Source organism: Bacillus sp. RC51, assembly GCF_044908115.1.
In the GTDB taxonomy this organism is placed as follows: Bacteria; Bacillota; Bacilli; order Bacillales; family Bacillaceae_G; genus Bacillus_A; species Bacillus_A mycoides.
The window spans coordinates 1-57,671 of sequence record NZ_JBIYCW010000004.1; the positions used below are offsets into that span (position 1 = coordinate 1).

Consider the following 57,671-nt stretch of genomic DNA (forward strand, 5'->3'; position numbering starts at 1 on the left):
AGAAACGAAAGCAGAAGAAATAGTAAAGCCTAAAGAAGAAGCGAAAGTAACAGAGAGAGTAAAAGTTAAGGAAGAAACGAAAGCAGAAGAAATAGTAAAGCCTAAAGAAGAAGCGAAAGTAACAGAGAGAGTAAAAGTTAAGGAAGAAACGAAAGCAGAAGAAATAGCAAAGCCTAAAGAAGAAGCGAAAGTAACAGAGAGAGTAAAAGTTAAGGAAGAAACGAAAGCAGAAGAAATAGCAAAGACCAAGGAAGAAGCAAAAGTAAACGAAATAGAAAAAGTAAAAGAAGAAGCGAAAGCGCAAGAAATAGCAAAGGCTAAGGAAGAAGCGAAAGCGCAAGAAATAGCAAAGGCTAAGGAAGAAGAAAAAGCGCAAGAAATAGCAAAGGCTAAGGAAGAAGAAAAAGCACAAGAAATAGCAAAGGCTAAGGAAGAAGAAAAAGCACAAGAAATAGCAAAGGCTAAGGAAGAAGAAAAAGCACAAGAAATAGCAAAGGCTAAGGAAGAAGAAAAAGCACGAGAAATAGAAAAAGCAAAAGAAGAAGAAAAAGCAAAAGCAAAAGCGCAGGAAATAGCAAAGGCTAAGGAAGAAGCGAAAGCACGAGAAATAGAAAAAGCAAAAGAAGAAGCAAAAGCAAAAGCGCAGGAAATAGCAAAGGCTAAGGAAGAAGCGAAAGCACGAGAAATAGAAAAAGCGAAAGAAGAAGCGAAAGCAAAAGAAGCAACAAAGACACAAGAAGTATCTAAAAATAACACACAGTCTGCTAAACGTGAATTAACGGTAGTAGCGACAGCATATACTGCTGATCCAAGTGAAAATGGTACATATGGTGGACGCGTTTTAACTGCGATGGGTCATGATTTAACGGCAAATCCTAATATGAGAATTATCGCAGTAGATCCGAAGGTAATCCCATTAGGATCTAAAGTATGGGTAGAAGGTTATGGAGAAGCTATTGCTGGTGATACTGGTAGTGCTATTAAAGGAAATCGTATTGATGTTTTAATGGGTTCAAAAAGTAAAGCTATGAACTGGGGAAGGCAAACTGTTAAAGTAAAAGTTTTATAATAATGGTTATCCAAATAGAAGTCAGTTCTCTTTATTGAGACTGGCTTTTATTTTTAACGAATATGAAAAATGAAGATATACCTACTGATGAAGATAGTTACTGGGAAGCTTTTGACTTATTCGGTTCGGAATATATATGTAGATTGTTAGGAGCGCCTTTATATGGTGATGTTCCAGAAGATTTAGGATGTCCAACTTGTTCGAAAGAGATGAAATATGTTGCTACAATTACACAAGATCTTGAAGAACGGGAACTTATTTCAGTAGTTGATTTCCAGTTTGGGGAAATGAATATATATTATTATGTATGTAAAGATTGTTCCGTTATGAAAACTGAAATTCAAGGAACATAAAAGAATAAGACTGACATAAAAAGTCAGTCTTATTTTTGATGTGTCACATCATTAAGAATCGCATGAAAGATGTCTTTTTGTATGAAATCATCTGTAAAAATAGTTTCTTTATCAACTTCAATTGTATCGTGAGGGTTATACCATTTACTTAATAAATCTTCACCAAACTCATGTCGTTTTTCTCTTGTATTATGTCGTCTAATGGTTTCCTCTAGTGATAAATCGAAGTAATATGTATGTGCGTCGTCAAAATAATGTATTAATTCTTTTAACATATCTCCATATCTACCGCTGTTTAGAATACCTTCTAAAATAACAAATTCACATTTTCCTTTTCCGTACTTCGTAATTTCAAATAGTAAATCATGAGATAAGTTACCCATTGTATCGTGAACTTTTAGCATATCTCTGCGCACAACGTCTTGTGAGACTAGAAGTGTTCCTTGCCCGAAATGCTCTTGCAGTTCTTTTGCGATAGTTGTCTTGCCGCTTGCGGAGTTTCCTCGAAGAATAATTAATGTTGATTTCAAAGTATCATCTCCAAATTGTTTTAGTTTTTTAGGTCCTGTTACAAAAGAACTTCATTATGGGAAACATTCTTTTAGTTAGTTAAATAATAGTTTATGATACTCAGTATAGGTTGAACAGGATAATTTCTTATTGTGGGATTATGCAAGTAAAGCTGTTTGACAAATTTACTATCCGCATATAGAAAAGTTATTATAAGAGTAACTAATAAGGAGGTGACCTATGTTATTCCAAAAGGGACAATTATTAGTTAGATACGTAATAAAAAACGATGCATCTATCATTTCAAAATGGCTAACAAACCCAGAAGTCCTACAGTATTACGAAGGACGAGATAATCCGCAATCTGTAGAAAAGGTGCTTGCCCATTTTATACATAATCCAAACAGTAATGAAAAAAGATGCTTAGTAGAATTTGATGAAATGCCAATCGGTTACATTCAAATGTATCCAGTTGATTCTGAATGGAAAGCGTTATATGGATATGAAGAATCACAAAATGTATGGGGCATGGACCAATTCATCGGTGAACCGATTTTTTGGGGAAAAGGAATTGGAACAAAACTTGTTCAAGCAGCAATTACATACATAATGGAGAACTTAGGAGCAGAAGCGATAGCGATGGATCCTAAAGTAAATAATGAACGTGCGATAAGCTGTTATGAAAAATGCGGGTTTAAAAAGGTGAAAGTACTAGAGAAACATGAACTGCATGAAGGGAAATTAGAAGATTGTTGGATGGTAGAATATAAACAATTATAATAAATATGCAGGGGCTTATAAAAATAAAGGGTAATTAACTGTTACGATTTATTTAATCAATTATAACTAAAGTTAATTAAATATAGCAGTAAGCCCTGCTAGTCAAGTGATTGGCTAGTAGTGAGGGTTAACTGCGGGCAATCCCTAAAGCTGATTGAACTACAACGTGGCTAGAAATGGTGAGCGTGAATGTTGCGAAAGCAGAAAAATCAATCAGATCGTGCAAGGTTAAATCCTAAACACTAGAACAATGGGTCTTCCGCATCGAATCATCTAAGTTAAAATTGATAAGATGAACGTTCAACGACTATCTCGTATAACTGACGAGAGTACATCACAAGCCTATGGTGATGGAAAAATCCTCTATCTCTAAAGAGATAAACATATAGTCTGCGCTCATGTGAAAACATGAGAAGTTCATAAGAGAACTGGCTAAGGACTTGCGCCCTTAGTTGAACGAGATAAATTTAATTAAATCTATCAAATCTCGTTGAATATACCGAACGTATGTGCTAAGGTAAATCCAATGAGGTGAGAATAATAATGAAATTTTTACGAGTTAGTCAAGTATCGGAATTAACAGGTTTGCATCCTAGTAGTCTTAGGAGAATGCACAAAAGCGGTGAATTAGTACCTGAAAAGGTGACTGCTGGTGGAACACGCTACTATTCAGAAGAACAAATCTTTCATTATCTAAAAGGGGAGCGCCCAAATAATCGCACAGTAATTGGCTATTGTAGAGTCAGTTCTTCGAGTCAAAAAAACGACCTAGAAAGACAAGTCGATAGAATGAAGCAATTATCTTATCGCGCGAGGTTATCAATTTGAAATTATCGAAGATATTGGTTCTGGAATCAACTATAAGAAAAAGGCTTTAACAAGTTAATTGAACGCATTGAGAACAATGAGGTTGAAAAAATTGTTGTCATGCACAAAGATAGACTTGTGCGGTTCGGTTATGAGTTGGTTGAAAAGATCTGTCAACTACATGGAACAGCGATTGAAGTAATTGACAATACTGCTAAAACAGAAGAACAGGAGGTCGTAGAAGACCTTGTTCAAATCATTACAGTATTTAGTTGTAAACTTCAAGGCAAGCGCTCTAAAAAGACCAAACAGATAATCAAGGAGTTGACTTCTGATGATATTGGCGAAGAAAGTCAGACTGATTCCAACGCCTGAACAAGAAAAAGTGCTTAGAAACCATGCTGGTGCTGCAAGATTCGCTTATAACTATTGTAAAAGAATGAGTGATAGATACTATAAGCTATTTGGAAAATCTGTTTCACAGTTAGCTTTACAGAAACGATTTACAAAGATCAAGCAGCGAAAGAGATATAAGTGGTTAAAAGATATCAATGCACAAGTTCCCAAACAGGCTTCAAAAGATTTTGACAAGGCGAGGAAACATTCGTTCGAAAAGTACAAAAATGGTTATCACACTTCTTATAAATCCAAAAAAGATTTAATCCAAGGATTTTATGCCAATTATGAAAGACTGATTATAGGAAAGAAAGTAGTTGATATTCAGTCCATTGGAGAAGTGAAAACAAGCCAGCAACTACCAAGAAACAAAAAACCATCAAATCCAAGAGTTACCTTTGATGGTCGTCACTGGTGGATTAGTGTAGGGTTCGGAGAATCCTTTGAAGCACAAGAATTAACCGATGAGTCGATTGGTGTGGATGTTGGTTTAAAAGAGTTGTTTGTAGCTTCTAATGGTACGAAAGAACGAAATATAAACAAAGATGCCAAGGTTAAAAAACTTTTGAAAAGGAAAAAGTCAGCGCAAAGAGATATGTCTAGGAGATTTACAAAAGGTGTGAAAATTCAATCCGCGGGATATGAAAAAGCAAAAACTGAACACCTGCGGTTGTCTAGGGAAATTAAGAATATCCGAAATAACCATATCCATCAAGCGACAGCTAAATTGGTGAAAACCAAACCAATGAGGATTGTTGTGGAAGACTTACCTATCTCAAACCTGTTAAAAAACAAAAAACTATCGAAAGCATTTTCATTTCAAAAATTAAATTTCTTCTTTCAATGTTTATCATACAAGTGCGATAAGTATGGCATTGAGTATGTAAAAGCTGATAAATGGTTCGCCTCAAGTAAGATTTGCTCATGTTGTGGCGTTAAATACGACCATTCAGTTCAACCAGAAGGACAGTGGAGTTTAAAAATACGTGAGTGGTGTTGTGTTGGGTGCAATAGCCATCACGAAAGGGATTTAAATGCTTCGATAAATTTATCAAGATGGGTAAAATAAATGCTTGATAATAGGAGGTAACGATACTGCCTCGTGTGGAGTGTTATACCCCTCGTCCCTTCGGGGTTGCGAGAACACGATGAAGCACTAACTTGTGTAAATTTGATTGAATTGTATAGATTTAGTTAAGTTTATCGTATCGGAGCTGTGTGAAATGAAAAAAGCATTAATAGTTATTGATGTGCAAGCGGGTATGTATACAGCAGGAATCCCAGTACATAATGGGGAAAAATTTTTAGAAACGTTGCAAGAGCTCATTGGGGAATGTCGTTCAAATGGTATTCCGGTTATTTATGTACAACATAACGGACCAAAAGATCATCCGTTAGAAAAAGGTACAGATGGCTGGAAAGTGCATGCGGCGATTGCTCCGCGAGAAGGGGAGCTTGTCGTTGAAAAGACGACTCCAGACTCATTCCATAAGACAAACTTAAACGAAGTGTTACGAGGAAAAGGGATTGAGCATGTTATTATTTCAGGAATGCAAACAGAGTACTGTGTTGATACGACAACGCGAAGAGCGTTTAGTGAAGGGTATAAAGTAACATTAGTAAGTGATGCACATAGTACATTTGACACAGATGTATTACGCGCTGAAGATATTGTAAAACATCATAATGTTGTATTTGGATCATTTGCAGATGTTATTACGTTAAAAGATTTAAAAGTAAAAGCGTAATTACAGAAGTTGCTGTCTCTTAATGGGGCAGCTTTTTTATTTGAAGATAGGCTATCAAACGTTGGCGATAAATCGATATTTCTTATCGAATCGTTGATATAATTTCATTCACCGTATTGATAGTACAAAAAACAAAAAGGAGCGCCACATCGTCAAAAATTCGACTGATGAGACAGCTACTTTTTTGCACCAGTAATTATGGCTTTATTTCTTCTTATCTTTATCCAACACATTCTGTTCTTCAGCAAACTCCGTGCCATATGCAAACCGGCGATTAATTCGAATGTTATCATTGCTGTGCCTTGTGTGGGAATTAGAAAAGCGATGGACGATTACTTCTGATAATGTAAAGACGATGGCAGAAAGGATACTGCCCCATGCAATTTGCATGTAGTTGTCTAATAAAATATTACCGAAAATCCAAACACTTAAATACGTAAGTAAGAAATCCGTCATAATGGCAGCGGAATTGCCAATTCGATTTAAAATAATTTTATCAACAAACATATAAGAAACGATTGTGACGAAGAGACTAAAAGAAATGATTTGGACGAGCGTTGCTGGGAAAAATAGAGCTAGTCCGATACTAAAAGCGATGATGCATGATATAAATTTGATAAGTATTACAGTAATATCACTCAATATTTACACCTCCCATTTATACATAGTTTTACAATAAATTCAGGAGTTCATACATTGGAACGGTTTAATTTATATAAAACTTTATCATGCTGGAATTTTATCTAAATATTAAAAAAACAATTAAAAAATGTTATAGTGAAATGAGAGCGTATGACATTTTTAGGTAAGGGGGAATCCGGGATGTGGATAACTTCAGAAGTAGAAATTCCAGATGAGTTAATCGATCACCTTGAACAAGGTAAGTTAGTATTATTCGTTGGAGCAGGAGTTTCTATGAAGGGAAAATCAAACTTACCGAATTTCGATGATTTAGTTGATGAAATTTCGAAAGCTTTATATGTCGAAAGGCGTGAGATGACAGAACCCCACGATTATTATCTCGGTAAAATTGCGAAAACGAAAGATGTGCATCAAGTTGCAAGAGACCTCGTTAATATAGAAAAATCAAAACCAAATCCATTACACTATGCGATTCCAAGGCTGTTTCCGTTAGATACGGATGTTCGAATTGTAACGACAAACTTTGATCAACATTTTACGTCTGTAATTACAGAAATGAATAGAGAGCTGAATATTTATTATGCACCTGCTTTACCGACAGGGAGAGCGTTTAAAGGGTTGGCTTACATACATGGGAATGTAGAACAAGAGAAAGAAGCTTTAATTTTAACGGATGGTGATTTTGGAAGGGCTTACTTAACAGAAGGATGGGCGAGACGATTTTTAGTTGATTTATTCTCAAATTACACTGTTTTATTCGTTGGGTATAGTCATAATGATCCTGTAATGAAATATTTAGCAACAGGCTTACCACCGAGTACAAGGCGTTATGCTTTCGTCGCACAAGGTGATAATACATATCATTGGGAGCATTTAGGGATAAGACCGATTGTGTATCCGAATAAAGCAAATAATCATCAGGCGCTTGTGAAAGCGGTGAAGCGGTGGGCGGAATTAATGGGGGATAATTATATTACGAAAAGAATGCGTATTCGTGATATTGTAACGGTTCCTCCATCAGTAGAGCAGGAGCAATTATCCTATATAAAACAGTCAATAAAAAAAATTGAAACCGTTCGGTACTTCGTTGAATTTGCTCGTGATTATGAATGGGTGGAATGGCTTGAAGCAGAAGGGAAACTAAGAAATTTATTTCTGCTTACAGCAAATTATGATGAAGTAGATGAATTGCTTGCGGAATGGTTGGTGGAGCAATTTCTATTTAGTCATCAAAAAGAACTATTTCAATTGATTTTTAAAAATCATTCTAAAATATCCCCGTTATGGTGGCGAACAATTTGTACTTACTTAAACGAAACGAAAGAAACGATGGACCCTTTGTTGTTTGCAAGATGGACATTGCTTTTATTAGAAACAGCAGAGAAAGATAGTAGCTCTATTGAAATGATCACATATTTATTGCAAAAATGTTCTTTCCCTGAGCATAAAGAAATTGGCTTGTTGCTATTAACGTTTATTTTAGATGGAAAACTAAAATTGAAGCGTGTAAGAAGATGGGGAAATGATACGCAAGAGTCGATTGAACTCGAGGAGTCGAGTCGTATACCGATGCCTATTTTTTCTCATGTGGAGCGAATTTGGAAAGAGAAAATGAGGCCACATATCGCTTATTACGCAAATCCGATTATGGTTACGGGGTTAGAAAAGATACAACTATTGTCATTAAGACAAAATGCACTGAAAAGAAGAGATAGAGAAATTTCAGAGCAGGAGTTACAGCAAAATGATTTTACATTTTTAATTCAAATTGTAAAAGAGTGTCTTACATATTTATGTGAAAGCAATGAGAAAAAAGCAAATCATTATATTACAGAAATGATAGAAACTGATAGTGTACTTCAAAAGCGAATTGCAATTGAAGCAATGATTAATAATGTATTCGTTACAGCGGATGACAAACTGAAGTGGTTGTTACATGTAGATGTTCTGTTAGATTTCACATGTAAACATGAAGTGTTTCAACTTTTAAAGAATTATTACGCAGATGCTTTAGAGGAAACGAAAGAAGAAGTAATTCAACATGTATTAGAGTATCTTGCAGAAGAGAGGGCGTTTGATGCTTGTCTTGTATTAGACTTACTATTCACGTGTGATTCGAATAGTAAGTGTACGGCGGAAGGATACGAGCTAATGAAACAGAAACACCCCCATTTTTCTTCAGATCTATACAGTGTTCCAAAGAAAGAGGCAAATGAACAACGTATTACATGCAATGTAACAGCTGATGGATTACTGCAGCTGAAAGACGATGAAATAATGGAGCAAGTTCGGCAATTTTCAAGAGACGGTGTTTTTGAACAACGCCATTTTTTAGAGATGTTATCAAAAGCGTGTAAATTGAATGTAGAGTGGAGTATTTCGTTTGCTTATCAACTAGTAGGCGTGCACGAAATTAGTAATGAAGTATGGTTTGTATGTATTAGAGAGTGGCGAAATAACCGGAATTTGGCGAATGAACAAATTCAAAAAATCATTCCGTTATTGCAGAAATTTATTAGAAATACTGCTTTTCATTGGTTAATTAGTAGTTTTCTATATGAAATTAGTAATCGATTAGAAGAGTTAGATGAAAATAGTATAAGGATTGTAAAACGCTTTGCTTTTTCTGTACTTCCACAAGTTATGAGAGGGGAATCGGATTTTAAGATTGGAAAACAAGAGTTTTACAATGAATCTATTCAGCATCCTGTTGGGAAGATGACTGCTGTATTACTAAAACTGCTAGCATATGATCATTTATACGATCGCAACGTGTATGAATATTTATTTTTATTTGAGGAGCAGGTAAGGGTTACTTCGGAAAGAACGAACTTCATGTTTGTGCGTTTAACAGCAGATATTACGTTTTTATACCATATTGAGAAGCAATGGTGTCGGAAAAATGTACTACCTTACTTAGATTTAAAGAAAGAAAGTGAGCTTACGAAATATGCGTGGGCAGGATTATGTTATACGCAAATTAATGTACCTTTGTTTACAGAAATAAGGCGATATATTAAGTATGCGGTAGAACATTTAGATGCACTACATCCATATACGAGAGAAGCATTTTTAAAATGGCTTAGCTTTGTATTTATTAAATGCGTATTATATTGGGAGCAAAAAACAGATTGGTTATATCCACTTTTGATGCAAGAAAACGAAGAGAATAAAATTAAATTTATTCAGTATTTATGCTACTACGTAAAAACGTTAAGTGGTAAGGAACAACAAAAATTTTGGACAGCGTGGCTTAGTGTGTTTTTAAGAGAACGTCCGAAAATGGGCGTAATAACAACGAGAGAATATATGATGCTTTTACGTATTGTTTTATGCATGGATGAGGTTTTAGAAAAAGGATTAAATATTATTTCTAGTAAAGTTCAAGGTGTGGAAGGACAATCTAATCAAGAAGAAATGAAACAGTTGTTTATAGAGATACTTGAAAAGAAAGAGCGTATGAAAGCGTATAAAGAATTGTATGCAAATGTGTTTTTCACTTTACTTCAGACGTGTCAAGAAGCTGATTTACTTGAAAGTGAGATCATACAAATAAAAGAACTATTAACCAGGTATGAAGTAGAAAGACATGTATTAAATTTAATAGAAAATGAAATAATTCGCATCGGAATCGTAACGGAGAATTTACAAGAGGAATCATAGGGCAGAAGTGGAATTTTAAAAAAATATATAAAAAGCTATTGACAGTGTTTTGAAAAGCGTTCTATAATACGAATCATACTTATTCAATTTCAAAAACATTTGAATAAACAAAGTGCAATGAAGAGATCACAGTAGTGGTTAGTCTTACTGTAACAGAGAGCTGGTGGTTGGTGTGAACCAGTACAGGGATAATCATGAATTACAGTCTTGGAGCATCTTTTTCGTAGTAAAGATAGTATTGTCTTTATGAAGGGAAAGCGGTCAAATGATCGTTAACAGTGAAGAGAGGTAGACGGAAAGTTAGTCTACAACTAGGGTGGTACCGCGATAAATATCGTCCCTACTGATTTATTCAGTAGGGACTTTTTGTATTTTAGTGGTCCGACTTGAAAATAAAATAGTCATGCATTGAAAGGAAAAGCAGTAGTTGTTGTTTCCCTGTAACAGAGAGCTGGTGGTTGGTGTGAACCAGTACAAAAACAAGAGCGAATTACATTCCTGGAGCATCTTTTTCGTAGTAAAGATAGTTATTGTCTTTATGAAGGGAAAGACGGTCAGATGATCGTTAACAATGAAGAGAGGTAGACGAAATAAGTCTACAACTAGGGTGGTACCGCGATAAATATCGTCCCTACTGATTGAATCAGTAGGGCTTTTTTGTACAAAAAAGTGGCTTATTAACTAGTAGTTAGTGTCTTTATGGTAATTATTAGTTTAAAATAAGAAGAGGTATCGATTCCACTTTAAATTTGTATAATTAACCAGTTCAGAAAATAGAGAATTTTTTATTCTCTTACTATACTTTTAAAACATTAGAGGAGGATTTCCAAATGGCAAATCACGAATTAGATCAATTACGTAAACAGGTAGATGAAATTAACTTACAACTATTACACCTATTAAACAAACGCGGTGAAATCGTTCAAAAAATTGGAGAGCAAAAACAAGTACAAGGTACGAAACGCTTTGATCCAGTACGTGAGCGTGAAGTGCTTGATATGCTTGCAGAGCATAACGAAGGACCATTCGAAACGTCAACGATTCAACATATTTTCAAAACGATTTTCAAAGCTAGCTTAGAATTGCAAGAAGATGATAACCGTAAAGCATTACTAGTTTCACGTAAAAAGAAAAAAGAAAATACAATTGTTAATGTTAAAGGTGAATTGATTGGAAACGGAACACAAACGTTCATCATGGGACCTTGTGCGGTAGAAAGTTTAGAGCAAGTTCGCCAAGTAGGGCAAGCTATGAAAGACCAAGGACTTAAATTAATGCGCGGCGGTGCCTTCAAACCGAGAACATCTCCATACGATTTCCAAGGTTTAGGAGTAGAAGGTTTACAAATTTTACGACAAGTAGCAGATGAGTTCGACTTAGCGATTATTAGTGAAATTTTAAATCCGAATGACGTAGAAATGGCGCTAGAATACGTTGATGTAATTCAAGTTGGAGCACGTAACATGCAAAACTTCGATTTACTACGAGCTGTAGGTAAAGTTAACAAGCCAGTATTACTAAAACGTGGGTTAGCAGCAACAATTGATGAGTTCATTAATGCAGCGGAATACATTATTGCACAAGGTAATGACCAAATTATTCTTTGTGAGCGCGGTATTCGCACATACGAGAGAGCGACACGTAACACATTAGATATTTCAGCAGTACCGATTTTAAAGAAAGAAACACATTTACCAGTTATCGTTGACGTAACACATTCAACAGGACGTAGAGATTTATTATTACCAACAGCGAAAGCGGCACTTGCAATTGGAGCAGATGCAGTAATGGCGGAAGTACATCCAGACCCAGCAGTTGCGTTATCAGATTCTGCGCAACAAATGGATATTCCAGAATTCCATAGATTCATGGATGAGTTAAAAGGTTTCAAAAATAAATTATCTTAATTCCATATCATAAATGCGCTGAAGAGGAAACAGTAGTGCTTATCTCACTGTTAAAGAGAGCTGATGGCCGGTGTGAATCAGTACAAAGGTAAGCATGAATTACAGCCTTGGAGCATCTTTCCCGCCAACTTTTGGAGAGAAAGACGGTCAAACGATCGTTAAAGAAGAAGAGAGGTAGACGAAAGAAGTCTACAACTAGGGTGGTACCGCGATAAACATCGTCCCTACTGAGCGCTCAGTAGGGACTTTTTTGTACAAAAAAATAGTAAAGGGGCAAGAGAAATGAGATATATTACAGCTGGAGAATCACATGGGCCGCAGTTAACAGTTATTTTAGAAGGTGTACCAGCAGGTTTAACATTAACAGCGGAACATATTAATAAAGAATTATTAAGAAGACAAAAAGGGCATGGGCGCGGAAGACGCATGCAAATTGAAACAGATACAGTTGAAATTGCAAGTGGTGTACGTCACGGAATGACACTTGGTTCACCAATTACGTTAATCGTAAAAAATGATGATTTCAAACATTGGACGAAAGTAATGGGTGCTGAACCAATTTCGGAGCAAGAAAGTAAAGAAATGAAACGTACTATAACGAAACCACGTCCAGGACATGCGGATTTAAACGGAGCAATTAAATACGGCCATCGTGATATAAGAAACGTATTAGAGCGCTCTTCTGCAAGAGAAACGACAGTTCGTGTTGCTGCTGGTGCAGTTGCGAAACAAATTTTGAAAGAATTAGGCGTAGAAATTGCAGGGCATGTTCTTGAAATTGGTGGGGTACAAGCGAAGCGTATTTCAAACTTACCAATTGAAGAAATTCAAACGATAACTGAAAATTCACCAGTTCGATGTTTAGATAAAGAAGTAGAACAAGAGATGATGAATGCGATTGATGATGCGAAAAGTAGCGGAGATTCTATAGGCGGTATTGTCGAAGTCATTGCAGAAGGAATGCCAATTGGAGTTGGTAGCTACGTTCATTACGACCGCAAATTAGATGCAAAACTTGCCGGTGCTATTATGAGCGTGAATGCGTTTAAAGGTGCTGAGATCGGAATTGGTTTTGAAGCGGCAAGACAGCCGGGAAGTAAAGTGCACGATGAAATTTTATGGGATGAAGAAAAAGGATACACGAGAAATACGAATAATGCCGGCGGTTTAGAAGGCGGTATGACAACAGGTATGCCAATTGTCGTAAGAGGCGTAATGAAGCCAATTCCTACATTATATAAACCGTTAGCAAGCGTAGATATTGATACGAAAGAAGCGTTCCAAGCGAGTATTGAGAGATCTGATAGCTGTGCAGTACCAGCAGCAGGTGTTGTAGCTGAAGCTGTCGTTGCATGGGAACTTGCCGGTGCACTAGTCGAGCAATTCGGAAAAGATCGCATGGAATTACTAAAACAAAATATTTCGCAACATAACAAATACGCAAAAGAATTTTAATGAAAAGGTGGATTTAACATGCGAGTAAAAGATCAACTATCATCATTACAACCGTATAAACCAGGTAAATCACCAGAGCAAATGAAAGAAGTATACGGGAATCATTCATTTGTTAAGTTAGCATCAAATGAAAATCCATTTGGCTGTTCACCTCGTGTTTTAGGAGAATTACAAAAATCGTGGCAGGAACATGCTTTATATCCTGACGGAGGTGCTGAAGTACTCCGTCAAACAATTGCAGAGAAATTACAAGTGCAAATGGAACAAGTGCTTTGTGGTAGTGGACTTGATGAAGTCATTCAGATTATAAGTCGTGCAGTGCTCTGTAAAGGAGATAATATCGTAACTGCCGGCGCGACATTCCCTCAGTACCGTCATCATGCAATTATTGAAGGCTGTGAAGTGAAAGAAATTGCTTTAAAGAACGGTGTATATGATCTAGATGAAATTTCTTCAGCAGTTGATGAACATACAAAAATCGTATGGATTTGTAATCCGAACAACCCGACAGGCACATATGTGAATGAGCGAAAATTGACTCAATTCATTGAAAGCATTAGTGAAAATACGTTAATTGTCATTGATGAAGCGTACTATGAATACGTAACAGCAAAAGATTTCCCTGAGACATTGCCGCTTCTAGAAAAACATAACAACATTCTTGTACTTAGAACGTTTTCTAAAGCGTACGGATTAGCTTCTTTCCGCGTTGGTTATGCGATTGGACAGGAAGAGTTAATCGAGAAATTAAATGTCGTACGTTTGCCATTTAACGTATCTTCATTAGCGCAAAAAGCAGCGACGATTGCTTTTAACGATGAAGCGTTTATTGAAGAAATAGTTCGTGTTAATACAGAAGGATTACAACAATACGAGAGTTTTTGTACGGAAAATGAAATTCCATTTTATCCTTCGCAAACGAACTTTATCTTCTTGCCGGTAGATGATGCTGGGGAAATTTATGAAGCTTGTGCGCATGCAGGGTTTATTATTCGTCCGTTCCCAAATGGTGTCCGTATTACAATCGGAACTAGGGAACAAAATGAAGGAGTGATTTCAGTGTTAAAACAACACTTTGAAAATAAAAAAGGTAAGTCTCGAGATGAGGCAAATGTGTAAAAAGGTAGTATTAATCGGTACTGGATTAATAGGAGGCTCACTTGCATTAGCGATTAAAAAAGAGCACGATGTAACGATTATCGGTTATGACATATTTAAAGAGCAAGTAGAGCGCGCAAAAGAATTACATGTAGTTGATGAAGTAGCAGTAGATTTGCAGCGTGCATGTGAGGAGGCAAATTTAATTGTATTTGCCTCTCCAGTTGAAGAAACGAAAAAGTTGTTACACAAACTTGCATCATTTCATTTACGAGAAGATGTTATAGTGACCGATGTTGGTAGTACAAAAGGAACGATTATGAACGAAGCGGAAGCTTTATTTTCAAAGGAAGTTTCTTTTATTGGTGGACATCCAATGGCAGGTTCTCATAAAACTGGAGTTGAAAGTGCAAAAGCACACCTTTTTGAAAACGCATTTTACATTTTAACGCCAATGAATCACGTACAGGCGGATCAAGTAGACGAGCTAAAAGAATGGTTAAAAGGAACAGGCTCTCATTTTCTTGTATTAAATACAAAAGAACATGATTATATAACAGGAATAGTTAGTCATTTTCCGCACCTAATTGCAGCAGGATTAGTAAAACAAGTTGAGAAACATGCTGGTGATAATCCGCTTATTCATCAACTAGCGGCAGGCGGATTTAAAGATATAACACGTATTGCATCAAGTAGTCCGAAAATGTGGAGTGATATCGTAAAGCAAAATCGCGGGCATTTATTGGAACTATTAGAAGAATGGATTTCAGAAATGGAAGAGCTATATAAGACGGTTTCTAAAGGAGATGCAGGAGAAATACAAAGTTATTTTGCAGATGCGAAAGAATATCGTGACTCTTTACCAATTCGAAAAAGAGGGGCGATTCCTGCCTATCACGACTTATACGTCGACGTTTTAGATAAAGTAGGGGCATTAGCCCATATCACAAGCATTCTAGCAGAAGAAGAAATTAGTATTACGAACTTGCAAATATTAGAAGCGCGAGAAGGATTGCTCGGAGTTTTACGAATTAGTTTCCAAAGAGAAGAGGATCGAACGCAGGCAAAAATTGCGCTCGGAAAAGAAGAATACCAAACGTATGAAACAATTTAATGAGGAGGGTGACAACGTGAAAGAAAAAAGAGTACAAACTGTAAATAACGGATTGAATGGCACAATTACAATCCCTGGAGATAAATCAATTTCCCATCGCGCTGTCATGTTTGGCGCAATCGCGGAAGGTAAAACAACAATTAAAGGATTTCTTCCTGGTGCGGATTGTTTAAGTACTATTTCTTGTTTTAAAGAAATGGGAGTAGAGATTACACAAAATAGAGACGAAGTTACGGTAATTGGAACAGGATTAGAAGGTTTACAAGAGCCAAAAGCTGTATTAGATGTTGGTAATTCTGGTACAACGATTCGATTAATGTCAGGAATACTTGCAAACACACCATTCTTTTCTTGCGTGCAAGGTGATGCTTCAATTGCGAAGAGACCGATGCAACGTGTAACAAATCCACTAAAGCAAATGGGTGCAAAAATTGATGGCCGAAAAGAAGGAACGTTTACGCCGCTCACAATACGAGGCGGGAATTTAAAGGCGATTGAATATACTTCACCGGTAGCAAGTGCGCAAGTGAAATCAGCTATTTTACTTGCAGGCCTTCGCGCAGAAGGTGTAACAACTGTTACAGAACCTCATATTTCCCGCGATCATACAGAAAGAATGCTTGAGGCGTTTGGCGTTACAGTAACTCGCGTGGGGAAAACAGTGAAACTAGCAGGAGGACAGAAGTTAACCGCAACAGATGTTCAAGTGCCAGGTGATGTATCATCAGCGGCATTTTTCTTAGTAGCAGGTGCAATTATTCCAAATAGTAAACTACTATTACAAAATGTGGGAATGAATCCGACTCGTACAGGTATTATTGATGTTCTTGAGAAAATGGGCGCTACGTTTACTGTAGAGCAGATTAACGAAGGAGCATCAGAACCTGCTGCAAATATTACAATTGAAACATCGCCGCTGAAAGGAATCGAAATCGGTGGAAATATCATTCCACGACTGATTGATGAAATCCCAATTATCGCTTTAGCGGCAACACAAGCAGATGGAATTACAGTCATTAAAGATGCACACGAGCTAAAAGTGAAAGAAACGAATCGTATCGATACAGTCGTTGCTGAACTAACGAAACTAGGAGCTCGTATTGAAGCGACCGACGACGGAATGATTATTTACGGTAAATGTAAGCTAAAAGGAAATACAGTACATAGTCACGGTGATCACCGCATTGGAATGATGCTTGCGATTGCCGGCTGTATAGCTGAAGGAGAAACAACGATTGAAGATGCAGAAGCAGTAGGTGTATCGTATCCTACATTTTTTGAAGAACTGCAAATGTTAGCTAAATAAAGTGATGAGAAGCAGATATGCAATGTATCTGCTTTTTTATGTTGGCTTTTTTCGTAAATAATGTTGCTTTATTGCGTAAGAATTTTATCCTTATTGATTTTATGAGATTTTTACGCATAATTGTAACTAAGGGAGAGGATTCCAAGTTGAGTAAACAGAATATCAGCACAACAGTTTCAGGGGATTTAATTGTTACCCATCTAATTGGCAAGATTAATACAGCTGATGTTTATGAATGGTTTAATGGCTTCGAGCAGGTTTGTCAGCAATTCATTTCCGAGGGGCGGAAATACAAATTGTTGGTGGATAGAAAGGGATACACGCCAGATCATTTTTCTGTTCAAAAAGCATGGAAAGATAAGTTCTTCAATGAAACCATTTTGAATCACAGTAAGGCAATTGCGTTTCTCCTTGAAGAAGGGGAGATAATGAATTATTTACAACAATCCAATACGAAAGAATCCGTAAAATTTTTCGACGATTATGAACAAGCATTAATTTGGTTGAATGAATATCCAATATAAAACCTTTATTGAACCAGTTTCTCACAATCAACTGGTTTTTTTTATGCCCGTAATGTTGCCGTTGTCATAAGTTTCATCACTTTCAATGGTACCTCCTAGCTTCGCAAACCCAAGAGAACGCAAGGTGTTTAATATTCTTATGCCGCCAATAGAAAGCAGTTGAAAAGAGCTTTTATGTTAGATTGTTTCTAAATCGAAACCTTTTGTTGAAACATCCTCGTAATTTCACTTACCGAACTATAATAGTTTGAATTATGATATAATTCAAACGAGGAATGGAGGAGAAATATATGAACGTTATACAATTAAAAGAAGATAAGTTTAGAGAAGCATTACGTTTATCAGAATATGCTTTTCAATATAAAGCAAATGAAGAATGGATAGAGCAGAAAATTGCAAGAATGAAGGAAAGCCATCAAATATACGGTATTATGGAAGGAGAAGAGTTAGCTGCAAAGTTGCACTTAATTCCTTTTCATATTTACATAGGAAAAGAAAAGTTTAAAATGGGCGGCGTTGCGGGGGTAGCGACGTATCCGGAATATAGAAGAAGTGGATATGTAAAAGAGTTACTTCAGCATTCACTGCAAACTATGAAAAGAGATGGATATAGTGTATCGATGTTACATCCATTTGCCGTTTCATTTTATCGTAAATACGGCTGGGAACTTTGTGCGAATCGAATCGTATGTCAGATGACAAAGAGCGATTTAATAATTAAAAAACAAGTGAATGGTACAGTGAAACGTTTTAGTAAAGATAATCATCCAGAAGAAGTAGAGAATCTATATGAAACATTTGCAGAACGATTTTCTGGTATGTTAGTTCGTGGACGTAAATGGTGGCTACAAGCGGTGTATCATGATTTAACATTGGCAGTTTACTATGATGAAAATAAAACGGCGGCTGGTTACATTTTATACAAAATAGAGAATTCTAAGATGACAGTAAAAGAATTTGTCCCATTACATAATGAAGCGAGAAATGGCCTTTGGAATTTCATTTGCCAACATGATTCTATGATTAAAGATCTAGAAATGATACTAAGTGAGACAGAACCACTTCTTTACACATTACAAGAACCACGAGTAAAAGCAGAAGTAACTCCATATTTCATGGGAAGAATTGTAGATGTAGAACAGTTTTTCAAACAATATGAATGGAACTGGAACAACGAAGAGCAAGAAGTAATTTTACATATTACAGATTCATTTGCTCCGTGGAATAACGTAACGGTTCAACTTAAAAATAATGAAATAACAATCGTTAAAGAAGAAACAGCAAAAGAAAATGGAATTCAAATCGATATTAATGCGTTATCTACTATTATGTTTGGTTACAAGCGACCGCTAGAATTAAATGAAATAGACTTAATAAGCGGTAGCGAAGAGGAGATACGTGCATTTGAGAATGTAGTGCCGGTGCGTAAGCCGTTTATTTATGATTTCTTTTAATTTTGTAAAGCTTTGTGCGGCATACTAATGTTTAAATAGCAATGTACTATAACTAAACATAATTAGTTATAGTACATTGCTGCTTTTAACGAAGCATTATGAATGTTAACCACTTGACTTTTAATCCATGTAATTTATAATTAAAAACGGAATGAATTTTCATTCCTGAAAATTGAGGTGAGAAAAATGGCTAAAAATAAGCAAGAGGATATTTTTGATGCTGCTATAAAACTTTTCGCAGAGCGTGGTTACGATGGTACGACAATTCCGATGATCGCTGAAAAAGCAAATGTCGGCGCTGGTACTATTTATCGCTATTTTGAAAATAAAGAGGCACTCGTTAACTCATTATTTTCAAAAAGCATGCTACAGCTATCTGAAACAATAAAGACTGATTTTCCTGTTGAAGCAAATATTCGAGAACAGTTTAGTCATACGTATAACCGTTTATTTGAATTTGCGAGAAACAATGTGGATGCTTTTCTTTTTACAAATTCTCACTGTGATAGTTATTTTCTTGATGAACAGAGTAAGAAAATATTTGACGATTTTATAGGCTTCTTTATGAATATTATTGAAGATGGAATCGAAAAAGGTTTTCTTCGTCCATTGCCTATAATTGCTTTAATTATTATTGTATATCAACCGCTTGAAAAATTAATAAAAGTAATGGCGACAGGGCAATTAGAATACTCAAAAGAATTAGTAAAAGAATTGGAAGAGAGCTCTTGGAATGCTATTAGAATCATTTGATTCTATAGCTTTATAAGGACAGGAATGAACATTCATTCCTAAATAAATATAAAAAACGATTACAGGAGTTGGTATAACTGCACAATTCAAGGAATGAATATTCATTCCGTGGGTAGTGATTTGATAGAATTGAAAAATAATTTAATAGGATAATAGGAATGAACGTTCATTCCGAAATGATATTTTCAAAAACAGGGAATGAATATTCATTCTCTATGCACCATGAAACTCTAATAACAGGAGATGATTCAAATGAGCAAGCTAAAAAGTTGGAGAAGTTTATCTTTTCTATTATGGATAATTATTACTATTGCAATGATCGTAACGATGCCTAATATGGATCAGTTAGTGAAGGAAAAAGGGCAAATCACGATTCCTAATACAGAACAAAGCAGTATTGCTGACAAGATGATAAAGGAGATGGATAAAGAAGGGGCTGAAAAGTATGAAATTATAGCTGTCTTTAATAGTGGAAGTAAGAAGGCTTTAACAAATGAGCAAAAAGAGGAAATAACGAAAACGATCAACGCCCTGCAAAATGAAAAAGAGCAATTAGGAATTAAGGAAGTCGTTTCACATTTAGATAATAAAGAACTGGAGAAACAATTAGTTTCTAAAGATAATACGACTATTTTAACGCAAATATCGGTAGATAAAAAACATGGTAAAATATCAAAAATTGCAAATAATCTTCATAAAAAAGTACAAACGAAAGGAGTTACAACGTACTTAACAGGAAGTGATTTAATAGCGGGTGATTTTCTTACATCCTCTCAAGAGGGCGTGAAAAAGACAGAAGTTATTTCGATCATTTTCATTCTTGTAGTATTAATCATTGTATTCCGTTCACCAGTTGTTCCGATTATTTCTCTTCTTACAGTTGGTGTTTCGTATTTAATTTCAATGGGGATTATTGCCCATCTTGTAGATCAATTTAATTTTCCGTTTTCAAACTTTACGCAAGTGTTTGTAGTAGTCGTCCTGTTTGGAGTGGGAACAGACTATAACATTTTATTATATACAAGATTTAAAGAAGAATTAAGTAAACAAGAAAATGCATTTTTGGCTACGAAAGAAACGTTTAAATCGGCAGGTAAAACCGTTTTATATAGCGGGATAGCAGTACTAATTGGCTTTGCATCTCTTGCTTTAGCGAGTTTTAAATTATATCAATCTACTTCAGCAGTAGCAATTGGTGTTGCAGTATTACTACTCGTATTAACTACTTTAAATCCATTTTTCATGGTGCTATTAGGAAAAGGAATGTTTTATCCAGTTAAAACATTTAAAGGACATGAGGATAGTCGCTTATGGGGATTCTTTGCGAAAAATTCAGTAGCAAGACCATTTATCGCTTTAATTATCGTATTCGTGATATCGATTCCGTTCGTATTAAAATATTCTAACACGCTTAATTACAATGATTTATTTGAAGTGGATAATAAATATGAATCAAAAATGGGGATTAACGTAATAGAAGAGCATTTTCCGCCTGGTTTTTCTTCACCAAGTACGTTAGTTATTCAATCGGATAAAAAGTTAGATGAGGCGACTTCTTTACAAACTTTAGATGAACTTACTGATAAAATCTCGAAAGTTAAAGGAGTCTCAGAAGTATATTCACCGACGCGTCCAACTGGAGATAAGATTAAAGAATTATATATAAATAAACAAGCCGGAGAATTGAATACAGGCTTAGGAGATGCAAATGGTGGCATAAAAGAAATTAATGAAGGATTAACTGATGCGAAAGATAAAATGGGTAGTAATGACTCAAATAGTCTTGCAAATGTTCAAAAGTTAATTGATGGAACAAATGAAGCGAAAAATGGCGTATCAGCATTAGGGACAGCTTTAAATCAATTATCGAATGGAATAAACAATGGAGCACAAGGAGCGAAACAAATAGAGGATGGGCTAGCATCATTAAACGGAAATATCAATGCCCTGTCAAATGCAACTTCACAGCTTCAGGCTGGTTATGAACAGTTAGAAAAAGGTTTAAGTTCTTACGATCAATATTTCGGAAGCATTTCTCAAGCAATTGATGGTGCGAAAAAAGGATATGAACAAATTGAAGTGTTAATGACTAATTTCATTCAAACGAAACCAGAATTAGCAAATGACCCGAACATACAGCAAACATTAGGAATTGCTAAAGAAGCTCAAAAACAATTAACTGGACTTTCAAAAGAATTAAATCAATTGGCGGTGCAGCATAAAGCAGCGATGAATTCATTTAAAGAAGCGAATCAATCGTTACTGAAAGTAGATAACGGTTTAAAAGAAATGAACAATGGAGTTACCAAGTTACAAAAAGGGGCTGCTGAGCTGAACAAAGGATTGAGCGAAGGGGCTACAGGTTCAAAACAAATTGCGAACAAATCGGCTGACTTACAATCTGGATTAACGAAAATAAACGATGGGCAAGGGCAACTTTTAACAGGGCTTAAAGATTTGCAAGAAAAGATGGGGCAATTACAATCAGGCTTATCTAAAAGTACAGAAGGGCTTGGAAAGGTAAGTAACGGCCTAGGGGATGCTCAGAAATATTTAGGCGAGCTTAATGAATCAAAAAACTCTGAGAAATTTTATATTCCAAAAGAAGTTTTAGCGGGAGAAGATTTCCAAAAAGCATTGAATACGTACATGTCACATGATAGAAAAATTGCTAAAATGACAATTATTTTAGACGTAAACCCGTATTCAAAAGAAGCGATGCCTATCATTCAAGAAATTAATAAAACGATAGATGGTACGTTAAAGGGAACAGAACTAAATGATGCGAAAAAAGCCATTGGCGGGACAACAGCTAGAAACGTTGATTTAAAAGAAGTAACCGGGCAAGATTTCTTACGTACTGCTACGATTATGTTATTAGGGATTTCGCTTGTATTAATCGTGATTACACGCTCATTCTTAAATTCAATCTTTATTATTGGATCATTAATATTAGCTTACTTTGCTTCACTTGGTATAAGTGAACAAATTAGTTCACACTTATTAAACGTAGAGTCATTAAGCTGGAATGTTCCATTCTTTAGCTTTATAATGATTGTCGCTCTAGGTGTGGATTATAGCATTTTCGTAATGATGCGATACAACGAGCTAGAAGGGGATTCAGTAACGAAAATTGTAAATGCATCTCGTCACATAGGGGGAGTCGTATTATCAGCGGCACTTATTTTAGGCGGAACATTTGCTGCATTAATCCCTTCAGGAGTATTGACGCTAATACAAGTGGCATTAGTTGTTGGCATTGCCCTTATACTATTAGCTTTAATTGTAATGCCGATATTGTTACCAGCTTTAATAGGATTGGCGAGTAAATTGAAGAGTTATAAAGAGAAAATAATAAATACGAAATAAGAAAAACCTGTAGGGAATGTTTTCTCTACAGGTTTTTTGTATATAAAATATGAAATGAAAAAATGATCTAATGTATTACAGAATGAGAAGCGAATGGGGATATTAGAAAGAGGTCGATGATATACAAAAAATAACTAGGGGAATGGATAAAAACTATTCGATTTCATTGTAGAAAGCTAATCAACCGTTGCTATTCATCCAGCTTCTACTATATAATAGCTATAGTCTACAATAATTGAGTCGTAATATGCGATTTTTTAAGACAATCGGTGAGAAAACGCTGAAATAAGCGGTATTAGTAGGAGGACACAAATGATTACAGTAAGTAACGTTAGTTTGCGTTTCGCAGATCGCAAATTATTTGAAGATGTTAACATAAAATTCACGCCAGGTAATTGCTATGGTTTAATTGGAGCAAACGGTGCTGGTAAATCAACATTTCTAAAGATTTTATCTGGAGAAATTGACCAATCAACAGGTGACATACATATTACGCCAGGTGAGCGTCTAGCAGTATTAAAACAGAATCACTTCGAATATGAAGAGTTCCCTGCACTAGAAACAGTAATGATGGGTCACACACGTCTTTATAAAGTAATGCAAGAGAAAAATGCAATTTACATGAAAGAAGACTTTAGTGATGAAGATGGCATGCGTGCTGCAGAACTTGAAGGTGAGTTCGCTGAGCTAAACGGTTGGGAAGCTGAGTCAGAAGCTGCAATCCTTCTAAAAGGATTAGGTATCGGCGAAGATATTCATGATAAAAAGATGTCTGAATTAACAGGGGCAGAGAAAGTAAAAGTATTACTTGCTCAAGCTTTATTCGGTCAACCTGACATTCTATTACTAGATGAGCCTACCAACCATTTGGACTTAAAAGCGATTCAATGGTTAGAAAACTTCTTAATGAACTTTGATAATACAGTTATCGTTGTATCCCATGACCGTCACTTCTTAAATAAAGTATGTACGCACATGGCTGATCTTGATTTCGGTAAAATTCAATTATACGTTGGTAACTATGACTTCTGGTATGAGTCAAGCCAATTAGCATTAAAACTAACGCAAGATTCTAACAAGAAAAAAGAAGAGAAAGTAAAAGAGTTACAAAACTTTATTGCGCGCTTTAGCTCAAACGCATCTAAAGCGAAGCAAGCAACTTCTCGTAAAAAATTATTAGATAAAATTACATTAGATGATATTAGACCGTCATCACGTCGTTATCCGTTCGTTGGTTTCACACCAGAGCGTGAAGTAGGAAATGACTTATTAACGGTTGAAGGTATTTCTAAAACAATCGACGGAGAAAAAGTATTAGATAATGTGAACTTCACTTTAAATAAAGGTGATAAAGTTGCATTTATCGGCCGTAACGATATTGCAATGACAACATTATTTAAAATTCTTATGGGTGAAATGGAGCCAGATAGCGGTTCATTCAAATGGGGTGTAACAACATCTCAAGCTCATTTCCCAAGAGATAACTCTGAGTACTTCGAGAACAGTGATTACACTTTAATTGATTGGTTACGTCAGTTCTCTCCACAAGATGAATCAGAAAGTTTCTTACGTGGTTTCTTAGGCCGTATGCTATTCTCTGGTGAAGAAGTAAAGAAAAACGTTTCTGTTTTATCTGGAGGAGAAAAAGTTCGTTGTATGTTATCTAAAATGATGTTAAGCGGTGCAAACGTATTAACATTAGATGATCCAACGAACCATTTAGACCTTGAGTCTATTACAGCATTAAACAACGGTTTAATCACATTTAAAGGAACATTACTATTCACTTCTCATGACCATCAGTTCGTACAAACAATTGCAAACCGTATTATCGAAGTAACGCCAAACGGTGTAGTTGATAAGGTAGCGACGTATGATGAGTTCTTAGAAAATGAAGAACTTCAAAAACAAGTTGATGCAATGTACAAAGGTCAATAATGAATGATTAAAACCCCCGCTCTCTTTTATGAGAGCGGGGGTTTTTTAAGTAAACAAATATTCGTTTTAATATAAAGTGGGGGAAGGATTAAAATGAATAATTATTCAAAAATAACATTAGCGAAGGTAAGAAATTTTTGAAGCGTGGATAAACCCTGAAATGATCAAGAAATGGTTTTTTACATTGGAAGGGACGGATAAAGTAACGGGAAATACTCCTGAAGTAGGAGGGAGTTGGGAAATTATTGATCATCGTGGCGGAAAAGATTATCGAGCAATTGGGGAATATATCGAAATGAATCGTCCTAAAAAAAATTAGTATTTACATTAAAAACGCCGCAGTTTAGTGAATTATTAGATAAAAACACAGTTGAAATAAAAGAGAAACAACAAGGATTTAAAATGATATTTTCACAAAATATAATCGTTGCTCATGAAGAAGATTGGACAAAATATGATGTTGAAAAAGCTTTAAAGGGGTGTCATGATGACTCTGAACATGGTTGGAATGTAATGTTCATGGGACTTAAAGAGTTGTTTAAAAGAAGAGGGAATAGCTACAAAGGATGATAAACGGTAGTCGAAAAAGTGTAGTTTGAGCAAATTGCCCAAACTACACTTTTTATTTTATGAAATTGGGTAGTTTACATGAATGTACCAAAATTGGAGATAGATTAGTTTGCAAATGAGGAAATAAAGGATTATAGTTTGTGGAGTCATAATTAGTGGATGAGCCCCTGGGAGAAAACAGGAAATGTGACAAATGTATTTTGTAAAATAGAAACCAAAGTCAAAATGTTTAAAAAGAAATAGTTGAATAAATAAAAGCTACAAATTATAATTACTAATATTCTTCATATAGTTAAATAAATAAAATCTATTTGAAGAAGAAAAATTAAATAGAGAGACAGACTTATATAAAATAAGCCTTGGATGATCAAAAGAGGTGGAGAGATGCAACAATTTTTATTAAAGAGTAAACGAGTATTAAGTAATCATTTTGGATTTTTCGTATTTGCCGTTATTTTACTTTGGTTAAAAACATATGCAGCATATGTGACAGAATTTAATTTAGGGATATCGAACACAATCCAAAAGTTCTTACTGTTTTTCAACCCGTTAAGCTCAGCAGTTCTATTTTTAGGGCTCGCACTATTCGCGAAAGGGAAACGAGCTTACATTTGGTTAATTATTATTAATTTGCTAATGTCTATACTTTTATATGCCAACGTAGTATATTATCGCTTTTTCAGCGACTTTATTACGTTCCCGACATTAACACAAACGAATAACTTTGGAGATTTAGGTGGTAGTATTTTTGCATTGCTACACTTATATGACCCACTATATTTCTTAGATACAATCATTTTAATTGTTTTAGTCGCAACGAAATTTGTAAATCCTAAACCAATCCGTGTTGCGAAGCATAAATTATCGCTAGTATTTGTAGCAGGTATTTTATTCTTTAGCGTTAACTTAGGTCTGGCAGAATCTGACCGTCCTGAATTGTTAACAAGAACATTTGACCGCAATTATATCGTGAAATATTTAGGGGCGTACAACTTTACGATTTATGATGGTATTCAAAGTGCGAAAGCATCAACAGAACGAGCATTAGCGGATGGAGATAATATGACAGAAGTTAGAAACTATCTTACATCAACTTATGCAAGTCCAAATCCTGAGTATTTCGGTAAAGGAAAAGGAATGAACGTAATTTATATTCATTTAGAGTCATTCCAAAACTTTTTACTAAACTACAAGCTAAATGGTCAAGAGGTTACACCATTCTTAAACTCATTTACAAAAGATGCGAATACGTTATACTTTGATAACTTCTTCCATCAAACAGGACAAGGTAAAACATCTGATGCGGAGTTCATGTTAGAGAACTCAATGTTTGGATTACCGCAAGGATCTGTTTTTACAAATAAAGCTAATAACACGTATCAATCAGCACCAGCTATTTTAGGTCAACAAGGATACACATCAGCAGTGTTCCACGGTAACTACAAAACGTTCTGGAACCGTGATGAAATTTATAAATCGTTTGGTTTTAATAAATTCTTTGATGCGTCATACTATGATATGAACGAAAAAGATGTAGTAAACTATGGGTTAAAAGATAAACCGTTCTTTAATGAATCAATTCCATTATTACAAACGTTAAAACAACCGTTCTATTCAAAATTTATTACGTTATCGAACCATTTCCCTTATCCAATTGATAAAGCGGAAGCGACAATTGAACCAGCGAAAACAGGTGATTCATCTGTAGATACGTATTTCCAAACAGCACGTTATTTAGATGAATCTGTAAAAGGCTTCATGGATTACTTGAAACAATCTGGTTTATACGATAACTCAATTATCGTTATGTACGGTGACCATTACGGTATTTCAGATAATCATGGCGCAGCAATGTCTCAAATAATGGGTAAAGAAATGAACTCATTTGAAAATGCTCAATTACAACGTGTACCATTAATCATTCGCGTACCAGGAATGAAAGGCGGCATACAACATCAATATGGCGGAGAAATTGACGTTCTTCCAACTTTATTACACTTACTAGGTACAGATACAAAGAATTATGTCCAATTCGGATCAGATTTATTATCGCCAGATCATAAACAAGTCGTTCCTTTCCGTAACGGTAACTATGTAAGTCCAACAGTGACTGCACTGAACGGCAAATACTATGATACAGCGACTGGAAATCCAGTAGAATTTACAGACGAAATAAAACAAAATGAACAAATGGTTCAAAAATCACTAAAATACTCTGACCAAGTTGTTAACGGCGACTTATTACGATTCTACACACCAGAAGGCTTCACTCCAGTAGAGCGTTCTAAGTACAACTATAACCATCGTGATAAAAATAAAACGAAGGTGAAGACGACTGAAGACGGGGAAACAAAATAAATAATAAAAAATCCTACTCGTATAGAAAACGAGTAGGATTTTTTGTTTTAAGATTTACTTTCGGATTTTTGGAGTGCTACTTTTTTAGGCATGAAACATGCGATAATCAAAGCTACAAAAGATAAGACTAACATAAATACGTAGGCATCACTTGAGCTGAAGATAGAAGATAATTTCTTTACTTGCATAACTGAAATGTTTCCATTTTCACTAGATAACTGCGAAGCATGTGAAGTTGATTGAATTGTGTATACCGTGATAATAACTGCTGTTCCAATAGCACCTGCTAATTGACGTACGGTATTATTCACTGCAGAACTATGTGAACCCAGTTCTCTTGGTAAAGCGTTTAAACCTGCTGTATTTAAAGGCATCGAAATGAAACTTAGTCCAATGCGTAGAATAATGGTACGAACCATTAAATACATATAAGTGGTGGATTCGGTCAAATCAATTACACCCCACATAGATATAATGATACATATTAAACCTGTAATAAAGAGTGGTTTCGCCCCATATTTATCAAACATTTTACCTGTGATAGGTGATAAGAAGGCATTAATCACAGCTCCAGGTAATAGAAGTAAACCTGATTCAAAAGCAGTAAAACCTCGTCCATTTTGCAAGTAAATCGGTAAAAGAATTAAATCAGCATACATAATCATCGTAATGAGTACGTTAATGACTGATGTAAGAGTGAAAATTTTATATTTAAATACGGATAAATTTAATAGTGGATCGCTAGACTTTATTTGACGTAAACAGAATAGGGTTGTAACAATTATTCCGATGATAATTGTAGTAATAACAACTGGATGATCCCATCCTTTACTTCCTGCACTACTAAATCCAAATATAATACAACCAAAGCCAATCGTTGATAAAATGACACTTACGATATCTAATTTTGCTTTTGTTGTCTCAGCAACATTCATTAAATATTTTAGCGCGAGAATAATAACGATTAATACAAATGGAGCTAATCCAATAAATAACCATCTCCATGATACATATTCAATAATAAAGCCAGATAATGTTGGAGCGATGGCTGGCGCGAAAATTATGGCGAAACCGATGGTTCCCATAATACTTCCACGCTTTTCACTAGGGTATAAATATAAAATAACTGTCATCATTAGTGGCATAATAATTCCTGCCCCAACTGCTTGAATCATTCTTCCTGTTAACAAAATGCCAAAATTCATGGCGCATGCGCAGAGAACAGTCCCAATAAACAAAGAGAGCATCGAGCTAATAAATAGCTGCCTTGTTGTAAATCGCTTCATTAAAAATGCCGTAATTGGCACGAGAACACCATTTATGAGCATAAAGCCTGTTGATAGCCATTGAACTGTAGCGGCCGTAACATCAAATACTTCCATTAAATTACTCATCGCTACATTTAATAGCGTCTGATTTAATGTTGATAAAAAACAACCGGAAATGAGCACAATTAATATAATTTTTTTATTTCTTTCTGATATTTCCTTTTGCATTGGTAAACTCCTTCATTGTTGTCTTGATTTATCGACATTGTGTCGATAAAATTAATGGTAACAAAATAAATTTTCTTTGACCATGAACAGTTTTGTTGAAAATGTTCACTACTCGACATAGAAGGTATGCACTGTCGAGTAAGTAAAGAGAAAATCTATAAAGGAGTTTCAAAATGTCTACACCTAAAAAAGAAGATCCTCGTACAGTTCGTTCAAGAGAAATGTTTCAAAATGCTGTTTTTTCTCTCCTATGTGAGAATCCGAGTATTTCAAATTTAACGGTTCAGAAAGTCGCAACAAAAGCAGGATTAAACCGAACAACCTTTTACTTACATTATCAAGATATTCAAGATTTACTAGACCAAATCACGAATGAAATTTCAAATGAACTTTCAAATAAAATAGCTGATTTAATACATGCAAAAGATTTATCAGAAAAACAAAAGCTAACACAATTATTTGATTATTTATATATCCATCGAAATTATTTATTTATATTATTTAAAATGAATCAATTTGAGGAGCAACTATTTTTATTTTTAAAAGAGTTAATAGAAACGAGAAGAGAGAATACGAAAAAGGATCTGCCTGATGATTATGTTGCGGTGGATATTAAAACAGCTTCATTGGTAGGTATTATCATGTGGTGGATAAGGAATGGACTTCACTTTAGTTCAGATTATATTGCAAATCAAATTTATTTTATGTATAAAGGATAATAAATGCAAACAATTTATCCGTATTAAAAAAAGATTAAAATAACCTAGTATAATTTAAAGTATGGGGATTAATAAAAATTTATAAAACAAAAGATCCAGAGATAGAAGGGGGATATGCATGAATTTTAAAAATGAAAAAATATCATTACATTTAGAGGTTGTAAATTACCAATATAAAGATGCAAAAGACGAGTGTGATAGAAATTGGTTAAGAGTAAAAGCGAAACTATCAGAAGAAAATAAAGTTTTTGAAACGGTGGATCCTTTTTTACAAACTTTCGACTTACAGTACATGATAAAATGGTTTGAATCTTTACCAAACCCTACATATAACGAACTAGATTTCATAGAACCAAATTTAGCGTTTGAATTTATGGGAGAAAAAGAAGAGGAGTTTCACCTTGTTATTCGCTTATCGCTGGAACTTAAACCCGAATGGTGTAAGGAAGAGGAGTACGAATTTTCTATCAGTATAACTCAAGAGGATAGAGAGAATATGATTCGTTCTATTGAAGAGCAACAAAGGAAATTCCCAAAACGATAAAAAAAGACTTGATAACCTACAAGAGGGAATCAAGTCTTTTTATTACATACGATTATCATGCCAGAAGTTTAATGGGAAGTGTTCGTTCTCATTATAGGCTTCTAATTCATATCCTCTTTCTTTCAGCCCTTTAATAATTCCAGGTACTGCTTTAACTGATTGTGGATGAATATCGTGCATTAGAATAACTTCTGTTGGGTTTGTAGCACCATGTAGAACGTTTTCTACGATTTTAGCAGATGCAGCGTCTACTGGCATTTTGTTGTATTTCCAGTCTAATGAATCAATTGTCCAGTCCCAAACTTTTAAACCATTTTCTACAACTTTGTTGCGAAGGGCTTCATTTAATCCTGGCATTGAGCCGTAAGCTGGACGAGTTAATACTGGTGATTTTCCTAGAACGCCAGCGATTAAGCCTTGGTCTTCTTTCATTTCATCAACGTAATGACCTTCTGTGTAAAGCTTCTTGTAGTTATGAGTCATACTGTGCATCCCAACGTAGTGGCCTTCAGTATTTTCACGTTTTACAAGATCAGGGAAAGCTTTCACGTTTGAACCAATTAGGAAAAATGTTGCTTTTGCATTTTCACTTTTTAACATATCTAAAAGCTCAGCTGTGTATTTTCCAGGACCATCGTCAAATGTTAAGTAAGCGACTTTTCTAACTTGCCCGTTATAGTGCTTTGGAGCTTCTTTCGGAGCAAGGGATGTTTGAATTTCACTTACAAGTTGAACAGATTTCGCTTCATCCTCTGTACTTGCTAGAGCGATATGTGTTGATCCGTAAGCAGCTTCGTATGTAAATAATACCCCAGCGCAAATCAACAGAGCCCTTTTCACTAAAGTTGTCATCCGAATTCCATTGTGCATAATTTTCCTACTCTCTATAAAAGTTCTACTCTACTATATTAGCAATTTTAGAGGGGGAAATGCAAAAAAACTTTTTTACAAGCGCAAAAAAGTTTGTTAAAAAGTATGTAAGATTTCACTGTTTTGCAGGTTTGAAAAAATGAAACAAGAATTAAATGAATGGAACTGCATGTAAAATGGTTCATTCACGTTTTTTGTTTTAGAAAGGGAGGATAAGTATGAAAAAATTAGCTTGTTTACATGCTCATCATTCAAATATTGAATACATTGACCGAGTGTTGCAATCTTTTGGAATCGAAATACTCCATTTTGTAGATCCCATCTTATCACGCATATTAAAAAAAGATTGCGATTTTGAAAAAGAACAAGCACGGAGTAATTTAAAAGATATTATAAAGTATATAGCCAAAAGTGATGTAGATACACTTTTATTAACTTGTACAGATTATATTACGCTATTAGATGAGAATTTCAAAATAGACATACCTATATTGAAAATTGATGAGCCATTTTTTGAAATGATTTGTCATGTTGAAGAGCCACAAACAATACTTTTTACAAATAACCGTACTGTTTCAGGAACGATGGAACGTTTAAGACTATACGCTCAGCAGAATAATAAATCCATACAAGTAAAAGTAGAAGTGATAGAAGGGATATTTGAGTTAATTATGCAAGGGCGTAAAGAAGAGCATGATGCTAAATTAGAAAAGTATTTATATGAAATTATGAAAGATAGAAATGAAATGTTTTTAGTTGCACAATTATCGATGGTAGATGCTGCTACAAGGGTAGAAAATACAATAGGAAGGAACATAATAAATCCGTTGCATGCGCTAGTGGAATATTGTATACAAAGTGTCAATGAACAACCGTGTGAAAAATAAAGAAGAGGATGTTTTTTGTTTTAAAGAACATCAATAAAAATTTCACATACCGTACTTAAAAAATAAATATAGGAAAACCAAAAAATAATGTAGAATATATCGTACATACATATATGAAGTCAACATAAAACATAAAAGAGGTGGGCATATGTTACTTGAAGAAGTAATGCAGCAACTAGAAGAATATGGAACAGAACAAAACCGTAAAATCTTTAAAAATCATGGGGCAAAAGAGCCGTTATTTGGAGTTAGTTTTGCAAATTTAAAATTGTTGAAAAAGAAGATAAAAAAGGATCATGATTTAGCAATCTCATTATGGGAAACGAAAAATATGGATGCAATGACTTTAGCAACGATGATTTTAGATCCGAAGAAACTAACGTCAGAACAACTAAATAGATGGGTTCAGGATGTTGATTATTATTGTTTAATGGACGTTCTGATGACAGCTATATGTACGTCGCCAATCGTGATAGAAAGAATGGAAGAATGGACGAAGTCTGATGACGAATGGATTGGAAGAGCTGGTTGGTCATTATTAGCGAATATCGCAATAAAAAATAAAACGTTAGACGATGACTTTTTCTTACCGTATTTAGAAGAGATTAAAGTTCATATACATAATGAAAAAAATCGTAAAAGAGAAGCGATGAATAGAGCTTTAATTGCAGTAGGGGTTCGAAATGAAAGTTTGGAACAACAAGCAATTAAAATCTCACGTGAAATTGGAAAAGTAGAAGTTGATCACGGTGAAACGTCATGCAAAACACCAAATGCAGAATCCTATATTAAAAAGACACGAGAAAGAGCTGAAAAGAAGAAAGTAAAATAAGAAGGGATAAGATTATGAAACCAATTGAAGCGGCACAAAGTATTATTACATCACAATTTTCGAATTGTGATGTTGCTTTACTAGGGGGAAGTGTTGCTAGAGGAGAGGCTACGAAAACATCTGACCTTGATATTGTAATATTTGACCAAAGTTTGTCATCTTGTTATAGAGAATCTTTCTATAGTAATGGTTGGCCTGTTGAAGTATTCGTACATAATTTTGAAACGTATAAAACCTTTTTCAAAAGTGATTGTGAGCGCGGACGACCTTCATTACCTCAATTAGTTTCAGAAGGTATTGTGTTAAAAGGAGAAGATGAAATTGTAAAAATACTCAAAAGAGAAGCGAATGATTTATTAAATAAAGGACCAGAAAAATGGACAGAAGAAACGATGAAGCAGAAACGCTATTTTATTACGGATACTTTGGATGACTTCATTGGTGCAACAAAGAGAGAAGAAGAATTGTTCATCGCAAATTTATTAGCTGATTTAGTACATGAATATGTTTTAAGGGTAAATGGTCAATGGCTTGGAAATTCAAAATGGTTTATTAGAGTATTAAAAAGATATGACGAACAATATGCAGACCAATTTGTAGCAGTTTTTGATCATTTTTATAAAACAGGAGATAAAAATGAATTAATTAGTTTTATAGAAAATACGTTAGAGCAGTATGGAGGAAGAGTTTTTGAAGGGTTTTCTATCGGGAAATGAAAAGGGGATATCAAAATGAATGTACCATTCGTTCAATTAAGAGAATTGACACAAGACGATGTAGAAGATCGATATCAATGGTCATTAGATACAGAAGTAACAAAACATTTAGTTGTACCAGATCAATATCCACCGTTCACTCGTGGCGATACGAGAAGGTGGATTGAAACATGCATAAGTCGAGCGAATGGTTATGAACAACGAGCTATCGCTACAAAGGAAGGTATACACATTGGATGGGTAGACCTAAAAAACTTTGATAATACAAATAAAAATGCTGAACTAGGGATTGCAATTGGAAATAAAGAATATTGGGGTAAAGGATATGGAATAGCAGCCCTATACAGTATGTTACAAATCGGTTTTTCTGAATTCAAATTAGAAAAAATTTGGCTACGAGTAGACGAAGATAATTTACAAGCTAGAAAGAGTTATGAAAAAGTAGGATTTGTTTGTGAAGGAATAATGAGAAATGATCGGTTACGTAAAGGGAAGTTCATTCATCGTTATCGCTATAGTATGTTAAGAGAAGAATACCAATCTTTAAATAGTAGCTTATAAAAATATTATGTTAACTTAAAGGGGCAGGATAAATATGATTCGATTACTTACGAAAGAAGATGCGGAAAAATATTGGGACTTACGTTTACAAGCTTTACAAGTAAATCCAGAGGCATTTGTAACAACTTATGAAGAGGCGATTCGCCAGGAAAATCCTATTAAGAGAGTGGAAAGTAATTTAACAGCTACTACTAGTTGTACATTGGGTGCATTTAATGAAGAAAATCATTTAGTTGGAGTTGTCACTTTACTAACAGAAGAGAGAGAGGCGTATAAACATAAAGGTCATATCGTTGCGATGTATGTAGATGCACAAAACAGGCGGAACGGATTGGCACGTGAGTTAATAACAAATGCCATTCAAAGAGCGCGAGATATAAAACTAGAGCAATTGAACTTAGGTGTTGTATCCACAAACGAACCAGCAAAAAAATTATACGGATCAATGGGCTTTAAAACTTATGGAATTGAAAAGAGAGCTTTAAAAATGAATGGTGTGTATAGTGATGATGAAAATATGGTGTTGTTTCTTTAAAGAATACATATATAATAAGAATTGCGAATTTTAATTATATTCATTTTGTTGTATCGTATAACAAGAAACTAAACAAGGGGTTTTAAAATGAAAGCTATTGTAATAGGGATATTGGCATCATTTTTCTTTGCCTTTACCTTTGTGTTAAACCGGTCGATGGACTTAGGGGGCGGGAGTTGGATTTGGAGTGCATCACTACGGTATTACTTTATGGTTCCAATGCTATTACTTATTGTCATGTATAGGGGGAATTTAAAACAACTCTTGCAATATATGAAAAACAATCCGAAAGAGTGGTTGTTATGGAGTATTGTAGGGTTTGGTCTCTTTTATGCACCGCTTAGTTTCGCGGGTGCGTTTGGACCGGGGTGGCTTGTCGCTTCGACTTGGCAAATTACAATAGTTGCAGGGATTTTGTTAACACCATTTTTTGCGGTAGACCCATTACATAAAAAAATTCCAATGAAAGAATTAGTAATGTCAGGCATTATTTTATTCGGTGTTGTTCTTATGCAAGTAGAACACGCTTCTTCTTTAGGGATTCGTGAAACCATTTTATGTGTGGTTCCTGTACTCATTGCTGCGTTTGCATATCCACTTGGAAATAGAAAAATGATGCAAGTATGTAAGGGCGAATTAGATGTCTTCCAACGAGTTCTCGGTATGACATTAGCAAGTTTACCATTTTGGTTTTTACTATCTGGTTATGAAGTATCAACAGGCGGACTACCGTCAAGTAGTCAAGTTTTCCAATGTTTTATTGTAGCAGTTAGTTCAGGGTTAATCGCAACGGTATTATTCTTCTTTGCGACAGATCTTGTAAAAGATGATCCGCAAAAATTAGCAACAGTCGAGGCGACACAGTCTGGTGAAGTTTTATTTGCATTAGTAGGAGAGTTGATCTGGTTATCGGCTCCAATTCCGTCTTCTTTATCGTGGGTTGGAATGAGTCTTGTAATTGTCGGAATGATACTTCATAGTTATGTAGCTGTAGTTGTGAAAAAAGAAGAGAAAATAACGGCGTAATGAGATTAGCTCTTTTTCAATAAAGAGCTAATCTTTTTTCATGAGAAAGGATGGAGATAGGATGTTACAACGTGTTGAGCATTTAGAAATAGATCCCATTAAAAAAGTATTAAAGCATGCGACCGGTCCGAGTGAAGCAAGCTTATTTAAAGCAGTTTCAATGTATAAAAATAATCAGGCAGTGCTATATAAATATGGGAATAAGGGTTGCATAGGTATAGTGCTAATTCATACAAATAGAGCGAGAATGTGTCACATAGCTGTTGATGAAAAATATCGCAATCAAGGAATTGCACTTCAAATGATTAAAGAAATAATTAGGGAATATGAGTTAACATATATTGAGGCTGAGACAGATACAGAGGCAGTCGGATTTTATAAAAAGTGTAAGTTTAAGATTAAAAGTCTAGGAGAAAAACATCCAGGGGTGGAAAGATTTCATTGCTATCTCGAGAATGAACAGCTGAAAAGTATGTGAAATATGTAATTTTACATATTTAGTTTAGTTTGAAAAAAATGATATTTACAGTATATAATAAAGATAATTGGAAAAATATAGATAAATAGAAATTAGGTGCATAACACATGAGAATGGATAAAAGCAAATTTGTGAAAATTGCAGCTTCAATAGGAGTGTCATCTTTTTTATTAACAGGATGTGCTGATAATGATGAAGAGAGTGCACAAAAAGAAAGTAGTGCGGTAAAAACAGATGGTACGAAGCAAGAAAGCGAACAAGAAAAATTAAATTGTGATGATAAAGCGCCAACGACAGGAAATATAGAAAAAGAAGAATTATGTAGAGATAATAATTCACCCGCTTCATTTAATAATGAGAGTTCCCATTTGCCAATACTTCCGTTCGTTGCTGGATATTTATTAGCAAGTAAGACGTCGAATATGTATAATACTGCGAAACCAAATCTTACAAAGAAACCATATGCAAATAATATTATCCCATACCGTGAAAAGGATGAGCGAAGAAGTGGTGGCAGCGGTGGGTATTACGGTGGCACTAGTAGTAATAATGATTCTTCAAAGAAAGTGGATTTGAATAAGCAACAGCCGAACAGTTCAACTAAAGTGACGCCAGATTCAAATACGTCAAAAGCATCTACTACACAAACGCCAAAAGTGAATTCTGGTTCAAATGGAATTGGAAACGCAAAAGCACCAGCTGGATCCTAATTTGAAAGGATAATGGAGAAATGTATACAGAAAAAGAACAGGAAGAGTATATGAAAATCTGGTTTTCTCTTGCAGAAGAGGCTGGTAGAAATGGATTTACATGGCCGAGTTTGTTAGAGAGTGAAGAATGGAATCAATATATGGCAACTAGTATGTATCGTATGCCAGTACGTACATATACTGCAATTTCTAAAGCGACAGAAGAAATTATGTATGTGTTATATAAAACATATCAATACATTACAAATACACCAGCACAATTTCAAAAACTTGGTTTTCCACCAGAGACGTGGGAAATTGCAAGAATGAAACATACTGGTTTATTTTCATATTTTACAAGGCTTGATTTCATCGTAAATCATGATGATATTAAATTAATTGAAGTAAATTGCGATACTCCGACAGGTTATTTAGAACCATCTGTCGCTAATGAAGTATTGTGTCGATATCACGATGTGAATCATCCGAATCATATTGAAGAACACGTCGTTCAAGCTTGGGAACAAATTAAACATGATTACAAAATAAGTCCTGACGAAACGATTTATTTTACAAGCTACGATTGGCATGATGAAGATCATCAAACCGTTCAGTTTTTAAGAAGTTATTGTTTACAGCAACAAACCGATTATGTAGGAATACAAGATATCGTTGTTGCAGATGATGGAATATACACCCCGGCAGGCGATAAAATTAAATACTTATATCGTTTATATCCAATTGAATATTTAGTTTCAGATACTGATAAAAATGGTAAAAGAATCGGTCTGCAATTTTTAAATCATATCGCACAAGGAAAGGTGCAAATTATTAACCCACCGGCTGCTTTTGTTATGCAAAATAAAGGTATGCTCGCATTAATTTGGCAACTTTATGAAGATGAAGTTTTCTTTGAAAAAGAAGAGCGAGAGATTATTAAGGAATACTTCCTTCCAACGTATTTCACAAATAAACGATTCTTAGAAAGAAAAGAATCATATGTTTCAAAACCGTTATTTGGTCGCGAAGGCGGCGGAGTATCTATTTATGACAATGATGAACTATTGGCTGAAGATCAAACAGAGTATTATTTTGAACAACGAAAAATATATCAGCAATATGTAGACATGCCTGACTATACAATTGATACGTGGGATGGACCATATACTGGTAAACTACTTATCGGTTCTCATTGTATTAGCGGAAGAGCCGCTGGACTGTTTTTACGAGTAGGTGAAAGAATAACAGGGAATTTATCGATGTTTACTGGAGTTACGATTGAAGGGTAGCAACATTTGAATTAAAAGGTAATTAACAAAGAGCGCATCATTTGTGATGGGCTCTTTCATATGAGTATAAAGCTTGAATTAAGAGTGCTAGAGTGATCATTGCTTTGATGTAACGCTTTCATTTTGTTTCATTTCAAAAATTTTCATACCATCTTCATCTACAATTTTAATAGAATCTCTAAGTTTAGGCACACCGATATACATAACAGGGTTTTTTATCTTTTCCTTTGTTTTTTTCAATACGTAAGACGATAACTGATGTATCTTTTTCGTCTGTAACTTCTTTTACTGTAATTTTATCGTTTTTATACTTTTCTCCAAATGCTAAATATACCATCCTTTTTCCTTCACTAATGCTATCGTTTGAGTAATGAATCATAGTTGGATCTTCCTGTGCCTTTTCATATAAGTTTGAAGGGCCATATCCACCTTCGTTATATGAAGATTTTTCTAACACCCAAAAATCTTCATATTCATTATTAGAAAAAGTACAGCCACTTAAGCTAATAATCCCTAATATGAAAAGGGGTAATATAATTTTCTTCATTGTGTGCACCTTCCTTTATTAATTTTAAATAAATACACCATAATTTAACTGTTTCCGATATGATAAGAACGATAGGTCTATAGTAATCTGTATGATTATGTTAAAAATTAAGAAAAATATGATAATATATGTATGTATTAGTTTAAAGCAAAATGGGGGAACAATCGTGAAAATGAATGACATAGTGGCGAATACACAATTTCCAAATACAATCGAAACAATTACAAATGATTTAAAAGCATTAGGGATAGAAAAGGGAATGACAGTTATTGTACATTCTTCATTAAGTTCAATCGGTTGGATATCAGGCGGTGCAGTTGCTGTAGTAGAAGCGTTAATGAAAGTTGTTACAGAAGAAGGAACGATAATTATGCCGACGCAATCTTCGGATTTATCCGATCCAAAACATTGGTCAAGACCACCTGTACCAGAAGAATGGTGGCAAATTATTCGGGATAACGTCCCAGCATTTGATCCACGTATAACACCAACAAGGGCAATGGGAGAAGTAGTTGAATGTTTTCGTACATATCCGAATGTATTGCGCAGTAATCATCCACTCAGTAGTTTTGCAGCATGGGGGCAACACGCAGAAGAAATTACAGCGAATCATTCACTTTCCATAAGTTTTGGTGAAGAATCGCCATTACGAAAAATATACGATTTAGATGGATACATATTATTACTTGGTGTCGGTTATGACTCTAATACGTCTATACATTTATCTGAGGTACGTACAGGTGCACGCGAGTTAATAAAGGTAGGAGCACCTATTATAGAAGAAGGTGTAAGAGTATGGAAAGAATTCGTTGAAATGGATTACGATTCTGATACGTTTGTAGAAATCGGAGTTGAATATGAGCTTAAAGGAACAGTTACGCGTGGGAAGATAGGGAATGCGACGTGCCGTTTTATGAGGCAGCGTGATGCAGTTGACTTTGGAACAGAGTGGTTTCGTGCGAAAAATCAGTAAGGGATGGTTATTATGCAGGGGAAAAAAGTATTAATTACGAGCGGCGGCTGCCTAGAAAAATGGGATCAAGTACGTGGGCATACAAATTTAGCAAAAGGTACGATTGGAAGAATTATTGCAGAAGAGCTAATGAAAAAAGGAGCAAATGTTATATATTTGCATGGCTATTTTGCTGAGAAGCCAATGGATGTAAATAACCAATTAGAATTGCACCCATTTGAGGGGATTATTGATTTACAAGATAAGATGAAAAGTATTATTACACATGAAAAAGTAGATGCAGTTATTATGGCTGCTGCTGGCTCAGATTGGGTTGTCGAAAAGATTTGTGATCAAGATGGAAATGTTCTTAATATGAACGGAAAGATTTCAAGTGATATCGCTCCAATTATTCATTTTCAAAAAGCGCCAAAAGTATTAAAACAAATCAAGAGTTGGGATCCAGAAACGATACTCGTTGGCTTTAAACTGGAAAGTGACGTAAATGAAGCAGAACTTATTGAAAGAGCAAGCAAAAGAATGGAGGGTGCAAAAGCGAGTGTAATGATAGCGAACTCACCGCATTCTTTATATTCTCGCGGTGCTGTGCATCACGTTATTGGACAAGACGGTAATGTGAAGTTATGTAATGGGAAAGATGAAACTGCAAAAGAAATTGTCAATATGTTAGAGCATTTATGTAATCGTATCACTACTATGTAGATTTAAGCTTTTAGAAAGAGATGCAGTCGCATAGTATATAATGGAGTTAATATTAAATTAGTGGAGGAACGTATCCCTCACTAATTATTAAATTGAATCAAATCAATGAAATAGGCCATTAGCTGCTCGTAAATGTGTAATACATGATATATGCATAATGAACATTTTTTGAGGAGTGGATTGTATGGAACATTTATTAAAGCAAGCTATTAAACTTAGAAATGAAAAGAAATATGCGCAGTCTAGAGAGATACTTATAGGATTAACAAACTTTACGAGGGATGCAGAAGTACTATATCAATGTGCTTGGATACATGATGTAATGGGTCTTGAAACGGAGGCGGTTCCGTATTATGAACAGGCAATTGCGAACGGACTTGATGGTGAATCCCTTTGCGGTGCGTATATCGGTCTTGGCAGTACGTATCGTTGTATAGGGGAATATGATAAAGCGATTACTTTATTAGAAGCAGGGATAAAGAAGTTCCCGGAAAATGACGTGATGAAAGTGTTTTTATCATTAGCAAAATATAACGTAAACGAACATGAAGAAGCGATGAAATTACTGTTAGAGACAGTTGTGAAAGTAGATGAGATAAAAGAATTTGAACGTGCTATTTCATTTTATAAAGACCATTTAAATGAGGTTTTTGAATAGAGGAGAGAAGGAATGAATCCATCAATTTCAAGAAGGAAAAAAGGCATTTGGATTGGACTCGTATCTTTAATTATGTTATCAAACTATTTATTGTATGCCCTGCCAATAGTGCCAGCTGCCCCGAAAGAAGTAGTCCTCGGTTCATTATTAGATTTTATGTTTGTAATTCCAGTCATCACATATTTCTTTATTATACGGAAAAGATATTCGTTAACGTATATGTTTCCTGTAGTTATAGCTGGATATGTATTCGCAAGATTTATAATTCCTAGTGATTATTTACAAGCTTTTTCATTTGTTTCGTATGTAATAGTTGCTGGAGAAATTGTGTTCGTATGTTTTGAACTGTTTCTTATATATAAAATTATAAGAGTACTTCCTAAAATAATAAAACGATATAAAGAATATAGAAGTGAGTATTCTTCATTTTCTTATGCGATTGATGCAGCGTTTGATGCTACTATGAAAAGAAGTAAGGCTGTAAGTATCATTCTTACTGAGTGTAAATTAATCTATTATGCATTTTTATCGTGGCGTGAAAAAGTACCAGATGGTGAATGCACATATTCCTATCACAAAAAGACCGGCGCTATAGGTGTTTATATTATGATTATTCACGCAACAGTAATTGAAAGTATCGGTTTTCACTATTTACTTCATCAATGGAATCCAGTAATAGCTTGGATTTTACTCATACTAAACGTATATGCGATGATTTATTTTTTAGCTGAAATACAAGTGATGCGTAAAAATCCAATTGTCGTAACAGAAGAACAAGTTATCATTCAAATTGGATTAGGAAAGAAAGTTGTATTGTCATTTACACAAATTGATAATATTGCATTCTACAAGGGGGAATCCCTAACAGCAAAAGAAGAAAAAGAGGTGCTGGATGCAACTGTTATGGAGTTCATAAAAGAACCTCCTACTTTTGAAATAACGCTAAAAGAGCCAGTGAAAGTGCAGTTGTTGTATGGATTTACTAAAACAGTAAGTCGTGTTCACTTAAATGTTGATGAGAAACGAAAATTTTATGATGCGGTTACTGAAAGGTTAAAACATATGAATGGTGGATAGTGAAAAACTCCTTCTAAATAAGAAGGAGTTTTATTGTGTAATTGTAGACCGTACACTTCTTTATCGCTATATAAACGGATATAATTAAGACTAGAAATAGCATAAGGGGAAACAAAAAAATGAATAAATTACGAACACCTAAAAGTGAAATTATAGAAAGAAAAATCCGATATGACTCGACAATAGTAGATCACAATTGCTTAATACTTGAAAAGAAATCGCAAAGTATCGTGTTATTTTATGAGGTTCAGTATTCATTTACGATGAATACAAATGATTCGAGTTTAACAATCCCAAAAGGAAGTTACACCATTGCATACTACTGGGAAAATCGTCCGTACAATTTATACATATGGAGAGATAAGAACGGAATGTATTTAGGCGCTTATTTTAATGTTGTAAAAAATACGCAAATAACAGACGAACTAGTGTCATTTGAAGACTTAATTATTGATATTATGGTAATGCCAAGTGGAGAATGTTTTATTTTAGATGAGGATGAGTTACCTGAGCCCTTAGAGAGTTTTGAAGGTGGCTATGTGGATGAAGCTCTTTATGTATTAAAGGAAATAATTCAAAAGTCGCTTCCTCAAATGATTGTAGAGACAGAAATGGTGCGGCTAAAATAAAGTTTAATCGATTTGAAAAGAGAATACGTGTTTAATGAAAATGAGTAGTCTTTATATGATCTAACTTTTTTGATAAATCTAAGGTTAGAAGCATATTTCTTGGGATTACTCTTTTTTTGTAGGAATTTTGTTGCTTAGTTTCTAAATTGATTTTTAAATTTATCAAATAAGATTGACTGAATCAAGTTCAGTCGTTTATGATTGAATCAGATTCAGTCGTGGTAAAAAACATAGTAGGAGATGACGTATGAAAAGAATATCAAAAGAACCCGATATAAGACGCCAAGAGTTAATGGATATTGGTTTTGAACTATATATGAAAAATGGTATGGGAGGATTTAGCATAAAAGATGTTGTTAGTCGGGCTGGTGTAGCAACAGGGTTGTTTTACTATTACTTTAAATCTAAAGAAGATTTTGTTGATGAGACTTTAAATAGCTTCATTGTGAAAAATATGGAGTTAATTGAAGAAATACTTATTTCAAATGAACGGTCTGTAATGCAGAAGATGAAAGATTCTCTAGATATATTTTGGACATTTATTGAAAAATTAGCACCCTATAAAAATGTGAGTTCGTTTCAGACGGAACAACATTTTCAACTGGAACAGAAATTATTCACACGAATTCAACCATTAATTCGACAAGTAATTGAAGAAGGAGTGAAAACGGGGATTTTTTATACTGACAACTCCTCATTAGCTTCTGGATTTATTTTATACGGTCTTAGCAGTATTGCTCATTCAGAAGTAAAGTTGAATCTAGATACGAAGCAAGAAATGGTTAATTTAGTATTAACTACACTACGATACGATCAAAAAGAAGGTGAATGTATATGAAGATTATTATCGATGGAAACAATATTTCGCAAGAGCAACTTACAAAATGGAAAAGAGAACGTATTAAAAAAGCATTAAATACATTAGGACATAAAGGGCCTGAAATAAATGATACAGACGTCATGATAAAAAAGCTAACGGAAGTAAAGTTGGAATATTCATATAATGAAATGTATGATAAACTGAAATCAAAACTTAGATTAAGTGGAATAGGTATGCGTATCTGTACTGTTTTATCTGGTGATAGACGAAAATTTTCAAAAACAAGCATCTATTTAGATGGGATTACAGCAGAAGAAGCTATAAATGGAATTGATAGTTTTATGCTTGAACAATCACGTGAAAATAATCAAGTGAATTTATCGGCTTGTCCTGATCACTATGTACTAAGCCCCTTTGGGGAAAATGAATTAGAGGTTATCGAAACTACAGGTAATTCTCCGTTCCCAGTTCAATTTTTCATTGTTTTTGGTGACGAAACGGGATTGAAAACACCTAGAGATAAGTCTTACCAATACCAATCAACAGGTGTTGCACGTATGAAAGATGGTACTATTATTGGTGGAGTTCGGCATCAATTTAAAGATATTGATACTGGGATAGAAGTAAGTCTAGTTGTTGAGTTCCCAGCACTTTGTCCTAATAGTCTTATTAAATCACATCAAATGCATTTAGCATGTGAGTTTTCTTATTGGTTACAGCGGATTAAGGACCATAAAAAATAGTAAGTGAAAAATACCTTTCAAATAAAGAAATATACAATTTTTATGAATATAAATCGAACTGTATTTCAAACAAACAGTAACGATGTTCAAACGAATCATATGTGTCTTTAAATAAAGACTAGTTAACTTATAGGAAATGTTTTTATAATATGTAGTTAATTCTATAACGTATCGCTGATTGGAAAAACCGAATCCATTCATTTATATGAATCAGTTCAAGGAGGGGGAAGAAGTGGCAGAACTGTTATTCCCTTTATTAAAAGACGAGAAGCAACAAGAAAATAAAATCGTTGGTGAAATGATAGCTGATGCATATGCTTTAAAAAAATAGTGAGAAATAAAAAACTCGCAAGTTTTTAAGCTTGCGGGTTTTCATCGTAAACAATTAATAAATATGATAAAATTAAGAGGTAACTTATGGTACGGTTGGTTGTTCAATTATCACTTCTCCGAGTAGGAGGGGGGTGATAATAAGTGAGTGAAATTGCGTTGTTATTGCAAGGTGGACTGTTTCTCATTGCATTGTTAACGTTTATTGTCGTCTTAATTGACAAGCTCAAAAAATAACAACCCACCTATGCCTATAGAAAGTGGGTTGTTGTGTTTGTACGAAACAAATAGGATAAATGAACAATCCAATCTGCTAAGTTACGTGGACTAGTGTGTAGCCGCACACTAGTCTTTTTTATTTATATACAGGTTTTAATTGTTTTATGTGATTGTATTGTTCTTTTCACACTCATTATAACACAGTGTCTTTTCATGAAGAAAGGAGACCGTATGTTCCTATATGGATTAAATAGAACGTGTAGTTTCTTTAAATAGCCCATCCATATACTGTTTTAAACTTTCCACAAAAAATCCTTTTTTGTCTACATTATTTACGCCGACAATTGGTGATGGAAGATTGTATCTTTTTTCTGATAAATGAACAACAACATCAAAAATATCAAATAGGCGAATGAAGCAGAATAGACCGTCTTTATCACTAAGTAAAATAAAGTAATGGTTTTCGCTCGTTGTATTTAATGTATTCCATAAAGAGCTTTTGCTTAAGTCACGAACGATACTCTTTTCCTTTAATTCCATGAAATCGGCATTTAATAGAATGGTAGAAATATCAATCGCATCTGGATCGTCAAAGTAGCCATCAATTGTTTGTACAGCAAAAGTATAAGCCATTTTTAATACACTCATTTTATATTTACGGTTATCTAAAAGCAATTCACGTTGAATAGAACTAGCTACTTTTGTTACGCGCTCTTCTTTCCAAATTTCATTATGTAATGAAATATCGTGCTTTTTACATAGTTTCATAATTAATGCATTGGAATAAAGTATCTCATCACTTACTTCGACTACATCTGTCTCAGCGGCTGCTAGCTCCTCACCATGTTCATTCGTATAGAGAGGGGAATCGATTTGTTTTTTCATTTGCTCAATCTTATATTGACTTAATTTATGTCTAATTAAAGGACGATCAATATTTGTTGTCATATGTTCATGACATGAATCACAAATTGAATTTATGAAATAATATCCACATAATATCTCTGGAATGACATATTGTTCACTAAGTTCTTTCGTATCTTTTCTGCAAATGATGCATTGTGTCATATTTATCACCTTTACCTGCAAATTTGTCTGTAATCTCATTGTAGTGTATTTAATGGGATTTTGGAATATTGTAAAGGAAAATATTATGTGAAATCTAAGTTTAATTTGGTACAATGAAGAGAAGTGCTAGTTTAAAGGAGGACGTTTTTTTGAAATCGAAAGTGCACTTTTGGACATTAGAAGTGCTGATGGTTGTAGGAATTATATTTATTTGCACAAAAATATCGTTTCTATTTCAACCGATTGGTATCTTCATATCAACATTATTTTTCCCAATTTTAATCGCGTTATTTTTATACTTCATATTTAACCCATTGTTAGTCTTTTTGGAGAATAAAAAAGTACCTAGAGGTTTAGCGATTTTACTACTGTATCTTTTTATCATCACATTAACTGGAGTTGCTATTGGAGTAGTTGTTCCAACCATCTCACAACAGTTAATGGATTTAGTAAAAAATATGCCGACTTACATAAAAGAGGGAAAAGTATACATACAAGATCTATCCCATCATAGATTATTTGAATGGCTATCTACACAAAACTACGTTTCCATTGAGACAATTGAGAAAAATGCAATTGAATACTTAAAGGAAATACCAAACACACTTACGTCGAGTGCAACGGCTTTATTTGGTATTATCACGAACGTGGCGTTAGTTATCTTTACAGTACCGTTCATTTTATTTTATATGTTTAAAGATGGACATGCATTTCCAGGAAAAGCTGTTAGTGTATTACCAGAGTCTTACCGTGAAGAAGGACTTCGTATCATAAAGGAAACGAACGAAACATTATCTGCATATATTCAAGGTCAAGCGCTCGTTTGTATGTTTATTGGTGCCTTTACATTTACTGGTTATTTAATCATCGGTTTACCGTATGCTTTCGTTTTAGGAATTATCGCAGCATTTACAAATATAATTCCGAACTTAGGTCCATTTATCGGAGCAGCACCAGCTGTCATTATAGGTCTGTTCGTATCTCCGATGCAAGCTCTGTACGTAATTATTATAGTAACAATCGTACAACAGTTTGAAAGTAACATCATTTCACCGCGTATTATGAGTTCAAAATTAAATATCCATCCGTTGACAATTATCATCCTTATTTTAGGGGTAGGTAATTTCGCGGGAATTATCGGAATGATTTTAGCAGTACCAGCTTATGCGGTAACAAAAACAGTTGTTTCGAACTTAGTGAGATTGTTTAAGACGAAACGAAGTAAACGGAAATAGAATATGTTGAGAAAGATACACCGCTTAATAAAAAGGGGTGTATCTTTTATTTTTTAGTGTATGAAATACTTATTATTGTATATTTTTTACACATCAAATCAGGCGGTGAATTTTTGTTAAATGAACTATGTGGAATCCCTCTGAACTATCCAAATCATTTCTTTACACCGCGTTATTAACATCATAATCGACTCCTTTCATTTCTAATATAAGTTCAAACAATTATAGGTGAGTGTAGTACTTGCTTCTACGATCACGAATTTCATCTATAATCTTTTTATACTGTTCCTCTTGTTTTACTTCATTTGCAGATATAGTTTCTTTTTGAATCGTAATGGTTAAAAAGAAAAGGTGAAACTTCATACATGAATTCCTCCTTTCGAATAGGAATTACAGGTGACTACAATAATGACTTTGTCTTTCTTTTACGTTGTACATAGCCTGCTCAATTTGTCGGTCATGAAGCATATCAGACTCAGACAGTTTGTTTTTTTGAATGGTAATTGTTAAAAATAATACTCTGAATTTCATTGGATATTACCCCTTTATAATTTATTTAGTAAAGACGATTGTAATAAGAGGACTGACGCTCTTTCACATCATCCATAATATTTTTAATTTGTTGTTCACGAGAAATTTCATCTCTTGAAAGTTTACGCTTTTGAATGGTAATCGTTAAAAAGAAAGCTTTAAATTTCATTAGGATATTACCCCTTTATAATGTATTTAGTAAAGACGATTGTAATAAGAGGACTGGCGCTCTTTCACATCATCCATAATGTTTTTTATTTGTTGTTCACGAGAAATTTCATCTTTTGAAAGTTTGTGTTTTTGAATGGTAATCGTTAAAAAGAAAGCTTTAAATTTCATTAGGAAATTACCCCTTTATAATTTATTTAGTAAAGGCGATTGTAATAAGAGGACTGACGCTCTTTTACTTCGTCCATAATAATTTTAATTTGTTGTTCACGTAAGATTTCAGCTTTTGAAGATTTACGTTTTTGAATGGTGATAGTTAAAAAGAAAGCTTTGAATTTCATTAGGATATTGCCCCTTTAAAAAAAAATTTAATACATTTGTGTATAATACGAACTTTTAATGTCCGTTATTTTATCCATAGTTTGTTTTAATTGTTGTTTACGAAAGATTTCAGCTTCAGATAACGTTTTTTTCTGAAGTGCTGTCGTAAAAAAGAAAATATGAAAAGTCATGGACGAATTCCTCCTTTCGAAAAGGAATTACAGGTGATCGCAATAAAGCACTTGGCGCTCCTTAACATCATTCATAGCTTTTGTAATTTGCTCATTATGAAGAATTTCAGCTTTGGAAAGTGTATTTCTTTGAATCGTAATACTTAAAAACAATACGCTAATAGTCATCGAATGTTGCTCCTTTCTTTAAAAAATAATGTATGAGACTAAAAAATCGCACAAAAAAGCCACAGGAAGATATCTTTTTCCTATGGCTGGGCGTGAAAAAGCCACAGGAAAGTATACGACCTCCTGTGGCGAATTTATGAATTAAAAGAAATAAAGTACGATTTTTAATTCTCCATTAGGGTGGTCGAATTCATATTTAATTGTCCGAAAAACACAGATGCAGTTAACGCTAAAGTTAAAGCATGTAATTGTAATTTCATCATTTCCTTCGACCTCCTTTTAGAATCTTTTTCTTACGTTAGTAATTATATACAATTAATGGATAATTGTAAACATAAAAAGTGAAAATTTTTAATTTTGATTAAAATGCGTATATTTAAAAGGGCTTTTTAAAGGATACATTGTATGGATTGGATAATAAATAGAACGTGGGGGTGTCTAATGAAGTATATGAATAGAATAGCAGGTGTTATGCTAACAATTTTATTAGTTGTTACTGCTTGTTCTAATGGGGAGCAAATAAAAGAAATATCACATATTGAACCTGGGGCTTTTAAAAAATATACGGGGACATACGTTGGAAATAATTCCGACGTTATTGCGATTGTTACAAACTTACCTGGTGGTGAAACAGTTCAAAGTATAAATTTAGAAAATGAAAATATTAAAGTGGAATATGGTGCAAAAGAGAATGGAAATCTTACAGAAGAAATGATTGAGACGTATTGGTTTGATGGGAAGGATACGATGAAGAAGAATTTACTCTTTAATGCTATTTATCTTGCAGTTTTAGTACCGAATGCGAAAGGGTATGAGTTTCGGGTTGGAAATCAAAGTTTTGCATTAAAAAGAGAAGAACTTTTACCCATACTGTATAAAGAATTTAATGATTTACCAAAGGATAATCTTATATGGAATAAGGGAATCGTAATGAATTTCTTTTACGGTAATCAAGAAAAAATAGAAAAGCTAGTTAATAATAAAGATTTTCGAAAGCAATTTTTTAATGAACATCCTGTGCGGGAATCTAAGTGATATGGAGGAAGATATGGTTATTTAACGATTGAAAATACGGACATTTTTTAAAGGGAGTCATTCAGTATCGAATGATTCTTTTTTTTGATGAAAATTATGGAAAAAAATATAACGTTGCGCTATGGTTAATTACATAAGCGATGAACCTATGAACCTAAGGTGGTGAAATCGTGAAACCTACTCTAGAACAAAATAAGTTAATATACATACAAATTGCAGAAACAATTGAATCTGATATTTTAAAAGACATATTACTTGAAGAAGAACAAGTCCCGTCGACAAATCAATTTGCGAAGATGTTACAAATTAATCCGGCTACAGCTGCAAAAGGAGTAAATCTACTAGTAGATGAGGGGATTTTATATAAAAAGAGAGGGATCGGGATGTTTGTTACAAAGGGAGCAAAGGAAGTCGTACTAAAAAAAAGACAAAAGAATTTTATGACTGAGTATTTACCTAAAGTGTGGGAAGAAGCAAAAGTACTAGAAATATCAAAAGACGAATTGATGGACATGATACACAAAATTACGAAGGAGGGGAAAGAGGGATGATTGCACTTGAAACGAAAAACTTGTCTAAAAAATATAAAAAGAAATTAGCTGTTAACGAAGTAACTATTTCATTGGAAGAGCATAAAATATATGGTTTGCTTGGAAGAAACGGAGCGGGGAAAACAACTTTATTAAACATACTCGCAGGTCAGATTATTTCAAGTAGTGGAAGCGTATCTGTATTTGGTGAAAATGTATTTGAAAATAGTAAAGCGATGCGAAATATTTGTTTCGTAAAGGTGAAAGAAAACATTAATTTAAGTAGTAAGGTAAAAGATGTTTTTTATTTGTGTAACATGTTTTATGAAAATTGGGATCAAGAATATGCTGAGGAACTTATTAAAAAATTTCAATTGAATGCAAAAGAAAAATATTATGATTTATCCCATGGTATGCAAACAATTGTTGGTATTATTAAAGGTTTAGCTAGTAGAGCACCAATTACTATTTTTGATGAGCCGACTACCGGTTTAGATGCAGCACATCGAGAGTTGTTTTACGAATTATTATTGGAAGATTATAGTGAATATCCACGAACAATCATCTTATCAACACATTTAGTTGAGGAAGTGTCCCATGTTATAGAAAATGTAATCATATTAAAAGAAGGATCATTAGCTGTTCAATCCTCTGTGGAAGATTTTTTAGAAAAAGGACACATAATATCAGGACATAAAGATAAAGTGACAAATTTTTTAATGGGGAAAAATGTTGTAAAACAAGAGTTGTATGGGAATAAAGAGATTTCTGCGATATGGGGAGATCTTTCTGCTAGAGATTATGAGCTAATAGAAACTGAAGGGTTAGAAATAGGCAGAGTAACACTGCAAAAACTATTTATTTATCTAACAGATAATGAGGTGAAATGAAAATGCTTTTAAAACAATTAAAGTTACATATGAAATTTCATTATAAGGCTATTCTTATCTTTTGGTGTGTGGCATTACTTATAAAATGGACAACAACTGCAACTGATATAAAGGGACTAAAGGTAGCATTTTTACATGATATCTTCAATAATTCATCTATTGCAATTGCAATATTTATTGTGGCAAGTGTTTTTCTTGTTCAAGATGACATATTTCGTACAGTTGTCTCATTTGGCGTTACTAGATTACAATTCTTTATTGGTTCAGTATGTTTTATCATATTACAATCAGTAATTTTTTCATTTCTACAAGTTTTGCTTTTACAAGGTACATTTTATGAAACGAAACATATAAATTTAGGAGCACATACAATTGAACAATTCTTTGCACAGCTCGTGTTCTATCTATTATTAGCTAGCTTATTTCAATTAACAACTATTTTTCAGAAAAGATTTAATTGGATAGGATTTGCTTTTAGTGTGATTTTTTTCTTGGGGTTGACGAGTACAATTTATGGTAAGGTAGGTTTGAAAGAATTGGTATTTATTGATAGTAAATCGTTACTTGATATACCCAATTTTATATCAATTTCGATAGTGCTTATTTTAATATACTTTATAATTAGCGCTCTATTTATTCGTAAAGTTTCTTTTGAGGATACGATTTAAGCACAAATACTTTAAGAGAGAAGGAAGACTGTATGGGAGATACTTCTTCACTAATAACCGTCTTTTTATGCGTGGCACTGCTAATTTTTTGGCGACGATATCGTTCTATGTATAAGCCAATTAAGGGGACGGGAAAACGTATTTTGTGGCCATTACTATTTTTAACACCGGGTATTTTATTGTTTTTTGGTCCAGTACATCCAGCTATATTACAAGTGACTATAGCGGCATCCATTGGGGTGATTTTCGCAATCCCACTTATATTTCTAACAAACTATGAGCGAAGAGAAGACGGAAACATTTATACGAAAAAAAGTGCTGCCTTTTTAATTACTTTTATCGGAATTGTTATTTTAAGATATGGTTCAAGACAATATATTGTTGACTTAGATCAGCAAACAATAGGTTTATTATTTTACGTAGTTGCAGTATCGTATATTATTCCGTGGAGAATTGCTTGTTATATAAAGTTTAGGAAAGTTTGGCGAGAAAATAATAATCATGCTATATGAAAACTTCTCATTTGAGAAGTTTTTTATTTTTCTATGTAAGTGAAATAACTTGTTGAAGTGCAAGCTACCATGCAATATGATAAATATAAAAAATTGAGGAGAGTGGGGGATATAAAAATGCGTACAATTTTACTTTTTCTAAATAACATGTCAACTGATGAGATAGAAAGTATTAGAGAAATACACGATCCTTTATGTGGTTTAATTCCTCCCCACATAACAATTGTATTTCCTTTTGAAGGTAATATTTCAAATGATGAATTGAAATCACATATTTCGAATCTAGCAAAAGGGATAGGTACAATTGAGATTAAGTTTGCAAGTGGTGTAACTAGTATAGGAGGCTATTTATTTTTAGAAATTGAGCAAGGAAAAGAACAAATAGAAAAACTACATGATAAATTGTATACAGGCCCCTTATTACGATTTTTGAAAAGAGACATTCCATACATACCACATGTAACAGTTGGGAGAAAAGATAGCGCGGAGTTAGCGGCTGAAATAGCGAAGGATATTCCTAGTTTTCATGAGAAGTTAAATTGTGTAATTGATAGAATTAGCGTGGAGCGAATTGGAAAGAATGGAAAATCAATTATTGAATTTGAAGTACCATTGCAAAAAAGCTGACAAAAGTCAGCTTTTTTATTTCGAACTATGAAGTAAAGCACCAATCGCACCACTATAACCGCCGTCTTGTAAAAAGACAGGTATTTTGTTTTGATATTCTGTATAGCTACTTATAATATTTTGAAGATGTACGTTATTACATAGAGTAGAACCGATGTAAATGATATGGTCAATGTTTTTTGCTTCGGCGAATTGAAGGCTTAGTGCTGTGACGACTTCACCGACAAGTCCTTGAACGGTAGCTAGTATATCTGAACTACTATAATTTGAGTCTGTAATGGTCGCTTTTCCGAAATTGCTAGCAGTTAAGTTATTATCAAGAGGGGAGAGAATCCCGCCATAAATATCTCCAACTGTAATATCTAGACTGTTTCTTGAACCAATTTTCGTAAGCGGAATCACGTCTTCAAAATGATCTATATTTGTTAATAGTTTTGAAAGACCCATAATAGTACCACCGCCAACTCCAGTTCCACCAGCGCGAACATATTGCTTGTCGTGAACATAGTGAATGGAAGTACCTGTACCGATATTTGTTAATACAAAGTTGTTTATAGCACGTTTTTCTTCTTTTAGTATGTATCGTACTCCTGCTAAAGTAGCTTCAAACTCGTTTAATTCTACTATTTTATATGAACTTGAAAGGAGTTGTTCTAACTGTGTAGCTTTACCACCTGTAATGCATAATTGTGTAATTGAATTATTATTATGAAGCCATTCTTTAATTTTTTCTTGTTCATATGAATAAAATTTTTTAAAAACTAATTTGTTCATTTCGTTAAAGTAAGCAATTTTTGTTAATGTTCCCCCAGCATCAATACCAACAACATTCCGCATTTTCCTACCCCTTACTATGTGATCTGTTTAATCAGCTTGATATATTAATAGCTTTTCAATGGTAACGATTGATTGACCGTTTACAGAGGCAATTCCTTTCCCAAGAACAAAACCTCGTCTGTTACGTGTTAATTCATAATGTAAGTCAAGTTTATCACCGGGATACGCATTTTCATGAAATTCCACCCCATCTAAAGAGGAGAGGAAACCAAGACCTTCAGATTCACCTGTACTTACAAAAGCACTAAGTTGAGCCAGTGCTTCTACAATTAGCATATGAGGCATATAGTTTTGATTTTTATTAATAAACCACTCGTTATTTGTGATCAGTTTGTATCCTGTAGCTGATTGAGATTCTGTAACGTTTGTAATTTTATCGATCATTAAAAATGGATAGCGATGGGGAAGAGTATCTTTAATATTCATATCGTACCTCCAGGAATAATAATACCCCTGCTACAGTTAAGCAGGGGAGTTATCATTAATTTTTAACTAATTCATTTACTTTTTCAAGAGAAAAAATACCACTATTTCTAATGTTTTCAACAACTTGTTGTAACACTTTTTTATCTTGAACGAGTGCAATACGAACAAAACCTTCGCCATGAGGACCAAATGCATGACCTGGTGTGACAACGACATTCGCACGATCCATAAGTGCATAAGCGAACTCTAAAGAGGTCCATCCTTTCGGAATTTCAGCCCAAACGAACATACTTCCAGCTGGTTTATCGACATTCCAACCAAATTGGCGGAATCCATCTACTAAAGTATCTCTACGTTCTTGGTAAATTCCACGGTTTTTCTCACAAAACGAAGCGCCGTGTCGCAATGCAGCGGATGCAGCTTTTTGAATTGGTAAAAACACGCCGTAATCTGTATTAGACTTAAATTGCGTAAGCGCACCGACGATTTCTTCGTTACCAATCATATAACCAATACGGCTACCAGCTAAACTATAACTTTTAGATAAAGAATTAATTTCAACGCCAACTTCTTTTGCGCCAGGTACAGATAAGAAGCTAATTGGCTTTTGGCCATCAAAATAAAATTCAGCATAAGCAAAATCATGGACAACGATAATATTATGTTTTTTCGCGAATGCGATTACCTCTTTAAAGAAATCTTCATGAGCCATTGCTGGAACTGGATTCCCTGGGAAGTTCAAAATCATCATCTTCGCTTTATTGGCAATTTCTTCAGGGATAACTTCTAAGTTAGGTAAGAAATCATTTTCTTTCTTTAATGGCATGTAGTAAGATGTTGCGCCGGCCATTTGAATTCCTGTTTCATAAGCCGTATATCCTGGATCAGGAACTAATATAATATCTCCCGGATTTGCAAAAACCATCGGTAAATGAACGAGTCCGTCTTGTGAACCCATTAATAATAAAACTTCTTTATCGGCATTTAAAATAACGTTATGAGTGTTGTTGTAATATTCAGTTACAGCTTCGTGAAATTCTTGAATACCAGATAATGTATATCCGTAACTTTCTTTTGCACTTGCTGTATGTACCATTTCTTCTCTCACAAAATCAGCAGGAGGCATATCAGGATTCCCGATACTTAAATCGATCATTTTATGACCTGCTGTAATTTTCTCTTTTTTATAGGCGCCTAATTCACTAAATATAGAAGATTGGAATGCTTTCATTCTAGTTGCTAAAGTGTAAGTCATCAAAACCCCTCCTAAAAACAGTGTTTTCTTTCTGTATTTTTAATTATTCTGAAAACACATGTTTACATTTTATCATTTTTTTATGAAAATTAAAATGATTGACAAATTTAGAGGGAGGATAATAAGGGGGAATATAAAAATAACGTAGAAAATATTTTCTACGTTATAAATGAAGATTAATTGTTTGTTTTTTTATATGTACATGTTTTTTCAGTTGTAAAAAAGTATACATTTAATTCATTATCGACAACTTTTAAAGATTGATCTGATGTAAACGAGTTACCATAATCAATACGATACACGTTAGAATTTTTAACAAACGATCCTTTAAATAAATCCTCTTTTTTAGTTGTTGTTTGCATTTCCACTAAATTGTGAACAACCTTTTCTTTCTTTTCTTCTTTTACAACTGTTTCAAATTTATAATACACAGGGCATTCACCTTTTTTATTATCAATGACTTCCCAAGAACCGTATATATCATTATTGCTACATCCACTAAGTAGAACGATTAATATAGGGAAAATAAATAGAAGCTTTTTCATTGTGTACTCCTTTCTTATTAGTTTTTATAAACGTGCGAATACGATAGGAATATTGTAATGAATAAAGTTTAAATTTTTATAAAGAATTAATAAATTTCACATAAAAATTTGGAGAAGGGTGGGATTTCAAAATAAAAAGGCATGAATCTAGTGTAATGCCAGATTCATGCCTAATGGTCTATCTTATGTTATGTCTTTTGAGGATAAATGAAGCGGAAAGAAGAATGACAATTCCATTTACAACATACATATTTACAATAATAAAGGCTAGGTTAGCTGCGCCAAATCCACCTTTATCGAATATAGAGGTGAATGCTGTAGTAGTCAAAAAGATAATGGGAGTTAACAGTAAAAATAAGAAACCTGCAACAATTCTTCTTTTAAAGTTATTTTGGGATAGGGAAATGGCTAAAAAATTAAGGGCGCCAAACATAATGAATGAAAACAGAAGGGTAATTAATAATTGGATGCCATCAGACATTTCCACAGCTCCTTTTTGAAAAATCTATAATTTATTTTATTCGAAAGTAGTAGGGGATAATCCTTTAAATATTTGAACTACATAAAGAGAATAGATTTTAATCCTTGAAATTCAAAAAGAATGGACCCAGTAAAATACGGGATCCATTCTTAAGAAGTATTAGTTTTATAAATTTGCAGATTGCGACGTTTGTTTTTCAAATCGTTTCTGTTTAGATAGGGAAATAAATATAATTAACAATGAAATGACTCCGAAAATTAGAACCATATACTGTAATCCAATCGTATCTAAGAAGAAGCCTGTGCCGAGTAAGACAATTTGGAACATAATTCTTTCAAACATATTACGGAATGAGAAGAGACGTCCGTGATAGCTTTTTTCGACTTTCGTTTGGAAAATTGTCGACATAATAGGGAAGAAGCAGCCGACACTAAATCCAAACAAACCAAATGAGGCAAGTGCCATCCATTTAATATCGCTAAAGAACAACGAAAGGTGTGCAAAAGCGGTACAAAATGCGAAGAAATATAGTAACTTTTCAGGTTTGAAATGATCAGATAAACGTTTAATAACGAATGCACCTAACATAAACGCTACACCTTCAATTGTATATATGAATCCTTTAATTGTTGGGTCATGTTGCATTTCGCTAATGTTAATAACCATTAAATTGAATCCAGCTATAAATAAAAGAGGGATAATACTTAATATAAGTGCTTTAAAAGCAATAGGGATTCCTTTTAAAATACGAAATACTTCCATAAAACTATTATCTTTAGCTGATTGTTTACTTGATGTAGCAGATTTTTTATCTTCAAATTGTAGGAAGAAAGTTGAGAGGAATAATAAAGCGTATGCTGCCATTGAGAAGGCATACATATACTGTAAACTCATTACAACTAAAAGAATGCCACCTAGTGAAGTGCCTGCAATACGAGCGATTGTACCAATATTCATATGTACACCGTTCATTTGTAATAGCTCATGTTCATTAACGATGAGTGGAATTACAGATTGTAATGCAGGGAA

The 57,671-nt window shown here is 34.2% G+C and carries 62 protein-coding genes, 4 pseudogenes and 3 other annotated features (1 of these 69 running past the window's edge); of the genes and pseudogenes, 47 read left to right on the forward strand and 19 right to left on the reverse strand.

Annotated elements, in window-relative coordinates; all coding sequences use genetic code 11:
- Nucleotides 1-1,069, forward strand: a 1,069-nt coding sequence (locus ABH959_RS10345; protein ID WP_404492550.1) for a 3D domain-containing protein, incomplete at its 5' end; no start/stop codon positions are given.
- 53 nt (nt 1,070-1,122) lie between these two features.
- A pseudogene (locus ABH959_RS10350) lies at nt 1,123-1,422 on the forward strand (hypothetical protein); the annotation flags it as partial.
- Nucleotides 1,423-1,451: 29 nt separating this feature from the next.
- Here the strand turns inward: ABH959_RS10350 and ABH959_RS10355 are convergent.
- Nucleotides 1,452-1,952: a kinase gene (locus ABH959_RS10355; protein WP_002142252.1), complete on the reverse strand. Its 501-nt coding sequence runs from the start codon at nt 1,950-1,952 to the stop codon at nt 1,452-1,454.
- Nucleotides 1,953-2,172: 220 nt separating this feature from the next.
- Between ABH959_RS10355 and ABH959_RS10360 the strand changes: the two genes are divergently transcribed.
- From ABH959_RS10360 to ABH959_RS10375, 4 genes and pseudogenes are all read left to right on the forward strand, one after another.
- Nucleotides 2,173-2,712 carry a GNAT family N-acetyltransferase gene (locus tag ABH959_RS10360; protein ID WP_404492551.1) on the forward strand — a complete coding sequence of 180 codons (540 nt, stop codon included), beginning with the start codon at nt 2,173-2,175 and terminating at the stop codon, nt 2,710-2,712.
- Nucleotides 2,713-3,255: 543 nt separating this feature from the next.
- A pseudogene (locus tag ABH959_RS10365) lies at nt 3,256-3,894 on the forward strand (IS607 family transposase).
- Nucleotides 3,854-4,984, forward strand: a complete 1,131-nt coding sequence (locus ABH959_RS10370; protein ID WP_404492552.1) for an RNA-guided endonuclease InsQ/TnpB family protein — start codon at nt 3,854-3,856, stop codon at nt 4,982-4,984. Before ABH959_RS10365 ends, ABH959_RS10370 begins: the two are co-directional and overlap by 41 nt.
- A 154-nt stretch (nt 4,985-5,138) precedes the next feature.
- Nucleotides 5,139-5,663 carry a cysteine hydrolase family protein gene (locus ABH959_RS10375; RefSeq protein WP_404492553.1) on the forward strand — a complete coding sequence of 175 codons (525 nt, stop codon included), beginning with the start codon at nt 5,139-5,141 and terminating at the stop codon, nt 5,661-5,663.
- Nucleotides 5,664-5,867: 204 nt separating this feature from the next.
- Here ABH959_RS10375 and ABH959_RS10380 read toward each other — a convergent pair whose 3' ends face one another.
- Nucleotides 5,868-6,305, reverse strand: coding sequence for a YndM family protein (locus tag ABH959_RS10380; protein ID WP_002032800.1), 438 nt, complete (start codon nt 6,303-6,305; stop codon nt 5,868-5,870).
- A 150-nt stretch (nt 6,306-6,455) separates the two neighbouring features.
- Between ABH959_RS10380 and ABH959_RS10385 the strand changes: the two genes are divergently transcribed.
- The 14 genes from ABH959_RS10385 (at nt 6,456) to ltaS (ending at nt 27,814) form a co-directional block, all read left to right on the forward strand.
- Nucleotides 6,456-9,968, forward strand: a complete 3,513-nt coding sequence (locus ABH959_RS10385) for a DUF4020 domain-containing protein (RefSeq protein WP_404492554.1) — start codon at nt 6,456-6,458, stop codon at nt 9,966-9,968.
- A 108-nt stretch (nt 9,969-10,076) separates the two neighbouring features.
- Nucleotides 10,077-10,313: a binding site (T-box leader), on the forward strand.
- A gap of 54 nt (nt 10,314-10,367) precedes the next feature.
- Nucleotides 10,368-10,604: a binding site (T-box leader), on the forward strand.
- 194 nt (nt 10,605-10,798) lie between these two features.
- On the forward strand, nt 10,799-11,875 hold the full coding sequence (locus tag ABH959_RS10390) for a bifunctional 3-deoxy-7-phosphoheptulonate synthase/chorismate mutase (RefSeq protein WP_002013433.1): 1,077 nt from the start codon (nt 10,799-10,801) through the stop codon (nt 11,873-11,875).
- Nucleotides 11,876-11,884: 9 nt separating this feature from the next.
- Nucleotides 11,885-12,104, forward strand: a binding site (T-box leader).
- Nucleotides 12,105-12,157: 53 nt separating this feature from the next.
- The gene (aroC, locus tag ABH959_RS10395; RefSeq protein ID WP_002013434.1) at nt 12,158-13,330 is read left to right on the forward strand and encodes a chorismate synthase; all 1,173 of its coding nucleotides are present in this window, start codon (nt 12,158-12,160) and stop codon (nt 13,328-13,330) included.
- 18 nt (nt 13,331-13,348) lie between these two features.
- On the forward strand, nt 13,349-14,449 hold the full coding sequence (hisC, locus tag ABH959_RS10400; protein ID WP_002066031.1) for a histidinol-phosphate transaminase: 1,101 nt from the start codon (nt 13,349-13,351) through the stop codon (nt 14,447-14,449).
- Nucleotides 14,442-15,542, forward strand: coding sequence for a prephenate dehydrogenase (tyrA, locus tag ABH959_RS10405; RefSeq protein ID WP_113937543.1), 1,101 nt, complete (start codon nt 14,442-14,444; stop codon nt 15,540-15,542). The genes hisC and tyrA overlap by 8 nt, the downstream gene beginning before the upstream one ends.
- Before the next feature lie 16 nt (nt 15,543-15,558).
- A complete protein-coding gene (gene aroA / locus ABH959_RS10410; protein WP_113937542.1) occupies nt 15,559-16,848 on the forward strand; it encodes a 3-phosphoshikimate 1-carboxyvinyltransferase in 1,290 nt (429 codons plus the stop codon).
- Nucleotides 16,849-16,865: 17 nt separating this feature from the next.
- Complete coding sequence (locus ABH959_RS10415; RefSeq protein WP_113937541.1) at nt 16,866-17,372, forward strand: SpoIIAA family protein; 507 nt, start codon at nt 16,866-16,868, stop codon at nt 17,370-17,372.
- 290 nt (nt 17,373-17,662) lie between these two features.
- A complete protein-coding gene (locus tag ABH959_RS10420) occupies nt 17,663-18,826 on the forward strand; it encodes a GNAT family N-acetyltransferase (RefSeq protein ID WP_002136931.1) in 1,164 nt (387 codons plus the stop codon).
- 186 nt (nt 18,827-19,012) lie between these two features.
- Nucleotides 19,013-19,579 carry a TetR/AcrR family transcriptional regulator gene (locus ABH959_RS10425; RefSeq protein WP_002013443.1) on the forward strand — a complete coding sequence of 189 codons (567 nt, stop codon included), beginning with the start codon at nt 19,013-19,015 and terminating at the stop codon, nt 19,577-19,579.
- 252 nt (nt 19,580-19,831) lie between these two features.
- Nucleotides 19,832-22,948: an MMPL family transporter gene (locus ABH959_RS10430; RefSeq protein ID WP_113937538.1), complete on the forward strand. Its 3,117-nt coding sequence runs from the start codon at nt 19,832-19,834 to the stop codon at nt 22,946-22,948.
- Between the two features lie 312 nt (nt 22,949-23,260).
- Entirely contained in the window at nt 23,261-24,886 is a 1,626-nt protein-coding gene (locus ABH959_RS10435) for an ABC-F family ATP-binding cassette domain-containing protein (RefSeq protein WP_002013447.1), read from the forward strand.
- A gap of 160 nt (nt 24,887-25,046) precedes the next feature.
- Nucleotides 25,047-25,205, forward strand: a complete 159-nt coding sequence (locus ABH959_RS10440; protein WP_235661806.1) for an SRPBCC family protein — start codon at nt 25,047-25,049, stop codon at nt 25,203-25,205.
- 83 nt (nt 25,206-25,288) lie between these two features.
- Nucleotides 25,289-25,456, forward strand: coding sequence for an ATPase (locus ABH959_RS10445; RefSeq protein WP_404492555.1), 168 nt, complete (start codon nt 25,289-25,291; stop codon nt 25,454-25,456).
- 384 nt (nt 25,457-25,840) lie between these two features.
- A complete protein-coding gene (gene ltaS / locus ABH959_RS10450; RefSeq protein ID WP_113937537.1) occupies nt 25,841-27,814 on the forward strand; it encodes a lipoteichoic acid synthase in 1,974 nt (657 codons plus the stop codon).
- Nucleotides 27,815-27,861: 47 nt separating this feature from the next.
- Here the strand turns inward: ltaS and ABH959_RS10455 are convergent, their stop codons facing one another.
- Nucleotides 27,862-29,310 (reverse strand): DHA2 family efflux MFS transporter permease subunit, encoded by a 1,449-nt coding sequence (locus tag ABH959_RS10455; protein WP_404492556.1) that lies wholly within the window; start codon nt 29,308-29,310, stop codon nt 27,862-27,864.
- Between the two features lie 173 nt (nt 29,311-29,483).
- On the opposite strand from ABH959_RS10455, the gene ABH959_RS10460 reads away from it, so the two are divergent.
- Entirely contained in the window at nt 29,484-30,029 is a 546-nt protein-coding gene (locus tag ABH959_RS10460) for a TetR/AcrR family transcriptional regulator (RefSeq protein ID WP_404492557.1), read from the forward strand.
- A gap of 118 nt (nt 30,030-30,147) precedes the next feature.
- Entirely contained in the window at nt 30,148-30,573 is a 426-nt protein-coding gene (locus tag ABH959_RS10465; protein WP_113937534.1) for a WapI family immunity protein, read from the forward strand.
- A 42-nt stretch (nt 30,574-30,615) separates the two neighbouring features.
- On the opposite strand, the gene ABH959_RS10470 is transcribed toward ABH959_RS10465, so the two are convergent.
- Nucleotides 30,616-31,443 carry a peptidoglycan-N-acetylglucosamine deacetylase gene (locus tag ABH959_RS10470; RefSeq protein ID WP_002084916.1) on the reverse strand — a complete coding sequence of 276 codons (828 nt, stop codon included), beginning with the start codon at nt 31,441-31,443 and terminating at the stop codon, nt 30,616-30,618.
- Between the two features lie 218 nt (nt 31,444-31,661).
- On the opposite strand from ABH959_RS10470, the gene ABH959_RS10475 reads away from it, so the two are divergent.
- The 9 genes from ABH959_RS10475 (at nt 31,662) to ABH959_RS10515 (ending at nt 38,456) form a co-directional block, all read left to right on the forward strand.
- On the forward strand, nt 31,662-32,330 hold the full coding sequence (locus ABH959_RS10475) for a hypothetical protein (RefSeq protein ID WP_404492558.1): 669 nt from the start codon (nt 31,662-31,664) through the stop codon (nt 32,328-32,330).
- Nucleotides 32,331-32,478: 148 nt separating this feature from the next.
- On the forward strand, nt 32,479-33,162 hold the full coding sequence (locus tag ABH959_RS10480; RefSeq protein ID WP_242309507.1) for a DNA alkylation repair protein: 684 nt from the start codon (nt 32,479-32,481) through the stop codon (nt 33,160-33,162).
- A gap of 14 nt (nt 33,163-33,176) precedes the next feature.
- Nucleotides 33,177-33,878 (forward strand): nucleotidyltransferase domain-containing protein, encoded by a 702-nt coding sequence (locus tag ABH959_RS10485; protein WP_113937530.1) that lies wholly within the window; start codon nt 33,177-33,179, stop codon nt 33,876-33,878.
- A gap of 15 nt (nt 33,879-33,893) precedes the next feature.
- Nucleotides 33,894-34,439: a GNAT family N-acetyltransferase gene (locus tag ABH959_RS10490; protein WP_113937529.1), complete on the forward strand. Its 546-nt coding sequence runs from the start codon at nt 33,894-33,896 to the stop codon at nt 34,437-34,439.
- A gap of 34 nt (nt 34,440-34,473) precedes the next feature.
- Nucleotides 34,474-34,974, forward strand: a complete 501-nt coding sequence (locus ABH959_RS10495) for a GNAT family N-acetyltransferase (protein ID WP_404492559.1) — start codon at nt 34,474-34,476, stop codon at nt 34,972-34,974.
- A gap of 87 nt (nt 34,975-35,061) precedes the next feature.
- Nucleotides 35,062-36,000, forward strand: a complete 939-nt coding sequence (locus tag ABH959_RS10500) for a DMT family transporter (RefSeq protein WP_113937527.1) — start codon at nt 35,062-35,064, stop codon at nt 35,998-36,000.
- Nucleotides 36,001-36,061: 61 nt separating this feature from the next.
- Nucleotides 36,062-36,478 carry a GNAT family N-acetyltransferase gene (locus ABH959_RS10505; protein ID WP_113937526.1) on the forward strand — a complete coding sequence of 139 codons (417 nt, stop codon included), beginning with the start codon at nt 36,062-36,064 and terminating at the stop codon, nt 36,476-36,478.
- A 107-nt stretch (nt 36,479-36,585) separates the two neighbouring features.
- Nucleotides 36,586-37,188: a hypothetical protein gene (locus tag ABH959_RS10510; RefSeq protein ID WP_113937525.1), complete on the forward strand. Its 603-nt coding sequence runs from the start codon at nt 36,586-36,588 to the stop codon at nt 37,186-37,188.
- 20 nt (nt 37,189-37,208) lie between these two features.
- On the forward strand, nt 37,209-38,456 hold the full coding sequence (locus ABH959_RS10515) for a glutathionylspermidine synthase family protein (RefSeq protein ID WP_404447080.1): 1,248 nt from the start codon (nt 37,209-37,211) through the stop codon (nt 38,454-38,456).
- A 96-nt stretch (nt 38,457-38,552) separates the two neighbouring features.
- Here the strand turns inward: ABH959_RS10515 and ABH959_RS10520 are convergent.
- Nucleotides 38,553-39,003: pseudogene (locus tag ABH959_RS10520) on the reverse strand (hypothetical protein).
- Nucleotides 39,004-39,175: 172 nt separating this feature from the next.
- On the opposite strand from ABH959_RS10520, the gene ABH959_RS10525 reads away from it, so the two are divergent.
- The 9 genes and pseudogenes from ABH959_RS10525 to ABH959_RS10565 all read left to right on the forward strand — a co-directional run bounded on the left by ABH959_RS10525 (nt 39,176) and on the right by ABH959_RS10565 (nt 45,172).
- Entirely contained in the window at nt 39,176-39,976 is an 801-nt protein-coding gene (locus ABH959_RS10525) for an AAC(3) family N-acetyltransferase (RefSeq protein WP_125930143.1), read from the forward strand.
- 12 nt (nt 39,977-39,988) lie between these two features.
- Complete coding sequence (locus ABH959_RS10530; protein WP_002084931.1) at nt 39,989-40,678, forward strand: phosphopantothenoylcysteine decarboxylase domain-containing protein; 690 nt, start codon at nt 39,989-39,991, stop codon at nt 40,676-40,678.
- A 184-nt stretch (nt 40,679-40,862) separates the two neighbouring features.
- Nucleotides 40,863-41,336: a tetratricopeptide repeat protein gene (locus ABH959_RS10535; RefSeq protein WP_002013416.1), complete on the forward strand. Its 474-nt coding sequence runs from the start codon at nt 40,863-40,865 to the stop codon at nt 41,334-41,336.
- Nucleotides 41,337-41,348: 12 nt separating this feature from the next.
- Nucleotides 41,349-42,413: a hypothetical protein gene (locus ABH959_RS10540; RefSeq protein WP_113937523.1), complete on the forward strand. Its 1,065-nt coding sequence runs from the start codon at nt 41,349-41,351 to the stop codon at nt 42,411-42,413.
- 119 nt (nt 42,414-42,532) lie between these two features.
- The gene (locus ABH959_RS10545; RefSeq protein WP_001038143.1) at nt 42,533-43,042 is read left to right on the forward strand and encodes a ribonuclease FAU-1 family protein; all 510 of its coding nucleotides are present in this window, start codon (nt 42,533-42,535) and stop codon (nt 43,040-43,042) included.
- 247 nt (nt 43,043-43,289) lie between these two features.
- Entirely contained in the window at nt 43,290-43,880 is a 591-nt protein-coding gene (locus tag ABH959_RS10550) for a TetR/AcrR family transcriptional regulator (RefSeq protein WP_002127831.1), read from the forward strand.
- Nucleotides 43,877-44,605, forward strand: coding sequence for a hypothetical protein (locus ABH959_RS10555; RefSeq protein WP_033729212.1), 729 nt, complete (start codon nt 43,877-43,879; stop codon nt 44,603-44,605). Before ABH959_RS10550 ends, ABH959_RS10555 begins: the two co-directional genes overlap by 4 nt.
- 217 nt (nt 44,606-44,822) lie before the next feature.
- Nucleotides 44,823-44,936, forward strand: a pseudogene (locus tag ABH959_RS10560) (alkanesulfonate monooxygenase); the annotation flags it as partial.
- Nucleotides 44,937-45,079: 143 nt separating this feature from the next.
- Nucleotides 45,080-45,172 carry a putative holin-like toxin gene (locus ABH959_RS10565; protein ID WP_001289318.1) on the forward strand — a complete coding sequence of 31 codons (93 nt, stop codon included), beginning with the start codon at nt 45,080-45,082 and terminating at the stop codon, nt 45,170-45,172.
- A gap of 228 nt (nt 45,173-45,400) precedes the next feature.
- On the opposite strand, the gene ABH959_RS10570 is transcribed toward ABH959_RS10565, so the two are convergent.
- The gene (locus tag ABH959_RS10570; RefSeq protein ID WP_000189680.1) at nt 45,401-46,222 is read right to left on the reverse strand and encodes an HNH endonuclease; all 822 of its coding nucleotides are present in this window, start codon (nt 46,220-46,222) and stop codon (nt 45,401-45,403) included.
- Nucleotides 46,223-46,371: 149 nt separating this feature from the next.
- Here ABH959_RS10570 and ABH959_RS10575 point away from each other — a divergent pair, with 149 nt between their 5' ends.
- Nucleotides 46,372-47,457, forward strand: coding sequence for an AI-2E family transporter (locus ABH959_RS10575; protein WP_000837889.1), 1,086 nt, complete (start codon nt 46,372-46,374; stop codon nt 47,455-47,457).
- Between the two features lie 222 nt (nt 47,458-47,679).
- Here ABH959_RS10575 and ABH959_RS10580 read toward each other — a convergent pair whose 3' ends face one another.
- Genes ABH959_RS10580 through ABH959_RS10610 form a run of 7 tightly spaced genes read right to left on the reverse strand, consistent with a single transcriptional unit; the run spans nt 47,680 to nt 48,836 of the window.
- Entirely contained in the window at nt 47,680-47,820 is a 141-nt protein-coding gene (locus ABH959_RS10580; protein ID WP_002065956.1) for a YrzI family small protein, read from the reverse strand.
- A gap of 27 nt (nt 47,821-47,847) precedes the next feature.
- On the reverse strand, nt 47,848-47,988 hold the full coding sequence (locus ABH959_RS10585) for a YrzI family small protein (protein WP_000672237.1): 141 nt from the start codon (nt 47,986-47,988) through the stop codon (nt 47,848-47,850).
- Between the two features lie 25 nt (nt 47,989-48,013).
- Nucleotides 48,014-48,157: a YrzI family small protein gene (locus ABH959_RS10590; RefSeq protein ID WP_002120145.1), complete on the reverse strand. Its 144-nt coding sequence runs from the start codon at nt 48,155-48,157 to the stop codon at nt 48,014-48,016.
- Between the two features lie 26 nt (nt 48,158-48,183).
- A complete protein-coding gene (locus ABH959_RS10595) occupies nt 48,184-48,327 on the reverse strand; it encodes a YrzI family small protein (RefSeq protein WP_000668953.1) in 144 nt (47 codons plus the stop codon).
- A gap of 26 nt (nt 48,328-48,353) precedes the next feature.
- Complete coding sequence (locus ABH959_RS10600; protein WP_000668987.1) at nt 48,354-48,497, reverse strand: YrzI family small protein; 144 nt, start codon at nt 48,495-48,497, stop codon at nt 48,354-48,356.
- Nucleotides 48,498-48,524: 27 nt separating this feature from the next.
- Nucleotides 48,525-48,668, reverse strand: a complete 144-nt coding sequence (locus ABH959_RS10605; protein ID WP_000142704.1) for a YrzI family small protein — start codon at nt 48,666-48,668, stop codon at nt 48,525-48,527.
- A gap of 27 nt (nt 48,669-48,695) precedes the next feature.
- Nucleotides 48,696-48,836, reverse strand: a complete 141-nt coding sequence (locus ABH959_RS10610) for a YrzI family small protein (protein ID WP_000156202.1) — start codon at nt 48,834-48,836, stop codon at nt 48,696-48,698.
- Nucleotides 48,837-49,277: 441 nt separating this feature from the next.
- On the opposite strand from ABH959_RS10610, the gene ABH959_RS10615 reads away from it, so the two are divergent.
- The 6 genes from ABH959_RS10615 (at nt 49,278) to ABH959_RS10640 (ending at nt 53,098) form a co-directional block, all read left to right on the forward strand.
- On the forward strand, nt 49,278-49,871 hold the full coding sequence (locus tag ABH959_RS10615; protein WP_404492560.1) for a DUF4825 domain-containing protein: 594 nt from the start codon (nt 49,278-49,280) through the stop codon (nt 49,869-49,871).
- Between the two features lie 170 nt (nt 49,872-50,041).
- Nucleotides 50,042-50,422: a GntR family transcriptional regulator gene (locus ABH959_RS10620; protein ID WP_404492561.1), complete on the forward strand. Its 381-nt coding sequence runs from the start codon at nt 50,042-50,044 to the stop codon at nt 50,420-50,422.
- Nucleotides 50,419-51,291 carry an ATP-binding cassette domain-containing protein gene (locus tag ABH959_RS10625; protein WP_012261132.1) on the forward strand — a complete coding sequence of 291 codons (873 nt, stop codon included), beginning with the start codon at nt 50,419-50,421 and terminating at the stop codon, nt 51,289-51,291. Before ABH959_RS10620 ends, ABH959_RS10625 begins: the two co-directional genes overlap by 4 nt.
- Before the next feature lie 2 nt (nt 51,292-51,293).
- Complete coding sequence (locus ABH959_RS10630; RefSeq protein ID WP_404492562.1) at nt 51,294-51,959, forward strand: DUF4052 family protein; 666 nt, start codon at nt 51,294-51,296, stop codon at nt 51,957-51,959.
- Between the two features lie 32 nt (nt 51,960-51,991).
- Nucleotides 51,992-52,471, forward strand: coding sequence for a CcdC family protein (locus tag ABH959_RS10635; RefSeq protein WP_002127822.1), 480 nt, complete (start codon nt 51,992-51,994; stop codon nt 52,469-52,471).
- Between the two features lie 117 nt (nt 52,472-52,588).
- A complete protein-coding gene (locus tag ABH959_RS10640) occupies nt 52,589-53,098 on the forward strand; it encodes a 2'-5' RNA ligase family protein (protein ID WP_404492563.1) in 510 nt (169 codons plus the stop codon).
- Between the two features lie 15 nt (nt 53,099-53,113).
- On the opposite strand, the gene coaW is transcribed toward ABH959_RS10640, so the two are convergent.
- The 6 genes from coaW to ABH959_RS10670 form a co-directional block, all read right to left on the reverse strand.
- Complete coding sequence (gene coaW, locus ABH959_RS10645; protein ID WP_113937518.1) at nt 53,114-53,935, reverse strand: type II pantothenate kinase; 822 nt, start codon at nt 53,933-53,935, stop codon at nt 53,114-53,116.
- Nucleotides 53,936-53,962: 27 nt separating this feature from the next.
- On the reverse strand, nt 53,963-54,361 hold the full coding sequence (locus ABH959_RS10650; protein ID WP_113937517.1) for a 3-hydroxyacyl-ACP dehydratase FabZ family protein: 399 nt from the start codon (nt 54,359-54,361) through the stop codon (nt 53,963-53,965).
- 55 nt (nt 54,362-54,416) lie between these two features.
- Nucleotides 54,417-55,616, reverse strand: coding sequence for an LL-diaminopimelate aminotransferase (locus ABH959_RS10655; RefSeq protein WP_113937516.1), 1,200 nt, complete (start codon nt 55,614-55,616; stop codon nt 54,417-54,419).
- A gap of 176 nt (nt 55,617-55,792) precedes the next feature.
- Nucleotides 55,793-56,161, reverse strand: a complete 369-nt coding sequence (locus ABH959_RS10660) for a hypothetical protein (protein ID WP_113937515.1) — start codon at nt 56,159-56,161, stop codon at nt 55,793-55,795.
- 178 nt (nt 56,162-56,339) lie between these two features.
- Nucleotides 56,340-56,642 carry a hypothetical protein gene (locus tag ABH959_RS10665; protein ID WP_113937514.1) on the reverse strand — a complete coding sequence of 101 codons (303 nt, stop codon included), beginning with the start codon at nt 56,640-56,642 and terminating at the stop codon, nt 56,340-56,342.
- A gap of 165 nt (nt 56,643-56,807) precedes the next feature.
- Nucleotides 56,808-57,671 carry the 3' portion of an MFS transporter gene (locus ABH959_RS10670; protein WP_113937513.1) on the reverse strand. 339 nt of this gene lie beyond the right edge of the window, so 864 of the gene's 1,203 nt are visible here — the last part of the coding sequence; the start codon falls outside the window, past its right edge — the gene reads right to left on this strand; it ends in the stop codon at nt 56,808-56,810.

What these genes read in the sequence shown, in the direction of transcription:
- ABH959_RS10655 (WP_113937516.1), bottom strand. Translation starts at nt 55,616, where the DNA reads ATGACTTACACTTTAGCAACTAGAATGAAAGCATTCCAATCTTCTATA.
- ABH959_RS10615 (WP_404492560.1), top strand. Translation starts at nt 49,278, where the DNA reads ATGAAGTATATGAATAGAATAGCAGGTGTTATGCTAACAATTTTATTA.
- ABH959_RS10455 (WP_404492556.1), bottom strand. Translation starts at nt 29,310, where the DNA reads ATGCAAAAGGAAATATCAGAAAGAAATAAAAAAATTATATTAATTGTG.
- ABH959_RS10495 (WP_404492559.1), top strand. Translation starts at nt 34,474, where the DNA reads ATGATTCGATTACTTACGAAAGAAGATGCGGAAAAATATTGGGACTTA.
- ABH959_RS10415 (WP_113937541.1), top strand. Translation starts at nt 16,866, where the DNA reads ATGCAATGTATCTGCTTTTTTATGTTGGCTTTTTTCGTAAATAATGTT.
- coaW (WP_113937518.1), bottom strand. Translation starts at nt 53,935, where the DNA reads ATGCGGAATGTTGTTGGTATTGATGCTGGGGGAACATTAACAAAAATT.
- ABH959_RS10490 (WP_113937529.1), top strand. Translation starts at nt 33,894, where the DNA reads ATGAATGTACCATTCGTTCAATTAAGAGAATTGACACAAGACGATGTA.
- ABH959_RS10600 (WP_000668987.1), bottom strand. Translation starts at nt 48,497, where the DNA reads ATGAAATTCAAAGCTTTCTTTTTAACTATCACCATTCAAAAACGTAAA.
- ABH959_RS10650 (WP_113937517.1), bottom strand. Translation starts at nt 54,361, where the DNA reads ATGAATATTAAAGATACTCTTCCCCATCGCTATCCATTTTTAATGATC.
- ABH959_RS10360 (WP_404492551.1), top strand. Translation starts at nt 2,173, where the DNA reads ATGTTATTCCAAAAGGGACAATTATTAGTTAGATACGTAATAAAAAAC.
- ABH959_RS10635 (WP_002127822.1), top strand. Translation starts at nt 51,992, where the DNA reads ATGGGAGATACTTCTTCACTAATAACCGTCTTTTTATGCGTGGCACTG.
- hisC (WP_002066031.1), top strand. Translation starts at nt 13,349, where the DNA reads ATGCGAGTAAAAGATCAACTATCATCATTACAACCGTATAAACCAGGT.
- ABH959_RS10465 (WP_113937534.1), top strand. Translation starts at nt 30,148, where the DNA reads ATGAATTTTAAAAATGAAAAAATATCATTACATTTAGAGGTTGTAAAT.
- ABH959_RS10545 (WP_001038143.1), top strand. Translation starts at nt 42,533, where the DNA reads ATGAATAAATTACGAACACCTAAAAGTGAAATTATAGAAAGAAAAATC.
- ABH959_RS10505 (WP_113937526.1), top strand. Translation starts at nt 36,062, where the DNA reads ATGTTACAACGTGTTGAGCATTTAGAAATAGATCCCATTAAAAAAGTA.
- ABH959_RS10440 (WP_235661806.1), top strand. Translation starts at nt 25,047, where the DNA reads ATGATCAAGAAATGGTTTTTTACATTGGAAGGGACGGATAAAGTAACG.
- ABH959_RS10640 (WP_404492563.1), top strand. Translation starts at nt 52,589, where the DNA reads ATGCGTACAATTTTACTTTTTCTAAATAACATGTCAACTGATGAGATA.
- ABH959_RS10460 (WP_404492557.1), top strand. Translation starts at nt 29,484, where the DNA reads ATGTCTACACCTAAAAAAGAAGATCCTCGTACAGTTCGTTCAAGAGAA.
- ABH959_RS10535 (WP_002013416.1), top strand. Translation starts at nt 40,863, where the DNA reads ATGGAACATTTATTAAAGCAAGCTATTAAACTTAGAAATGAAAAGAAA.
- ltaS (WP_113937537.1), top strand. Translation starts at nt 25,841, where the DNA reads ATGCAACAATTTTTATTAAAGAGTAAACGAGTATTAAGTAATCATTTT.
- ABH959_RS10555 (WP_033729212.1), top strand. Translation starts at nt 43,877, where the DNA reads ATGAAGATTATTATCGATGGAAACAATATTTCGCAAGAGCAACTTACA.
- ABH959_RS10475 (WP_404492558.1), top strand. Translation starts at nt 31,662, where the DNA reads ATGAAAAAATTAGCTTGTTTACATGCTCATCATTCAAATATTGAATAC.
- ABH959_RS10515 (WP_404447080.1), top strand. Translation starts at nt 37,209, where the DNA reads ATGTATACAGAAAAAGAACAGGAAGAGTATATGAAAATCTGGTTTTCT.
- ABH959_RS10540 (WP_113937523.1), top strand. Translation starts at nt 41,349, where the DNA reads ATGAATCCATCAATTTCAAGAAGGAAAAAAGGCATTTGGATTGGACTC.
- ABH959_RS10390 (WP_002013433.1), top strand. Translation starts at nt 10,799, where the DNA reads ATGGCAAATCACGAATTAGATCAATTACGTAAACAGGTAGATGAAATT.
- ABH959_RS10595 (WP_000668953.1), bottom strand. Translation starts at nt 48,327, where the DNA reads ATGAAATTTAAAGCTTTCTTTTTAACGATTACCATTCAAAAACACAAA.
- ABH959_RS10590 (WP_002120145.1), bottom strand. Translation starts at nt 48,157, where the DNA reads ATGAAATTTAAAGCTTTCTTTTTAACGATTACCATTCAAAAGCGTAAA.
- ABH959_RS10500 (WP_113937527.1), top strand. Translation starts at nt 35,062, where the DNA reads ATGAAAGCTATTGTAATAGGGATATTGGCATCATTTTTCTTTGCCTTT.
- ABH959_RS10375 (WP_404492553.1), top strand. Translation starts at nt 5,139, where the DNA reads ATGAAAAAAGCATTAATAGTTATTGATGTGCAAGCGGGTATGTATACA.
- ABH959_RS10665 (WP_113937514.1), bottom strand. Translation starts at nt 56,642, where the DNA reads ATGTCTGATGGCATCCAATTATTAATTACCCTTCTGTTTTCATTCATT.
- ABH959_RS10625 (WP_012261132.1), top strand. Translation starts at nt 50,419, where the DNA reads ATGATTGCACTTGAAACGAAAAACTTGTCTAAAAAATATAAAAAGAAA.
- ABH959_RS10580 (WP_002065956.1), bottom strand. Translation starts at nt 47,820, where the DNA reads ATGAAGTTTCACCTTTTCTTTTTAACCATTACGATTCAAAAAGAAACT.
- ABH959_RS10550 (WP_002127831.1), top strand. Translation starts at nt 43,290, where the DNA reads ATGAAAAGAATATCAAAAGAACCCGATATAAGACGCCAAGAGTTAATG.
- ABH959_RS10445 (WP_404492555.1), top strand. Translation starts at nt 25,289, where the DNA reads ATGATATTTTCACAAAATATAATCGTTGCTCATGAAGAAGATTGGACA.
- tyrA (WP_113937543.1), top strand. Translation starts at nt 14,442, where the DNA reads ATGTGTAAAAAGGTAGTATTAATCGGTACTGGATTAATAGGAGGCTCA.
- ABH959_RS10610 (WP_000156202.1), bottom strand. Translation starts at nt 48,836, where the DNA reads ATGACTATTAGCGTATTGTTTTTAAGTATTACGATTCAAAGAAATACA.
- ABH959_RS10370 (WP_404492552.1), top strand. Translation starts at nt 3,854, where the DNA reads ATGATATTGGCGAAGAAAGTCAGACTGATTCCAACGCCTGAACAAGAA.
- ABH959_RS10660 (WP_113937515.1), bottom strand. Translation starts at nt 56,161, where the DNA reads ATGAAAAAGCTTCTATTTATTTTCCCTATATTAATCGTTCTACTTAGT.
- ABH959_RS10480 (WP_242309507.1), top strand. Translation starts at nt 32,479, where the DNA reads ATGTTACTTGAAGAAGTAATGCAGCAACTAGAAGAATATGGAACAGAA.
- ABH959_RS10435 (WP_002013447.1), top strand. Translation starts at nt 23,261, where the DNA reads ATGATTACAGTAAGTAACGTTAGTTTGCGTTTCGCAGATCGCAAATTA.
- aroC (WP_002013434.1), top strand. Translation starts at nt 12,158, where the DNA reads ATGAGATATATTACAGCTGGAGAATCACATGGGCCGCAGTTAACAGTT.
- ABH959_RS10525 (WP_125930143.1), top strand. Translation starts at nt 39,176, where the DNA reads ATGAATGACATAGTGGCGAATACACAATTTCCAAATACAATCGAAACA.
- ABH959_RS10585 (WP_000672237.1), bottom strand. Translation starts at nt 47,988, where the DNA reads ATGAAATTCAGAGTATTATTTTTAACAATTACCATTCAAAAAAACAAA.
- ABH959_RS10425 (WP_002013443.1), top strand. Translation starts at nt 19,013, where the DNA reads ATGGCTAAAAATAAGCAAGAGGATATTTTTGATGCTGCTATAAAACTT.
- ABH959_RS10530 (WP_002084931.1), top strand. Translation starts at nt 39,989, where the DNA reads ATGCAGGGGAAAAAAGTATTAATTACGAGCGGCGGCTGCCTAGAAAAA.
- ABH959_RS10430 (WP_113937538.1), top strand. Translation starts at nt 19,832, where the DNA reads ATGAGCAAGCTAAAAAGTTGGAGAAGTTTATCTTTTCTATTATGGATA.
- ABH959_RS10420 (WP_002136931.1), top strand. Translation starts at nt 17,663, where the DNA reads ATGAACGTTATACAATTAAAAGAAGATAAGTTTAGAGAAGCATTACGT.
- ABH959_RS10605 (WP_000142704.1), bottom strand. Translation starts at nt 48,668, where the DNA reads ATGACTTTTCATATTTTCTTTTTTACGACAGCACTTCAGAAAAAAACG.
- ABH959_RS10470 (WP_002084916.1), bottom strand. Translation starts at nt 31,443, where the DNA reads ATGCACAATGGAATTCGGATGACAACTTTAGTGAAAAGGGCTCTGTTG.
- ABH959_RS10510 (WP_113937525.1), top strand. Translation starts at nt 36,586, where the DNA reads ATGAGAATGGATAAAAGCAAATTTGTGAAAATTGCAGCTTCAATAGGA.
- ABH959_RS10485 (WP_113937530.1), top strand. Translation starts at nt 33,177, where the DNA reads ATGAAACCAATTGAAGCGGCACAAAGTATTATTACATCACAATTTTCG.
- ABH959_RS10630 (WP_404492562.1), top strand. Translation starts at nt 51,294, where the DNA reads ATGCTTTTAAAACAATTAAAGTTACATATGAAATTTCATTATAAGGCT.
- ABH959_RS10385 (WP_404492554.1), top strand. Translation starts at nt 6,456, where the DNA reads ATGACATTTTTAGGTAAGGGGGAATCCGGGATGTGGATAACTTCAGAA.
- ABH959_RS10570 (WP_000189680.1), bottom strand. Translation starts at nt 46,222, where the DNA reads ATGACACAATGCATCATTTGCAGAAAAGATACGAAAGAACTTAGTGAA.